Below are 57671 nucleotides of genomic sequence, written 5' to 3' on the forward strand. Positions count from 1 at the left end.
CCACAGTAGCAAAAGTGGTTTCATACCATTTGCAACAGGCGTCAGCACTTCTTGCAGAAACTCATCAGTTAGTAGGGCCTACTGGTGAAACTAACGAGCTGTATGCTGCAGGTCGTGGCGTAGCTTTGGTGATTTGTGAAAACAGCACCGAAAATACGACTAACGCGTTATACAGTGCATTTGCAATGATCACCTGTGCCTTAATTGCTGGTAACAGTGTTGTGATTTGCAGCGACAATATCGAGCTAAACCAACTGGTGACAAAAGCGGTATCGTCGACGAACCTCCCATCTAACTTAGTCCAGGTAGTTGCGTATGACGCCTCAGCACCGTTGCTTGAGAGTGATGTACGTAGTGTGGGTTATGTTGGGCATTCTAAGGTTGAGCACGCGCTCAATCTTCAACTGGCTAAGCGCGATGGTGCCATCGTCGGCTTAGTTTCTGAAACGGATTTAGAGTCACCGAAATTGGCTCATGATCCTCATCTGTCGTTACGCTTTATTACTGAGCGTACTCGAACGATAAATATTACCGCGGTGGGTGGTAACGCAACTCTACTCGAGCTGGGGAACGAAACTCACTAACCTGACTTGTGACACCAATCTGGAATAGCTCCCCTGAGAACCGTTTCAGGTTGGTGTCTCTTGCTTTGCTGTATTGCTGAGATGGCAAAATATCAAAGAAGACAAGGAAGGAAATAATTATAACGAGGACTATCTAATGATAGAAAATAGCATTGCTATCACGTCCACTTTTGTGGCGTATTTATTAATCATGGTTGCCATTGGCGTTATTGCGTATAAGAGGACTGCCAACTCATCTGATTACTTCCTAGGTGGCCGTAGCCTAGGTCCGTGGCCTGCTGCGTTATCTGCAGGTGCTTCAGACATGAGTGGCTGGCTGCTACTTGGTCTACCAGGTTACGCTTATGCTGCGGGTATCGAGGCATTTTGGCTAGCAGGTGGTCTGCTGGTTGGTACATGGGCGAACTGGTTAATCAGTGCAAAACGTCTACGTACTTACAGTATCCAGACTGACGCGCTGACATTGCCAGAGTTCCTGTCACGTCGTTTCAACGACAAATCAAAACTGATCCAGACAATCTCTGCGTTTTTCATTCTTCTATTTTTCCTTTTCTACACCAGCTCTGGCTTGGTAGCAGGGGGCAAACTGTTTGAAACAGTATTTGGTCTAGATTACACCTATGCGGTTATTATTGGCACGGTGTGTGTGGTTTCTTACACACTATTCGGTGGCTTCCTGGCGGTATCTTGGACAGACTTGGTGCAAGGCCTGCTAATGGCTGCAGCACTGATGATCGTGCCTGTTGCAGTGATGGACGGTGGGTTAGGCCAGCTTTCATCAGATATGCATAACATCAACCCTGAACTACTGACGCTTTGGCGTGATGTGAAAGGTGAGCCACTATCGGCTATCGCGATCATCTCTCTGGCAGCTTGGGGTCTGGGTTACTTCGGTCAGCCTCACATCCTGGCGCGTTTTAAAGCGACTCGTTCAAACAAAGATTTGACGACTGCACGCCGTATCGCAGTTGGTTGGACAGCGCTTTCAATGGCGGGTGCAATGCTTGTAGGTCTTGTTGGCCTTGTATGGGTTGGCGATCACTCTGGTGTTCAACTAGAAGATGGAGAGAAAATCTTCATGCTACTGGTTAACACGGTATTCCACCCAGTTATCGCAGGTATCCTGCTTGCAGCGATTCTTGCAGCGGTAATGAGTACAGCAGACTCTCAGCTTCTCGTTTCTTCTTCAGCACTAGCAGAGGATTTCTACAAGCAAGTATTTAAACCAGGCGCATCTTCAGAAGAAATCGTAATGGTTGGCCGTGTTGGCGTGATCGTGATTTCTCTGCTTGCTCTGTTCTTGGCAATGACACCAGACAGCTCAGTACTAGGACTTGTATCTTACGCTTGGGCAGGCTTTGGTGCCGCATTTGGCCCTGCAGTAGTACTTAGCCTTTACTGGAGCGGTATGAACCGTAACGGCGCGCTTGCAGGTATTCTGGTTGGTGGTGTGACTATCGTTCTATGGAAACAGCTATCAGGCGGTTGGTTCGATGTTTACGAAATCGTACCGGGAATCATCTTCTCTACACTGGCTATCTTTGTAGTAAGTAAAATGACTGGTGGTGCTGCGCACGACGTATTGGAGCAACACAAGTCATACAAACAGAAATTGATTGATTTGGACTAATTTCTAGTCACAGATAAAACCAATAAAGCTCGCTTCAAAGCGGGCTTTATTTTTGCCTGAATTTTGCAAATGTACACCCAGACATTCTCACCGTACTTTTACTCTTCCTTCCTTTTATGTTTTGAGAACTCCTCCTCAAACGGCAACCGTATTTTTCCTTTTCTAGGGCATTCGCTGACATCTTGATAGTAATTTAGGACGCAGCATAAAGGCTCTATATCATTGAATAAAAAGTGAAAGTTAGTACTAAATATGTAGTTAACCGCGTGAATTTTCCACTTAAAGTAGCGTTAATCGGGAGATTTCTAACAGTTAGCTTTAGGAATGGTTTTAAAAATAGTGATATTCAACAATTGGTTATGTGTGTTTCATCAAGTTCTGACAGTAATTGGCATTAAATTTCACAAAATAACAACAAAAATTGACATCTGAGCAATGTCTCAATTTTATAAATACATTACCCTGTTTTTTGGAGGTAGGACACAAAACTCAAAAGGGTATTTTTTAAAGTGGAATTATTTTGAACAAAATATGTCAATTATCAGTAGCACAGAAAAAATTGGGAGAAAAAGAAATGCCGGATATTTATTGCTCAGCTTGTAGAAAGTCGACTCAACATAAGGTCATCATGAGACGTTGTGAGTCGCAGCCAGTTGAAACCTTGACTGGCAAAGTTCTGAGCTTTACACAGTTGATGGCGAAGTTCGTTTCGGGTGAACATTATTATGAGATGGAACCTCAGTATTTTTGTCGTCGTTGTAATCACCGCGCGATTGGCGAAGTGGTGTCACATCCGACAAGACAAACGTCTGCAATTATGTAGTTGAGTCGATGGTTTTTCGTTAAAGTGCGCTGACCCTAAATGCGAGTCGAACAGTAATAGCGAGTACATTTAGGTGCTAGAGTTTTGTGACTTTGTTAAACGGTGATGTAGAGCTCTTGGCTCGCTCAAACGGTTTAAATAAGTTGCAGCCTCTATCTCTCTGTTGTTTCTTTGAATCTGGCTCAATACGTGTGTTTCAAAGCCATGTTCCTTTGTTTTATGCATCGACAAATCGTGCGCAATCCGTTTTGCTCTCCCAAGTATGAACCATAATGTCTCTCATCCATCTTCAGGCTTTTTCTTCGGCTTTTTCCCCTACGCTACTTTTTAGTTAACCTGAGCTAAAATGAGAGATTCACCGTGATTGGTATCAATGACGTTGGGCTGGTGGGCATTGGCGTCTGCTTTTTATGCGTATCCAATACAAAAACAAAGCTGGTTTCACACGTTAGTCATTTGCCAGTTTGCAAATGCCTTACTAACGATTATGGTGAGCCTCCATATGATATGACTAGGGTGTGGTTGATGAGTTATCAATTGGACAGGATTGACCTGCATATTTTGAGAGTGCTTCATTCACGAGGCCGAATTCCAGTTGTTGAACTAGCAAAGCAGATAAATCTAACGACGTCGCCTTGCTCTGATCGGGTTAAAAGACTAGAAAAAGAAGGCTATATCAATGGCTATCATGCGGAGCTGAATGCAGAAAAATTGGGTCTGGACGTGCAAGTGTTCATTCACATTCGTCTAGATCAAACCAGCTTCTCGATATTTGAGAAATTTGCCAAGGCGGTTGAGTTGATGCCTGAAATCGAGGAGTGTTATTCGCTCTCCGGGGATTTCGATACCATGATTAAAGTTCGCGTCAAAAGCATGAAAGCGTATCAGGAATTTATGTCGAGCAAGCTTGGTACTCTGCCGGGAGTGATTCAGACACGCAGTGAAGTGGTCATAGAAGAACATAAAACCGGATTTGGTGTGAACCCTGAGCTGCTGGGTTAAGCTTAATCTGATGCAATCAAAAAAGGAGCCATTTGGCTCCTTTGTCAATTGTGCTCAGAATATTAGCTGATCAGAAGCTGATGAAGGTCGTAATCACACCAATTACGCCGCCAAAAACACCACCCCAAACAACAAGCCAGCCCAAGTGTTCTTTAATCATTTTCTGTACCATCTCTTTCACTAAAGCTGGTGTCAGTTCACTGAGGCGCTGATCGATAATGCTTTCGATGTTTTGTTTTATTTCATCCATCATCGCAGGTGATTCAAACTGTTCTTTCAGCGCCTCTTTTACTGAGTCGCTTTGGCTTAGCTCAACTAAGGATTCTTGCATCTTCTCTACAAAGGGTTGTTTCATTGGCTGAAGCGCTTCTGAACCGCCAAACATCGCCAGCATTCCACCAAACTGAGAGCCTTCGATCACCTCCACCAAAGAATCAAAAGCAGGATTGAAATCCACCTTATTAATCACAGGTTGCAGGTTGATGCTCGCACCGCCCGCCATCTCTTTATTCAAGAATCGGTCAATATTAGCTTCAGTAAAGAACTGCTCCATCATCAGGTTCTTGATGGCGAGTTTGAATTCTTCAAATCGTGCCGGAATAACACCAGAACCGTATAACCCGGGTACTTTTTCAAACAGCATATGGATGGCTAACCAGTTGGTGATAGCTCCAGAAAAGGCAAATAAACCTGCATACCAAAGATAGTTGTTTTGAAGTTGATGGCCAGCACCCATCAATATGATTGCGAGGACATTCGTTAACAAACTTTTGTTCATAGTGACCAGTTATGTAAGAAATTAGCAGTGAATTAAGTGGCGTGATTTTATACCTAAATAACCTCGAGATGCTAGATTCAGCGGGGAGGACTTGGTTCTAGGATGTGGAAATGATTTGAAGATTTATTAGAGAGATAGAAAAATAAAACCCGACAATCATTGTCGGGTCACTGCTTTTTCTTAGAAAATCTAAGTGTCATTTTTGTATTTTTAGATGCGGTAGATCTTACAACAAAGTTGGCATTTCCATCTTTCTGAGTAGCCAAATAGCTTGTCAGTCCAACTCGGTTTAAGTTGTACGATCTGCATTGAACCACATTTACACATAAGCCAATTACCTTATTATCAGTTTAATCACCTGCGACCACTTATCGTGGTTTGGGTAGAACCAGCCGTCTGTTGAGTATAGCTGGTTATCAAAACGTAGCTTGATAAATGATCCAGTCAGACACTCTGTAAGGTGTTCATCGCTGTGGATACGCAATGAGCCAAGATAGTAGCAGAATAGTACGGCCTTTATCGTGTCATGTTGTTTCATATCCGAGAATCTATACGCTCTCTATGATTATCCTTACTCTAGATAATAAGAAAACCACAGCTGCCTTTGGCTCTTTTGGCATCATTCCTGTCTCCATATCTTCAATTTGTGGTGATCGGTCTTTTCTTTGAAAATATCTTGTTTCGCCATTTTATTTGCTGAATTTATATTCACATTTTAAGGTTTTTTATTTTGCACTGTCTGTTTGTGATTTCTGATGTTTAAAGCAATTTTGATAATGAATCTTGCATATCTTTAAGCTAACTCTGTGTAATTGGCTATAATTTGAGTTCGTAACACTGATTTTTTCGATTTGTAACCCGTGTAACACAAAAAATTAAGCCTGTAAGGTGGCAATTATTTTTTCTGAGTTTATGTGGTTTGGCAGTAAATTTTCCTTTTGGGAGGATGAAATAATCGTGAAAACAGTAAAACCTTACTTAACAATGTATTTACAATCTCCTCATTCTAGTGAGAAGGAATGTATCGGATGCTATTACACGAATCAGTACCCCAATTTGCAAATGGGAACGAAGAAAGCACACAAAGTGCTCTGCGCCATACCGCAAACTGCGTAGTGATGGTGCCACCTAAAGAATTTCGCTTTAACGAAGAAACTGCGAGAGACAACGAGTTTCAGAATCAGGTGTCACTCAGCCAGAAAGAAGTTTCTCAAAAAACCATGGCTGAATTTGCTGCGATGGTAGCAACCTTGCGCCAGGAAGGCGTTCAGGTGGTGGAGTTTGATTATCCTCTGTCAGATGTTGCGACGCCAGATGCGGTATTCCCGAATAACTGGTTCAGTACAACGTGTGATGGGACCTTATATACGTTCCCGATGGCGTGTGAAAACCGTCAGAAAGAAGTTCGTCCAGACGCTCTTGTCGCCGCGTTAGCGAAAGCGGGACGAGAGGTATCACAGCAAGCTAGCTTAACCGAATACGTTAACGATCAGGCGTATCTGGAAAGTACTGGTGTGATGATTTTTGATCATTTTAACAAGACAGTTTATGCGGCACTTTCTCAGCGCTGTGATCGCTTAGTTCTGGAAGATTATGCAAATCGTATTGGCTACGATCGCGTGATTTCTTTCCAAACACGTTTGCCTTCTGGCTCACCGATTTACCATACCAATGTAATGATGGCAGTAGGTGAACAGTTCTGTGTTATCTGTGACGAAGTAATCCCTGAGTTCGAGCGTCGCTTTGTGCTGAAATCACTGGCGAAAGACAAGCAAGTGATCTCGATTTCGATTGAGCAGATGAATCAGTTCTGCGGCAACATCCTTCAACTGGAAACCGTGAATGGTGACAAAGTGATTGCGATGTCTCAATCGGCATACGATGCGTTTTCACCAGCACAAAGAAACCAGTTAGCGACGCACGGTAAATTACTACCGTTTGATGTGACGACAATCGAATCTATCGGTGGTGGTTCTGTTCGCTGTATGTTGGGTGAAGTCTTCTTGCCAAGCCGTCAAGCTATGCTGTAAGTACTTACTAACTAATTTAGCTCTAAACGTTTCGCCAATCCTTTTGAAGGGTTGGCGAAACTGTTTCTATCTGCCACATATTCGTTGGTGTACAGGTTAATTTGGTAATAAAAAAGGGCGAACAGGAAATAGTTCGCCCTTTGCATTGATATTCAGAGAATGTTATTGCTGCGTTGAACTCATCGCATCCTCGATCGTTTTCGTCATATCAAACGTCGAGCCACCTTGCGTTGGAGGGTATTCAACGAGGCTCTTCACATGCTCTTGTACCATCTCACTCACAGGCGCAAGCAGCCATGAGATTTTCTGAGCTAAGTGACCGTTTGCATCGATTGAATCATAGCTTTCGAATGGATCGGCGCGTAAGTTGTACACTTTAGGTTTGTTCAGTGTGACTAGGTTGTCGTAGTAATGTTCTGCAACGGCGAAGTGGAACTTCCAAGGCCCGACACGCACAGCTGACAGCTGACCTTCGAAGTAGTAAAAAATGGATTTACGAGCAGAGTGATTCGATTCTCCTTTCCAATACGCTAAGTTATCAACACCGTCGATATACTGTTTCTTCTCTTTGATCATCTTTTCGTGCACATCTTTAACCCCAGCGGCCGACGCTAACGTAGTAAACAGATCCTGGTGTCCTTGAATACCGTTCAAAACTTGCCCCGCAGGAATCGCTGCAGGCCATTTAACCATTGTCGGTACTCTTACCCCACCTTCATAGGTGGTCATTTTTTCACCGCGGAATGGTGTTGTACCGCCGTGAGGCCACGATGAGTGTTCTGGGCCGTTATCTGTTGAGTAGATAATAATGGTGTTCTCGGTTAAGCCCCTTTTGTCTAACTCGGCCAGTAAATAACCAATATCGGCATCGTGTTGCAACATGCCGCTGCCATAATAGTCATATTCACTGGTGTACTTCTCGGCTGCGTAGCGCCACTTGTCATCTAAGCGTGTATACAAGTGCATGCGACTGGTGTTGATCCAAGTAAAGAACGGTTTGTCGTCTTTAATGGATTTATCGATAAAGTTGACCGCCGCCGGGAGCATTTCCTCGCGGTCAAAATTCTTCATCCGTTCATTACCTAGAGGGCCAGTATCTGTGCATTTTTGTTTGCCGATCTCTCCGAATCTAGGTTCAACGGTTTTGTCTTCTTTCTCAGTTGCATAGCAATGAAGGACGCCACGAGTTCCAAATTTTTTCGCATACTCTTCAACCGAGCCAGAGTATTCTTTAGCAAAATTTTGGTAGTCCCTTTGTTCGTGTTCTTCTTGAGTATTTAAGTGATACAAATTGCCAAAGAATTCATCAAAGCCGTGGACGGTTGGCAAGGCAAAATTATGGTCACCAAGGTGGTTCTTACCAAACTGTCCTGTCGCGTAACCCGCTTGTTTTAAAACTTCGGCTAAAGAAGGGGACTCTTTTTTGAGGCCTAATTCACCACCGGGAAACTGTACGGTAGTCATCCCCGAACGAATTGGGTATTGACCGGTAATAAATGCCGCTCGACCCGCCGTAGAACTCGGCTGGGCGTAGTGATCGGTAAACATGATGCCTTCGTTGGCAATACTGTCGATGTTTGGTGTTTTGTATCCCATCGTACCCATGCCATACGCACTGACGTTTTGCCAACCAATATCATCACCAAAAATGACCACAATGTTTGGCTTGTCTGCCGCTAGAGCCGTCACAGGTAATGCAGCCCCTATCATTGCTGCAACTGTTTTGATTTTCATAGATTAATTTCCATATGCTACTGACTGTCTAAGTCAGTATAGTGCAAGGATTTTATTCGGTTTGAGTTTGAATATCTTTTTGGGATTTTTGCAGGCGAGGCACGTTAGAGTCGCAAATATTTTCAACGAGTCGTGTTTTTCAGACAGAGGTAACGTGAAGGCAGCATGACGATTTTAGATATTTTGAAGAATCTGATTATTTTATGATGTAAGTACTTACTATTTCTTTAGGCATAAAAAAGCCAGCAGATAGAGGTCTGCTGGCAAAGTCTTTGGGCTTCTTTTCTTTTTATTGTTCCAGAAGTTCTGGAGATTAACCTTGCTTACGAATCAGGTAGTCAAACGCGCCTAAGCTTGCTTTTGCACCTTCACCCATCGCAATGATGATCTGTTTGTAAGGAACCGTTGTTGCGTCACCCGCAGCAAATACACCTTCCAGGCTGGTTTCACCGTGACTGCCTACTTCAATTTCACCGCGTGGAGACAAGTTCACATCTGAATCTTTCAGCCACTCTGTGTTAGGAACAAGACCGATTTGAACGAAGATACCCGATAGCTCAAGTTCTTTGATTTCATCTGTGTTGCGGTCTTTGTATTTCAGGCCAGTCACGCGCTTGCCGTCACCTACAACTTCCGTTGTTTGTGCCATGGTAATGATGTCGACGTTTGGTAGCGAGTTCGCTTTGTTGATCAGAACTTGGTCAGCACGTAAAACATCAGCAAATTCAAGAACCGTTACATGTTCCACAATACCTGCAAGGTCGATTGCCGCTTCGATACCAGAGTTACCGCCACCGATAACAGCCGTCTTTTTACCTTTGAATAGCGGTCCATCACAGTGTGGGCAGTATGCAACGCCTTTATTGCGGTACTCTTGCTCACCAGGAACATTCATTTCACGCCAGCGAGCACCTGGGCTCAAAATAACACTTTGACTCTTAAGCGTTGCGCCACTTTCTAGCTGAATGTGGATAAGACCATCTTCAGTATGTGCTGCGCCCATTAGCTTTTTAGCTTGTTGCTCTGTCACAACGTCAACGTCGTACTCTTTCAAATGCTCGCCAAGATCGGCAGCCAGCTTAGGACCTTCAGTGCGTTTCACCGAAACAAAGTTTTCGATCGCCATTGTGTCCATAACCTGACCACCAAAACGTTTAGCCACAACACCAGTGCGGATGCCTTTACGTGCTGCGTAAAGCGCTGCTGCACTACCACCTGGGCCGCCACCTACAACAAGAACGTCGTAAGGTTCTTTTTCATCCAGCGCTTTTGCTGCTTTCTCGCTTGCGCTGTCGTCGACTTTGTTCAGAATTTCTGTAAGTGACATGCGGCCTTGGCCGAACAGCTCACCGTTAACGAATACACTTGGTACTGCCATGATATCGCGCTGTTTCACTTCGTCTTGGAACAAAGCACCGTCGATCATGGTTGCTTTCACTTTCGGGTTAATCGCTGCCATCATGTTAAACGCCTGAACAACATCAGGACAGTTCTGGCAAGACAGAGAAATAAAGATTTCTACATCCAGTTCTTTATCTAGCGCAGCGATTTGTTCAATCACTTCTGGCTCTAGCTTGATTGGGTGACCGCCAGAGTGAAGCAGAGCAAGGACTAGTGACGTAAATTCATGGCCCATAGGCAGGCCAGCAAAGCTAAGTGCTGTTCCTTTAGTCGGGTTGGTTACCGCCATTACTGGTTTACGGTCACTGGCTGCGTCGTCACGAACAACAGAAATATGCTCGCTCATTTCTGCGATTTGATTAGCGAGAGACAAAATATCATTTGCCGCTTTGCTTTCATCTAGGCTAACCACTAGACGTACGTCTTCTTTTACATTAGCCAGATATTGTTTGAGTTGTTGTTGGATCGCTTGGTCTAACATAGTTGTTATTACCTTTTAATAAACAGAAGAGTGGTTACTCTGGATAAAAACATGAGGAGAGAGCAAACCGGGAAGAAGGTCGTCAAGGTATCTAACCCGGATTGCTCTCTTTAATTAGGTTTTGGTTCTTAGATTGAACCAGCGTTGGCTAATCTAGAATTAGATTTTGCCTACTAGGTCTAGAGAAGGTGCTAGCGTTTCTTCGCCTTCTTTCCATTTAGCTGGGCAAACTTCGCCTGGGTGTGCAGCTACGTACTGAGCCGCTTTCACTTTGCGTAGTAGGTCTTCTGCGTCACGGCCGATGCCTTCTGCAGTGATTTCCATTGCCTGGATAGTACCTTCTGGGTCGATTAGGAACGTTGCACGGTCTGCAAGACCTTGACCTTCACGCATCACGCCGAAGTTGTTTGTGATGTTGCCAGTTTGGTCGCCAAGCATGTAGTAGTTGATTTTGCCGATAGTCTCAGAGCTGTCGTGCCATGCTTTGTGAGTGAAGTGAGTGTCAGTTGATACTGAGTAAACTTCAACGCCACGGCTTTGTAGCTCTGCGTAGTGGTCTGCTAAGTCACCTAGCTCGGTCGGACAAACGAACGTAAAGTCAGCTGGGTAGAAGAAGAATACCGCCCACTTACCTAGAACATCTTGTTCTGTTACTTGTACGAATTCGCCTTCTTTAAACGCTGTAGCTGTAAATGGTTTGATTTTAGTATTGATCATTACTTTACTTTCCTTTCGGTTATTTTGGATTAGCAAATCTTGCTGTCGGAAAGTATATTCGCATCTGAGTTAGGTTAAATAAAATTGCTTTTAACTATCTTATTGATAGCTGATTCCTATTTTCCTAAATAGAAAAAACCTATTACGCCTAATTTGTACTGACTATTAATAGGTTTTTGTTTTTCACTCTGCGATGACCATGTTGCGCCTGGATAGAAGCTTCACAAGCCAATAGTTTTAGGTTTATTTATTGTTATTATAATGTTGAATAAATGTAAATTACGAAAGTGTATCCAACAGCTTGTTGCACAAATTCTTTAAAGTAATCAGTTCATCCAGTTCTAATGTTATTTTGCAGGCTATGGCATTAGGAACGGATTTAGCGCGTGTTTTTAAATGTTTTCCTTCGCTGGTCAGGTTCAAAACTCTCACACGCTCATCGCTTTCGCTTCTCGCCCTAGTAACGAACCCTTTTGCTTCTAGTCGTTTCAACAGAGGCGTCAGTGTGCCTGAGTCCAAGTGAAGACGTGAGCCTAATTCTTTGACACTTGCGCCGTCTTTTTCCCAAAGAACCATCATGACCAGATACTGAGAGTAGGTAAGTTCCAGTTCATCCAGTAGAGGACGATAAGCGCGAATGACGGCGTTAGCTGCACTATAGAGCGGGAAACACACTTGATTTTCCAGCAAAATTTTCTCATCGTCGTTCAACGGGTTTTCTGTGTAGCACTGACTCATGGGCTTGGCCTATCTGTTCACTATGGAGGTTATAAAAATAAATTGTGCACAATATAGTTGCAAGTGAAGTTTGTTTCGATATAAGATTGTAGGCAATTAAATTGTACACAACTTAAATTGAAAGGGGATATTCGTATGACGACGTTATACAAAACTCAAGCAACTGCTCTTGCTGGTCGTAATGGCCAAGTGAAAACTGACGATGGTCTATTGTCGCTCGACTTAGCATACCCGAAAGAAATGGGTGGCACAGGTGCAGCAACAAACCCAGAGCAACTGTTTGCTGCGGGTTACTCGGCGTGTTTTTCTAACGCGATTTTACACGTAGCGCGTGAAGCTAAAGTGAATCTCAAACATGCGCCAGTAACCGCAGAAGTGGGCATTGGTCAGAACGGCAACGGCGGTTTTGCTCTTACCGTCAGTCTGGCGGTTGAGCTGGATTTACCACAAGAGCAAGCGCTTGAACTGACTCGTACTTCACATCAGGTTTGCCCTTACTCAAATGCGGTACGCGGTAATATCGACGTTGCAGTAACCGTGAATGGTGAAGCGATTTAATTGAGTTGGAATGCTTAATCAGATAAAAAAGCCTGCATAATCGCAGGCTTTTCGGCTATTTGATGGCAGTGCAGAAACTAACATCTGCATGGTGAGTTTGTGGGTCAAAGCTATGGTAAAGCTCGAAGCAAGGACGATCATCGCTTTCAATGCCAGACTCAATCACTTTACTCATCAAATCATCCCATGCTTTTGAGTATTGGCCGTTTTCGGTGATGCGTTGACGCATGACTGCGTATTGACCACCAGGAAAGTCTTGCAGCTCAATGCCACTTGGAACTTCGGTGTCTTCAGGCACCATCAAACAGATGTCAGTTCGACATTTCTCGTTCGGCGTGATTTCTGGGTTGTCGTGGTAAATAAAGATGCAGGTGTTGCCCGCCAGACCTTTCATGCCAGCCCATCGGTATAGATGACCTGCTGGCTCTTCATAGCCTTTGCCGTAAGGACCATTCACGCGAATGTACGCCAGTTTGGTTGCGTCAAAGTGTTGCGTTTCCATAATAATGCTCCATGTTGTGAGTTCAGAGCCAGTATATGAATCGCTGGGATTTTCTTCGTTTCCGTTCTTGCGCAATGTGTGTCCAATCTTGCTGTTTCGCGCCAATTCAGAAAACTGTTGGTAGTTTTCACAATCGCGAAAGGCCGTTGGCGTCACCCCATAATGTTGTTTGAACGCTTTGGCTAAGCTTTGTGAGCTAGAAAAACTGTACTCTAAAGCAATGTTGAGCACCGGTTGTTTGGATTTGAACAGGTCATCCGCTGCGGCTTCTAGTCTTAAACGTCGGATGAAATCGGCTAAGGTCTCGCCCTGCACGGCTTTGAAAGTACGATGAAAGTGATAGGGGGATAAGTTCGCTAACGCCGCCACTTCGAGTAGATTGAGTGGTTCGTTAAAGTGCTGTTCCAGATAGCGAATAACAGGAACGAGTCGTTTTTGATAATCGACGCGCATTATTGGTTCATCCTTGTTTGATTTGCTCAAAGCGTATCGTAACAAGGCAAGCTTTCAAGGCTGCTATTGGATAAATGCGTCGCGGTCGGTTGTTTTCAATAAAGATATTGTTGTTCAACAATAGGTTAAGCCTCACACTGGTAAGCGAAGCACACAATAAAGTGCTCAATACCCTGTCAGCTCCATATAGCCGGTGCCTGAATGAGACCCGTCGATGGTCACAGGGCCTTCCCAATAGGTTACCGACAGGGGCATTTGTGCGTTAGGATTGAGTGCAATAATCGTGATTTCAATTTGCTGACTGGGGATCGAAAGCTGCCACTCAGTTGGATAGTCACGACCTTGAATAGTCGTTTTTCCGGAAGCTTTTAAGCGGAGCTCGTTTTGTTGAATCGCGGTTCCGCTGCCATCTTGGTTCATCAACTTAGCGTGCGAGTAACTGGATTTTCCGGTTTTTGCATCGCGAAGTTGGAACACCATCAGGCTTGTTTCCTCACCCAGCCTTAGCGCAAACCAATCCCAACCTTGCTGTGACTCGTGTAAGTACTGTGAGCTCCACTCTCTGTCGATCCAACCTTTACCTGAGACCTGATGAGTTTCGCCATCGATGGTGACTTCTCCCTCTACATCAATAAACGGCTGACTGTAGTAATGCGAAGCGGCCTGACCATCGGCACTTTTGGTGCTGTATCCTTGCTCGCCTTGCTTTTGATAGGGTGCATTGCTGGTTAGTTTGAGTGAGTAAGCAAATTGCTTGGAGTTGGTATTGAGCGCAGCGGGAAACAACTCATCGGTGGATGAGATCCACTGCCAGTCATCCAGATAAACACGAAATGGTGAGGTGTCCACTCCGGCAAGCTCGCTGTGATCCCGTGACCATTTTTCATCGGCGTAATGTTTGTCTTTGGTGGTGACGGCACTGTGCGCCATGTAAATTTGATGGCTTTGCCATACGGCCTTTGTTTCTTCTGGTTTGTCTTTCTGTGGTACCGCAGCGAAGCGAAATTGTGTCCATTGCACACCGAGAGGGTTGCCCTTTTCATCGGTTAAGTTTGCCGTTAAATACCACCATTCATGACGAAAATCGAGGTGCGCTTGATGATCGGCAGGGAAGGTGATCTCAACACCTTTCATCACGGGAGTGAACGGCTCGGCCTCCGCTGGTACTTCACTTCCTCCTAATAGCATCCCTACATTTTGTTGCTTGGATTCTTCACAGCCGATAAGAGATAAACAACCAAGTACTAGTGCGACATGTTTTATGATTTGATTCATCACAGTACCTCACTTTGTAAGCTGGATACCACAGGTTTGCTCACCAAGCGCCACATTGGGAGCAGGGTAGCCATCACCGCGACTAAAATGGTAATGACGGAGATACTGAGTGCATCACTCCAGCTCCATAGGTAGTTCAGGCTCCAGCCGAAAGCGCGTAAGGTTACTACGTCAGTCAGTATATAGCCGACCATTGCGCCAAGTGGTATGGCAACAACCAACGTAAAGCTGACCAAAGCGACGATTTGCCCAACCACCATCGCCATCAATTTTCGACGACTCACGCCAAGCGCATACAACCTTGCAATGGCGGCTTTGCGCGCATCGAGTAACATAAAGCAAGCGCTGAACAAACCGATCACAGCCACCATTAAGGTGACGCCATTTAGTGTGCGTGTGATGGCAAAGGTTTGTGAAAAGATATCTAACGCGACTGATTTGACGTGAGCCTGATCGTAGAGCTGACTCGGATTCAGAGCCAACTGTTGTTGTAATTGGTCATACATGGATTTTTTGTCGCCAGAGATTTTGATCCCAAGGCTAATCGGCAAGTCTGTAAAACCGCGCTCTTGCCACAATTGAGGGGCAAGTAATACTTCACCATTGGGTGCACCGTAGTCGTAGAAAATGGCTCCGACTATTAGCGTCTTGTCTTGCAGCGCATCGAGCTTCAGGTCACTACCAAGCGATAAGCCAAGTTTCACTGCGGTAGGTTCACTGATCGCAACGACCTCTCCTTGATAAAAGCGCGGCCAGAACTCATCAACACGGGACTTAAATACCATGGTTTGTTCTAAAGTGTCTTTGTCTTTGGTGCCAAGTCGGATAGGTAAGCCCTGCAAGTTCGCATCGACATAATACTGTTTATAGACCTTTTCTACGTTGTCGAAGTGTTCCAGAGCATGCTCAACATTCGCCATTTCACCTTGCGATGGACTGATGTAAATATCCGCATGTAGCCTTTGTTCGAGCCATTGCTTTAAGGTGGATTCAAAGCTTCCGACCAAATTGTTCATACCGATATTGGCGGTCACGGCAAGAAGCAGCGCCATCATCGCAAGAGAAAGTGGAGAAACCAGCTCACGCAGTTCAGCAAACAGATATTGCACCAAGCCAGGTGTGGTTCGCTGCTCGCTCCAATACGCTAATACGCTGAGCGTTTTAGGTAGATATAAAGGAATTGAAACCACTAACACACCAAGCCATGCCATGGTCAGTCGATGATGGTCACTTAACCATAAACCTGTCAGAGATAGCGTGGTGAGCACCAAGCCGATAAGGAACAGTTGATTCTGGTTGGATGTTTCTGGTGCTTGATAAAAACCACCATGAGAAGAAAGCGGCTGATGGACTCGCTGTTTAAAGTGATGCCAACAAGCGAGCAAAGCCGCCGCTAACGTCAGCAACAGCGCCTGTGCCCACCATTGCCATTGCCACGTGCCGGGAAGTAAAGTAGCGCCGTAGAGTTGTTCTAGCGTAAGGGCAACCGTTGGATGTAACCAATGACTTAATTGCATACCGAGGACAAAGCCAAGTGACGCGCCGAACGCCACCAAAATCATCAATTCAACTAATAGCGCAGAGAACACATTTATCGGTGCGATGCCAGCTTGCTGAATTTGTACTAACAGGCGATTACGTTTGAGTAAGCTGTACTTCACCCCGTTATACGCGATAAACAGGCCGACTAAAAACGCCAACAAACTCATCGCAGTAAGATTAAGGTGGAAGCTGTCCGTTAGTGAGCCAAGATCGGTGCTTTGTGTGTTGGCGACCCATTGTCCTTGTTTTCCGACTAAGCTTTGCCATTTTTCGAGATTATTGCCTTCACTATTGAAAACCGCGATATAGCTCAGTTGTCCGGGTTTATTGAGTAACTGCTGAGTGAAGCCAATATCCATCAACATCCGGCTTCCCAGTTGCCAGTCATCCGACAGAACAACGACTTTCGTTTTGACCTCATCCAGAATCATGAAATCTGCGCCACCTAGATTGTGATGTTGGGATTGACTCATCATCACAATCGGTTCACCAGCCAAGAGCTGAGTCAGGGGGAGTGCATTGTCAAACAGGGAAATATCTTGTTCGTTACTAGAATCTGAGGCATAGCGTGTTCCAGAGGTGATCGCCGCAATAACATCACTTCCCTGCACTGACCACCGACGACCTTGTTCATCCCTGACCCGACCTTCAATCACCGGCAGTGAGGCGCTTAACCCCTTTTGCCTAAGTGAAAAGTAGAGCGATTCGGGCAAATAGTGTTGACCAGCTGGTGGGATAATCAGGTTTTGTGCTTGAGTACTCAGCTGCTCTGTAGATTCTGCGTAGCTGCGCTTGGCATTGAGATTGATGGCTTGCACGGCGACAAATAACGTAACGGCGAGTACGATGCCAATTAGAATTGCTGCGGCTTGCAGCGGTGCTTGCCGATAATGAGCGGTAAACAGGTAAAGTGCGAGTTTGGTGTGCGCAAACCTGGATTTTTTCATAGCGCGGCTCGGAGGTTGTCCTGCTTACGGACAAGGTGACCGTTTTTCAAGCGCAGTTGAGTTTGCATGAATTCGGCACATTCAGTGCTATGCGTCACCAATATCACTGCGGTTTTACCTTGCGTGGTAATGTCACTCAGCAGCTTCATGACCTCTAAACCGGCTTTTTGGTCAAGGTTACCAGTAGGTTCGTCAGCGAGTAAAAGTTTGGGTTTGTGGGCTAAGGATCTGGCTATGGCGACACGTTGTTGCTGACCACCAGAAAGGGTAGAGACATGTCTGTTTAGTAAATCACTAATAGCCAGAGTCTCCACTAAATAGTCACACCATTCGTTCCAATTTAGCTGGTTCAAATTTAGTGGAAAGGCAATGTTTTGTTTAACGTTTAGTGGCGTTAACAGGTTGAATTGTTGAAAGATGACGCCAAGCTTTTGATGTCGAAAATGGCTCCATTGTGGGTCTTTCCAAGCGGTGGTGTTTTCTCCATCTAACCATAGTTCGCCACTTGATAGAGGTTCGAAACCCGCAATGATATTGAGTAGGGTACTTTTACCGCTACCACTTGCCCCTGTTAGTGCCACGCTTGCGCCGTTTGCCAGAGCGAAGTCGACATCTTCCAGCACACGGTGGTTCTCGTTGCCATCAACAAAGCTTTTGTTGGCACTTTTAAGTGTGACAAGCGGATTCCCCATTTTCTCTCCCTGTAATCCAACAACTTGAGCCGTTTCTTTCGGCGGTTGTATACCTATAAGATTAGGGTCTGTTTATCTTTCGTGGTTAATTTTTGTTCGAGATAAAAGCGTTTTAATCGAGGCGAGAGGCGGACGGCTAGTTGTTTGTAGCTTAGTCATTCTAAGCAAAACACCTCTCAACAAAGAGTAAAACGCTTTTAGCGGGGGCGCCCAGCTCGAACCCTTCGGGCAGCGTTTGTGGGCCCTTTCTACTGTGTTATCGGCTTATCAGGTAGGGTAACTACATTTCAAAGCCTCTGCCTTGTATAAAGAACCCACACACTGCTGCAAAAATCAGCTCGAAAGGTCAACAGACCCTGTACAACAAACTGAAAACGATAGCGATTAACGTCGACTTCCTGACAACTTGTACTCTAAAGAGAAGGGAATGGATGAGTGGTTCGGGGAGATGGTAGTTTGGGTTTACGATCTCAACCACCTACTTGAGTAGGCGGTTGTTATTTAGAGCGTTTCGTTTTTCCTCATTCTTCAGCAGGCTTTAATACTCGGTGCCTTCACAATTTTGAAGTTGTCCCAAGCTTGGCTAGTTGGCATCACTTCTAAGCTGTTAATGTTGATGTGGCTTGGTTGCTCTGCTATCCACAGCATGATGTCAGCGATGTCTTCTGGCTGCAGTGGGTTAGTGCCATCGTATATTTGATTGTACTTGTCCTGATCCCCATTAAAGCGCACTAAACTGAACTCACTTTCAGATAAGCCCGGCTCTAAACTGGTGATACGAAGCCCCGTGCCTGCGAAATCCGAACGTAAATTACGTGAAAATTGAGCCACAAATGCTTTGCTGGCACCGTAGACGTGTGCTCCTGGATAACACCAGTTGGAGGCAATACTGGCTAAATTGATAATGGTCGCTTTTGGTTGCTCTAGCAGGATTGGCAACAGTGTGTGCGTGACGTTAACCAGGCCTGTGACATTGGTATCGATCATGGTGTGCCAATCATCGAGTGACGCTTCATTTGCGGGGCTTGCTCCTAATGCCAGGCCAGCGTTGTTAATCAAAATTTCGATGTTCTTGAATTGTTCTGGTAATTGTTCAATCACCGCTTTCACATCTTCAGCGTCTCGTACATCTATTGTCGCAATATGGATGTCACAGTCTTGAGATAATTCATCCGCGAGCGCGTTCAAACGTTCTTTACGCCTGCCAGTTAACACCAATTGGTAGCCTTCGTGACCAAAACATCTTGCTGCCGCTTGGCCAAAGCCCGATGTTGCGCCAGTGATAAACACAGTAGGTAGATTCATAGCAAATGTCCTTTTTCCGTTAGAGCATCCAAATTGCTCGGAGCAGCGCCAGAGCTGATAGTATTAACATCAGATAGAATGCCGCTTGATGAATGATGTTTAAGTTCTTGTATTTAAAAGCCAGTTTTCCTGCCATTAATGCCGTCATTGCAATTAGTGCATAACCTAATGGGTGATCGGGCATGAAGTACCACTTTTTGGTCATCACATAGCTACTGCTGACAACAAAACAGGTAGTAAGAAAGAAGTAGCTGATTAAGCTATTGCGCTGCACGTCAATGGGCATCTTGCTATAGCGCATGTAAATCACAACGGGTGCGCCCCCTGCGGACACAGCACTGGTTGTCCAGCCTGACATAAACCCACACAACAACGGTGACCGTGATAGCTGTAATGTCAGGGCATGCTTGCTGTGACTGAGTGCGGCAAGCGCAAGTATCGCGCCCGGAACGATCACTTTAAGCTGATTATCTGGCAGGTAGAGCAAGAGTAGGTAACCAAAAGGTACACCAAGACCCGTAGCCCATAGCAGTGGGGTCAGTGTTTTGAAATCGGTTTTGTTCCACGCGGAAGCGACCAAAGGCAAGCAAACTAGCAAGTCTAATAGCAGTACCGCAGGCACCATTTCGGCAACAGGGTACATAGAAGAAAGGACTAGGATAACCAAGGCTGAGAAACCGAAGCCGGTATAGCCTCTGATGAAACCTGCAACAATCAATGTAGAAATAATGATAAATTCTGACACGGCGACCTTCCTTTCTAATCAACCAACCGTAATGCTTAACATTAATTTACTTGGATTAGGAAGGATTCCTTAGTACCAGTTGAGGTTATTTATGGGTACAGGTAAGGTTATGAAAAATAATAAAAAATCCATCACGAGTTAAGTTCGTAATGTATGGTTATTGGTTCGGTAAAACTCTTGCTTTCGGGCGGATTTACAATAGTGAGGCGAGTTTTTGGATTCCGGCGTCTATCTTGCCTTTGTCTATCGCGGAGAAGCCGAGTCTTATGTATCGACGGCTATCTAGATGAAAGCGGGCGAAGTGAATGGTTCCAGGTTCTACCAACACTCCGGCATCTTGAGCTTTTTTGGCGAAAGCTTCACAGTCGATAGGTCGAGGCAATTTTAGCCAGAATGAGCTGCCCCCCATCGTTTCTGTGGTCACACATTGCGGCAGGTGCTTTTCTATTGAAGTGCGCATTTCAGTCCAGCGTTCTTGGTAGCAATTTTTCAGCTTACGCAGGTAGGCGTCGTAATGACCAAGCGAAATAAACAGTGCACAGGTGCGTTGGTTGTTCGCTGGTGGATGGCGGAACATCAAGCGTCGAAGTGAACGTGTTGCTTGAATCAAAGGTCTTTCAGTGACCATATAGCCTAATCTCAGCCCCGGGGATAGTGATTTGGATAAGCTACCGATGTAAATGACTCGGCCATGCGTATCCAAACTTTTGAGTGATGGGCTCGCCTGACTTAGCACATTGACTTCACTCTCATAATCATCTTCTATGATCACAAAGTCATATTTTTCAGCGGCATCCAGCAGTGCTTGTCGCCTTTGCATCGACATGGTGACATTGGTGGGCACTTGATGGCTCGGGGTGACGTAGACATAGTCACACTGCTTTAACTCGTCGCTGATTTCAATCCCTTGGCAATCTATGCCAATAGGTACGATATGCGCGCCACGAGAAGCAAAAATATTACGCACGTCTGGGTAGCCCGGCTCTTCAATACCAATGGCCGTTCCTTGATTTGCCAACAGCTCTGCCAATAGATACAACGAATTTTGTGTACCTATCGTGATAAGAATTTCTTCCTGATGGGCTTTTATACCGCGTTTGGTGAGCACGTTATTTTGTAGCTGTTTGATAAGTGCCGGGTCATCACTGTCGATTGAGTCTGATATCCAGTCTTTTACTACACCGGAACGCTGTGATAAGCGGCAGCATTCGCGCCAATGGTTTAGAGGGAATATCGAGTGGTCAGGTTGTCCGAACAAAAACGGATAAGGGTAATCTTGCCAGTTTTTGGCCTTGGATATATTGCGTTGATTACGCAGATCTTTCTTAATTCGGTTGGTCCAAAAATGGGCAGGTTTTGCACCAAGAATGACTTCATCACGCGATGTTGATGTGTCGTCGATATTTAAATCTTCGTGTAATGCTTCTGTATTTGGGTAGTAGCCACTGCGCTCCTGCGACTTCAAATACCCTTCATCAACCAGTTTGTCATAGACGAGAACAACGGTATTTCGAGAAACTCTGAGCATTGATGCCAGCTTGCGGCACGAAGGTAACGCTTTATCTTCAAAGACGCCATTACGCATTGCGTCGAGTAAGTGTTCCCTAATTTGTTCTTGCAAGCTTCTCTCTGGAGAGAATTGTATGTGCATCAAATATTCACTTTTCATAACTCGCCTATAACGGTGCTGTTTTATTCTACTAACAATCGCTAAGCATCAACCGTACCAACTTCCCTTTTACTTAATCGTTACTGCAATGTGTGTTGACCCCATAAAAAGCTGCAACTGGATCTATATGCCAGACAGGGAGCTTGTCTAAGGTGAAAGAAAACCGAAGGAGAGCGTTTATGGATTACGGACAAACACATTTGGCACAGCAGCCAGCCCAGCGCGATGTTGAACAGGTCGAAGCGTGGGATAAAGCGCATGTTTGGCATCACTTAACACAACATGCCGCATTTGAAAGCCAGTCACCGCTTATCATGTCCCATGGTAAAGACGAGTATGTTTGGGATATTAAAGGCAATCGCTATTTGGACGCGAGCTCAGGTGGTGTGTGGTGTGTCAATGTCGGCTATGGACGCGAGCGAATTGCCGAGGTGATAAAAAACCAAGCGTTGCAATTGAACTACTTTGCAGGTTCCGCTGGATCTCCAGTGATGGCGGAGTTTGCCAGTAAACTCATCGAAAAAATGCCGGGTATGAGTCGTGTTTATTTTTCTAACTCGGGTTCTGAAGCGAATGAAAAAGCGTACAAAATCGTACGCCAGATTGCGCACAAAAAGTATGGTGGTAAAAAGCATAAGATCCTTTACCGAGAGCGAGACTATCACGGCACAACCATCACATGCTTGAGTTCCACCGGGCAAGAAGAACGCAGAGCACAGTACGGCCCGTTTACCCCAGGCTTTGTTGAATTTCCACATTGCTGTGAGTATCGCTCTCAGTTTGGCAGTGTCGATGACTACGGCATCAAAGCAGCACAACAATTAGAAGAGGTGATTTTACGTGAAGGGCCAGAAACCGTAGGTGCGATTGTCGTTGAGCCGATCACGGCGGGTGGTGGCGTGATCACCCCGCCGAAAGGCTACTACGAAGAGATCCAACGTATCTGTAAAAAGTACGATATTTTGATTCACGTTGACGAAGTGGTGTGTGGTGTGGGTCGCACCGGCAAATGGTTCGGTTACCAACATTACGGTATCAAGCCAGACATCGTGACGATGGCGAAAGGGGTTGCATCGGCTTACGCTGCTATCTCTTGTACCGTGACAACAGAGGAAGTTTTCCAACAGTTCAAAGACGATCCTTCGGATAAATACAGCTACTTCCGAGACATCAGTACTTTCGGCGGCTGCACTATTGGTCCCGCCGCCGCATTAGAGAACTTAAAAATCATTGAAGAAGAAAACCTGATCAATAACGCCGCTCACGTTGGTGACTATTTGATGGCGCAGCTTCAGCGTTTGAAATCGAAATATGAAATGGTCGGTGATGTGCGAGGCAAAGGGTTATTTCTTGGTATTGAATTGGTAGAAGACAAAACAAGCAAAGAACCTGTCAAGGAAGCCGTTGCTGCCGATATTGTGGCTAAGTGTATGAAGCGAGGTGTGCTTATCGGGCGTACCAATCGATCATTTGAACGACTCAACAACACTTTGTGTCTAAGTCCACCATTGACTCTCACCCTAGAGCAAGCCGATGAAATCGTGAATGTTATTGACGTGGCCATTGCCGAAAAAGTCGCAGAACCTGTGGTTTAACGTCTATTTAAAACCAATAAAAATCAACAGCGCCTTGGTGATCCTTCGTGGATTGCCAAGGCGCTTTTTCTCGTTATTAAATCCGATAATAAATGCACTAAGATGGCGCACTGAATTGGTGCGTAACTGGACCAATAAAGAAATGCTCTGGTACTACCTAACCACAACAGCAACTCGTAATGTGAAGATGTCATACAGCACATAAGGACGTGGATATGAAGACACTGATGAATAAATCACTGAAAAACAAGTTGGCGAGCAAAACGGTATTACTGGGGACTTTGCTTTGTTCAATGAATACCTGGGCAGCGAAAGAAGTGACGATCGGCTACCAGGGAATGTTCAATCCGATGAAGTATGCCATTGATCAGAAGCTGGTTGAAAAAGAAACTGGTTCCGACATCAAGTGGCGTAAGTTTGATTCTGGCGCAAAAGCAATTACGGCTATGGCGGCTGGTGCCGTTGATATGACCGTTGCTGGATCCAGCCCAATTGCGAGCGCGGCAAGTAATGGCGTTGAGATGGAACTGGTATGGGTGATGGAAAACATCGCAGACGCAGAAGCCTTGGTAGTCAAAAACGGCAGTGGTATTAACTCGCCAGCCGATCTCAAAGGTAAACGTATCGCGGTTCCATTTGTTTCTACTACCCACTTTCACATGCTATTTGCTCTAGAACAATTTGGATTGAGCGAGAAAGACGTCAAGCTCATCAACATGCAACCGAATGCGATCATGGCGGCTTGGCAGCGTGGTGATATTGACGGCGCGTTTATCTGGGATCCTGCTTTGGGCAAAATCAAGCAAGACGGCAGCGTGCTTATTAGCTCAAAACAACTTAGTGCGTGGGGCAAGCCGACATTCGATGGAATGATTGCGAACAAGCAGTTTGCGGCTGAAAACGGTGAGTTCGTTTCGAAATTTATCACTGTAGTTGCGAGTGTTGATCAGCAATACCGCGCTGGAAAAGAAACCTTCAGCGCTAAAGACCCAATGGCGGTTTCAGTCGCGAAACTGGCTGGTGGTGAACCAGAAGGCGCAGTTGACGCGATGAGTCTATATGAATTTCTGGATGTGGATACTCAGTTGTCATGTCAATGGCTGGGTTGTGGTAAAGAGGGCGGTGCGAGCAAGGCGCTCGAAGCAACGTCTGCTTTTCTGTTGAAAGAGAAGAAGATATCGGCACTGATGCCAGATTACAGCGTATTTGTTAACCCAAGTTACGCCGAAGCAGCGAAAGCTCAGTAATCACATCTACAAATACAAGGAAGTATCGTATGTCTACAGAGAAAACACTGAAAATAGAAGACGTGTCGGTCGTGTATGAAGATCGTCAGGGAGGAGAACCCGTCCTTGCTCTATCGGGGGTTAATTTGGAGATAGAACAAGGGGATCTGGTCGTTGCACTCGGAGCTTCGGGTTGTGGTAAAACGACGCTATTGAATTTGATGGCTGGCTTTATCACTCCAACAGAAGGGTATTTAACCTTGGGCAACTCATCGGTGGAAGGCTTACCTCGTGTGGCCTTAGGGCGTGATATTGGCGACCAAATTGTGGGCCCGAGCGCTGACCGAGGCGTGGTGTTTCAAAAACATGCGTTATTTCCTTGGCTTAACGTCATCGAAAACACAGCATTTGGTTTAAAGCTTAGAGGTGTGAGCAAAGAAGAACGCCTGGAACGCGCAGCCAAATACCTGAAATTAGTTGGTTTGGAAGAGTTTCATCAGCACAAGGTGTATCAACTTTCTGGCGGTATGCAGCAGCGTGTTGGGATAGCCCGAGCTCTGACGAACGACCCGAGCATTCTGTTACTGGATGAGCCGTTAGGTGCACTTGATGCGCTTACCCGCGAGACCTTACAAGAGCTGCTTCTCGATGCGTGGCAGACCACCAACAAAATGATGTTCTTTATCACTCATAGTGTCGAAGAAGCTCTGTTTATGGCATCTCGCCTCATCGTGATGTCGCCAAGACCGGGGCGTATTACCCATAGCTTTGACCTGGACTTCAACAAACGCTTTTTGGAATGTCGGGATGCACGAGCCGTTAAGTCGATGCCTGATTTTATCGAGATGCGAGAAAAGATCCTTTCCATCATTCACCAAGATGAAGTACCGGAGGTGGCGTAATGACTCAAGCAGCTATGGTTACAGGAACAGGTGCGGTTAAAAAAACATCCGCAGAAACGGAAATGAAACAAGATCGCGTACAGGACAAAACCAAACAATTGACGGTTGAAGAACGCAAGCAAGATAGTGTGATTCACAAAACGCCCCCTTTTTATGCGCTTATCAAAGCAATAAAGAAGAAGACTTTAGTACCGGGCAACTATTATGGCGAGCCGGGGCAGGGCGACTCTCGATTAGTGTCGGTTATTGCGAGTATTTTCTTTATCGCACTATGGGCACTGGTCACCGAAATGGGCTGGGTAAAACCGCTATTTTTGCCCGCTCCGAGTGCAGTGATAGAGCGTTTTGGTGACTTGGTGGTCAATGGTTTTTCTGGCGTGTCACTCACGGAGCATCTGGCCGCAAGTTTAGGTCGCGTATTTGGGGCGTTTATCCTCGCCGTTGTTACCGCTGTGCCAATTGGTATTCTTATCGGCTCTAATGTGTGGATTCGCGGCATCTTCGATCCCTTGATTGAGTTTTACCGCCCTTTACCTCCACTTGCTTACCTGCCTTTGGTGATCATCTGGCTTGGCATCGATGAAACCAGTAAAGTGACGTTGATTTATTTGGCGATGTTCGCGCCAATCGCATTGAGTGCCCGAGCGGGTGTGAATTCAGCGCGTAGTGAACAGATTCAGGCGGCGTATTCCATGGGGGCTTCCAAAGCTCAGGTGCTTTATCACGTCATCATCAAAAGTGCGATGCCTGAAATTCTGACGGGTCTGCGTATCGGTATTGGCTTTGGCTGGACCACGCTGGTGGCGAGTGAAATGGTGGCAGCAGAAGCGGGGATTGGCTTTATGGTGCTCAATGCCGCAGAATTCCTTGTCACAGACGTTGTGATCGCAGGCATTATTATTATCGGTGTGATTGCTTACGCATTTGATTTGTTTATGCGTTATCTGGAGAAAAAGCTGGTGCCTTGGAAGGGGTATTAAGCACCGATTAGTGGATGAGTTTTATCGAAGAGGTCAGCTATCAAAGCTGGCCTTTTTTATGTCCCAAACTTTTCTATTTCCCAAATAACATAGAAAAACAGATACGTGGCTCTAGAAACAATAAAGCCTGGATAAACCAGGCTTTATGAGCAGAAAGGAAGGCTTACACGTAGTACGCTTCAACTTCGCCTTTCAGTTTGATCAGCATTGGGTTACCGAAACGGTCTTTTGCTTTTGGAGACGCGATTTTTACCCAGCCTTCGCTCACGCAGTATTCTTCAACGTCAGTACGTTCTTTGCCGTTGAAACGAATACCGATTTGGTGGTCGAAGCACTCTTTCACGAAGAATGGGCTACGAGGGTTACCTGCAAGGCGATCTGGTAGAGCTGGTTTAGTAGTGTCGTTCATTTTATGACCTGGATTCCGTAAAGAAAGTGCGCCATTGTAGTCAGTGTCTGCGTCGTGTTCAAGATAACCTTACTCCAACCAGTGACTGATTGTCCTTTATAAGGTTGTACTGCCGTAGTTATCGTAATTTATTCGTCCTGACGTCTTGATTCGCATCCTGTCACATAAACAGATTGGCTGAAGGCATGCACAAAACCGCTATCACCATGTATCTATGAGATTCCTAACAGCCAGTCTTCTGATTCCTAAGTAGTATCCCTGTCATCGTGAAAACAATGGATTCGTCCCTATGTATAAATATAAATTACCTGTCCTTGAGAAAATCGGTTTCGGAGCCGGTGACATGGCGGTCAACGTGGTGATTTCATCAATGATGTTAATCATTACCTTCTTCTATACGGATATTTTTGGTATTAAACCCGAAGACTTAGCGATGCTATTTATCGTAGTTCGATTAATCGACGCAGTGACCGACCCGGTGATGGGTATGATTACTGATAAGTTTACCTCTCGTTGGGGACGTTACCGCCAGTATCTACTCTTTCTAGCCATTCCTTTCGGAATCTCGGTTTACCTCGCTTTCAGCACGCCAGATGGCGATTACAACACCAAGCTGGTTTACGCTTACGCGACGTACATCTTTGTCACGGTCATGTTTACCGCGGTAACCATTCCTTACATTTCCCTCATCAGTGTGATGACCGATGACCCGAAAGAGCGATTGTCTGCGAACGGTTATCGCTTATTCTTCGCTAAAATCGCGGCGTTTCTGGTCACCATTATCGTACCGCAGCTATCAGCAGCTTGGGGTCAAGACAACATTCAATTGGGTTACCAATACTCGATGGGGCTTATGGGACTGATGGGCACACTGCTGTTCTTGTTCTGTTTCGCGACCACCAAAGAACGTATTGAACACGTGGTCGACAAAAAGTCATTTAAAGACCAAGTTAAGTTGTTGATGCAAAACGACCAATGGCTGGTGCTTTGCGCGGTATGTGTCACGGGCACTATCGGCTACGTAATTCGTGGTTCAGTGGCTGCGTATTACGCTAAGTACTACCTCGGTGGTGACGCAGGCACAATTTCAGCCTTCCTTGCGACGGGTGTCGGCGCGGCGATTCTGGCGATGGTGGCATCAACTTGGATTACTAAAAAGTACTGCAAAATTAAACTTTTCCGTTACAGCCAGGTCGCGGTGCTGCTACTAAGCGCGATGCTGTACGTTTTCGTTGGTCGTGATGACTTAGCACTGGCATTCGTGTTGTACTTCTTGGTTTCTTTCGTGGTGGATTTACACGCACCGGTGTTCTGGTCAGCCATTGCGGAAGCGGTCGACTACGGCGCTTACAAAACCGGTCAACGTGTGTCTGGCCTTGCGTTTGGCGGTATCTCATTTAGCCAAAAACTAGGTATGGGTATCGGCGGCGCAGTGGTTGGTTGGCTGCTGACATTCTTTAACTACGTACCAAATGAAGCGCAATCGGATTACGCACTGACTGGTATTGCACTGATGCTGACGGTGATCCCTGGTTTCTTCCACTTCTTAATGGGTTCGCTGATGTTCAAATACAAAGTGACCGATAAGTACTACCAGTCGATGACGGCAACGAACATCCTGGAAGAAGAGAAAAACCTAAGTGACGTTCAATCTTCAAAACCACAATCAAATTACGCAAATTAAGGTAAGCAGTATGACTGATTTCGTAAACCCTATTATCGAGCAACGTGCCGATCCGCACATCTACAAACACACGGATGGCTACTACTATTTCACCGCTTCGGTACCGGAATACGATCGCATTGAGATTCGTCGAGCAAAGACCATCGCGGAGCTCGACACGACCAGCGAACTGATCAACGCATGGTACAAGCCAGATACAGGCCCATACAGTGATTTAATCTGGGCGCCAGAGCTGCACTTTATCGATAACGCTTGGTATGTCTACTTTGCTGCCGCACCGTCTAGAGAAATCATCGATGGCTTGTTCCAGCACCGTATGTACGCGATATCGAATTCGAACCCGAATCCGATCACACCGGAATGGACGTTCGAAGGGCAAATCGACACTGGTATGGATACATTCTGTCTGGATGCGACCTCGTTCAGTCACAATGGCGTTAACTACTACGTGTGGGCACAAAAGGACAACAACATCGGCGGTAACTCAAACTTGTACATTGCTGAGTTGGAAACGCCAACCAAGCTGCGTACCGCGCCACAGTGCCTGACAATTCCAGAGTTTGAGTGGGAGCAAATCGGCTTTTGGGTTAACGAAGGGCCATCGGTAATTCACCGCCATGGTAAATTCTGGATGACGTATTCCGCCAGTGCGACCGACGAAAACTATTGCATGGGATTGCTCTATGCAGATGAAAATAGTGACCTGCTAGACCCGAAAAGCTGGGTGAAATCCAAACAACCAGTGTTTAAAACCAACTGGGAGAAAAAGATTTACGGGCCAGGTCACAACAGCTTTACCGTTGATGAAGAAGGCCACGACCTATTGGTTTATCATGCGCGTGATTACACCGAAATTGAAGGCGACCCACTCTGGGACCCTAACCGCCATACGCGTATCAAACGCCTCATTTGGAAAGATGGTTTCCCACTCTTCGGCGAAGCGATTTAATCCTGTTATATCAGTACCTGCGATTTGCAGGTACTGTGTTTTTGAAAGGAGCCTCTATGCCCAACAGCATTATCCCACCCGACTCGATCAAGGCTGCGATTGAGCACGATCTTTTCACCGATGGTAAGCCTGCGACGGTTCATATATTACGTAATCATCACGGCATGACAGCCACCTTTATGGACATTGGTGCCACATGGCTAAGTTGTCAGCTTCCGACTTCTTCTGGGCCAAGAGAAGTTCTGCTCGGCATGACCTCGCTGCACGATTATCAGTCTCATTCTGCTTTTTTAGGTGCGACCATTGGCCGGTTCGCCAACCGCATTGCTAAGGGGCAGTTCAACTTAAACGGACAAACCTATTCCATTACTCGCAACAATAATGGTAACAGCCTACATGGCGGTATTGAAGGTTTTGATAAACGCCGCTGGCTAGTGAAAGACAAAAGCGATTCACACATTACTTACTGTTTGATGTCTCCCGATGGTGACCAAGGCTTCCCGGGGAATCTTACTGCTGAAGTGGCTTATACGCTGACGGAAAACAATCAGCTGTGCATCGAATACTCGGCGATTTGTGACCAGGACTGTCCAATAAACCTGACCAACCACGCCTACTTTAATTTAGACGGCGCGGAATCTGGCAAAACCATTCTTGATCATGATCTGCAACTACTGGCGAACGAGTATTTACCTACAGATGACCAGCTCATCCCGACTGGTGAGCTGAAAGCAGTACAAGGGAGCAGTTTTGACTTTGGTAGCTCTCAGGTAATCAGAGATCGATTGTTAGAGGATGAAGACCAGAAGCTAGCCAAAGGCTATGACCACGCTTTTACCTTACCCGAAGAGTTAACGGATGGCGTCAGCACTATCGCTCGCCTGACTAGCTCAGACAAGCTGGTGGAGATGTCAGTGTTTACCGATAAACCTGCGATTCAGTTTTACAGCGGTAACTTCTTGGCAGGTACGCCTTCTCGCAATGGTGAGTATCGCGATTATCAAGGCCTAGCGCTTGAAACTCAGTTCTTACCGGATTGCCCAAACCATCCAGAATGGCCAGAGGCGAACAAACGCTTTATTACTCAAAAGTCGTTCTATCAGCATCAAACCAGTTACCAGTTCAACTTTCAATAATCATAAATAATTCGGGCAGGAGAGATTCCTGCCCGACATGTATACTCAGCGTCTTAAGGTTACTTACATCACTTTCTCACGATAGAGTTTCGGGCTTAGCCCGGCTTTGTTCTTAAACACGCGCGAAAAATAGAGTGGGTCCGAATAGCCAATCAAGCGAGAAATTTGGTTGATGGAATAGTTCGATGTCACCAGTAACTGTTTCGCTCGGCTAATTCGTTGGTCATCACGCCACTGGATGATAGTCATCCCAACTTCGTCGCGGAATAAATGCCCCAATCTGGAGGGCGACAAACACACAAGATCGGCTAATTTTTCGTTGCTGAAATCTTCATTGAGGTGTTTGGCCATGTAATTCAACACGTTGGTGATTCTTGGATCAACGAGTTTTTTGATCAGGTTCGGCTGGTTCATTTTACAGCGTATCAATAGCTGCTCTAGCAAATTGAGCGTCAACTCATCGCTGTAGGGCTCGTCCTTTTTACTCAGGTCTTCAATCTGCTTAAACAGCTGCTCGAGCTTTTCCTGAGCGTCAATGTGCACACCTTTAGTGATAAACACACCGTTGATGCAGCTTTCCCACTTAAGACGGTTTATCCAGTAGGCGCGAGGGCGAAAATAGATCCAGCGATGATGCCAGTCTTCAGCCTCTTCTGAGCGGTGGTAGTAGTGCGGTACACCCGTTGGAAAGAGTAGTAAATCGCCTTCATTAACCGTAAATGATTCGTCACCGTGAAATACGGTGCCCTGACCTTTTACCGTCAAATTGATGATAAAGCCCTTCATCCCATGAGGACGGTCAATAACAAAGTCTAGATCGTTGCCTTTTGAGATTGGCGTTAAACCCGCAACTAAATGAGCATTGAAGTCATATCCAGGTTTCAAGGGATCGTTTTGCATTCTATTTTCCGTATAACAGCATTAAAACTTGCCGCAAAATCGCGCGGCAAAAAAGTAAACCAGAGTGGGAAGCGTTGTTTAAGTCGTTGTTTTAACGCTTCACCATAATTATCGGTTGCAGCCATTATGTTGTTGCGATGGCAGGCACCTAGTTCGCATATCACATCGCTACGCCACAACCTGTCATGCTAAGCATGGATTTATCAGTATAGTTGTCACAGACCGCACTGCTATCCTTGTTCGTTTGGCATACGCATAACCCACAAATTCTACTCGATTACTTTGCGCAGTAAAAAAATAGGTAACGAAAACGAGAGGTAGGGAATTGTTCAAGCTAATAGGGAAGGTGGCATGATGTGCGAGAAGTTGGATGTTCAAATATAGCGAAACACCTACTCGACTGACCCCCTCAGCCGAATAGGTGCATGCGTGTTTTTAGATACCGCTGCTAAAACGGTAGAACAGACTGTTGTGCTTCAGCTCTGTTTTGAAGTCACGGATGGTGGTGTTCTTGTCAATCACAACCAGCTCGATACCCGCAAACTCAGCGAAGTCTTCTAGCATATCTAAAGTGACGTTTTGCGTGTATACGCTGTGGTGCGCGCCACCCGCATGAATCCATGAAGCCGCAGATACTTCCAGGTTAGGCTGAGGTTCCCAAAGCGCGTGTGCCACAGGCAAGTTCGGTAGATCTGATGGTGGTGTTACGGTATCAATTTCATTCACCAACAAGCGGAAGCGGTTACCCAAATCAATCAGGGTTGCCACTAATGCAGGGCCAGATTTCGCGCTGAAGATCGCACGTGCGACATCGTCAGTTTTACCGATAGTATGGCGATGAATCTCAATTGATGGCTTGTCAGCGGCGATCGTCGGGCACACTTCCAACATGTGAGCGCCCAGAACCTGGCCTTCACCAGTTAGGTTGTAGGTGTAGTCTTCCATGAACGACGTACCGCCTGGTAGACCTTGACCCATGGTTTTGATGATGCGTGTCAGCGCGGCCGTTTTCCAGTCGCCTTCGCCGCCGTAACCATAGCCTTTTTCCATTAGGCGTTGGGTTGCCAAACCAGGTAGGTTAGTCAAACCAGTCAGGTTTTCAAACGTGTTCACAAACGCCATACAGCCGCGCTCTTGCAGGAAGGTTTCCATGCCTAGTTCAAGGCGCGCTTCATTCTTAAGAATTTCCAACTGTTCTGGCGTTTCAAAAATCTCCGGAGCGATTCGGTACGTTGAGCGGTACTCTTCCAGCAGGGCATTGATTGCGCTGTCTTCGACTTTGTTCACGACTTCAGTCAGTTCACCCAAACCGTAGGCGTGTACTTCAAAGCCAAATTCGATTTGTGCGCTAACCTTGTTACCTTCAGTTACCGCTACCTGGCGCATGTTATCGCCAAAACGAGCGACACGTAGAGTGTGGCTCTCGTGCCAACCAATTGCCGCGCGACACCAGTGGTCGAGCTGCTTACGTACAGAAGGTTTCTGCCAGTGACCAACGATAACGCGGCGGTCCAAGCCAAGACGCGTACCAATGAAGCCAAATTCGCGGTCACCGTGCGCACTTTGGTTCAGGTTCATGTAGTTCATGTCGATGCTTTCCCAAGGCAGCGCTTCGCTGAACTGGGTGTGGAGATGAACAAACGGTTTATTCAGTTGCTTAAGACCTGAAATCCACATTTTTGCTGGCGAGAAAGTGTGCATCCATAGCACTACACCCAGACAGTTTTCATCGTTGTTTGCTTGCTGGCATACGTTAAGGATTTCTTCTGGCGACTTCACTGTTTCTTTACATACAACAGGCACGCACACATCGTTGCTCTGGTTGAAACCAGCCACGATCTCTTCGCTGTTCTTTGCCACTTGCTCCAATACTTTAGGACCGTATAGGTGCTGTGAACCGGTGATAAACCATACAGATTTGTTTGTTAAATCTTTCATAAGTGCCTCTGTTATTCTGTGTCGCATTGGTCGCCTCGCTACTTGCCAGGTGACAATTGTTAGTTATTTTTGTCCGTAGTACGCGTCTTTACCGTGCTTGCGTAAGTAGTGCTTATCCAGCAAGGTCTGTGGAATCGGTAACGTACTCGGGTTGATAGAGAGTGTGCGGAACGCCATTTTTGCCACTTCTTCCACCACCACGGCGTTATGTACGGCGTTATGTGGGTCGGTTCCCCAGGTAAATGGCGCGTGCTCGCGAACCAAAATTCCGGGAATCGCCATTGGATCAGTTGCGCCAATCGTTTCAACGATGACTTTGCCGGTATTCAACTCGTAGTCGCTTTCAATCTCTTGTTGAGTCAAAGCGCGGGCACAAGGAATATGACCGTAGAAGTAGTCCGCGTGCGTGGTGCCAAAGGCTGGAATCGCTGCGCCCGCTTGCGCCCATGACGTCGCATAAGACGAGTGGGTATGCACGATGCCGCCGATTGACGGGAACTGGCGGTATAGCTCTAGATGCGTCGCGGTGTCGGAAGAAGGTTTAAGATTGCCTTCAATGATTTCGCCTTGCAGATCCACAACCACCATGTTTTCCGCACTGAGTTCGCTGTATTCGACGCCACTTGGCTTAATCACGACTAAACCGGATTCGCGATCGATGCCTGACACATTGCCCCAGGTGAAGGTCACGAGGTTATGTCGCTGAAGATCCATGTTCGCCTGCCACACCTGATGACGAAGCGTTTTCATGCGTTCAGCGAAGGAGTCGACGTCATTCCATGTTGTTTGTTCAGACATCTTCACGCTCCTGAGATTGATGGAACTCTGCCATTTGTTCCATGTGTTGACCGAGTTGACGATACGTCGCGTAGCGCTCTGCTCGCAAAGCTTGCACTTGTGGGTTTGGTGAGTATGTTTGACGAACAGGGCTTGCCATGACGTCTTGCGCTGCTTTGGTGTCTGGGTAAACGCCAGCCGCGACTGCCGCAAATATCGCTGCCCCTAATGCACAGCATTGATCCGACTCAACCACGATGATTTCTCGACCAATCACATCCGCGCACATCTGCATCACGAACGGGGATTTTTGAGCAATACCACCGATGGCAATAACGCGTTCAACCTTGACGTCTTGCTCGATAAAGCAATCCACAATCGCTTTGGCACCGTGAGCCGTTGACTCAACCAACGCTGAGAAGATGGCTGGTGAAGCACTGCCAAGGTTCAAATCACTGATAGCACCTTTTAGTCGTTGGTTGGCGTATGGTGTGCGTCGGCCATTGAGCCAGTCCATCGCGACAGGTGTGTATTTGTCGATACCCTGCTGCTCCGCGGCTTGCGAAAGCATTGGCAATAAGTCAGACGCAATTTCGTCAGCGGTTTTTGCAAAGTCTGGATTGCGCTCAGCGTAAGCCTGCAGTGGCCACATCAGAACGTTCTTAAACCAAGCGTACATATCACCAAATGCAGATTGTCCAGCTTCTAGTGCCAGTAACTCTGGCATCGCACTGCCTTCAACCTGGCCACAAATCCCGTGAATGGTGCGATCGCCAACCTGATCGGCTTCAACCATCAAAATGTCACAGGTTGAAGTACCAATCACTTTAACTAAATCATTGGCACCGGCACCGGCGCCCACCGCGCCCATGTGACAGTCAAACTCGCCAATTGCAATCGCAATGCCTTCTGGCAAGCCCAGTTTTTCTGCCCATGCTTTTGACAAGTAACCAGCGGCTTGGTCCGAAGTGAATACTTCTGTGAACATACGATCGCGTATGCCATCCAGTGTTGGAGAAATCGCGCTTAAAAACGCTTGGTCAGGCAGGCCGCCCCAGCTGTCGTGCCACATGGCTTTATGTCCGGCAGCACAAATACCGCGACGCAGTTTTTGTGGATGCTGAGCGTCGGCGAGAATCGCTGGAATCCAGTCACAAAGTTCTACCCAGCTGTAGGCGCTTTTAGCAACTTGTTCGTCTTGTTCGCTGACCCAAGCGGCTTTAGCCCAGAACCATTCCGATGAATAAATACCACCGATGTAACGGGTGTAATCGGTGAAATCACCTGAGTGGGCAAGCTCGTTGATCAGATCCGCCTTAGATACCGACGTGTGATCTTTCCAAAGGACAAACATCGCATTTGGGTTGTTCTCGAACTCCGGTAGTAATGCCAGGATGTTGCCGTTTTCATCAATTGGGGCTGGTGTAGAGCCTGTGGTATCGACACCGATACCAACGATGGAAGAGGCCAGTTCAGGCGAAACCGTGGTCAGTACTTCTTGGATCGCACTGGTCATTGCATCCAAATAGTCTTGAGGGTGATGTCTGAATTGAGATTGAGCAGGCTGACAATATAGCCCTTTCATCCATCGCGGGTAATAGACGACAGACGAAGATACTTCACTGCCTGTTTGTGCATTTACGATAAGGGCACGTACGGAGTCTGAACCGAAGTCCAAACCAATGACATGCTGTTGTTGTGTGTTTAATGTGTCCATGACTGCTCCAGCTTTTGGTCAGCAAACTAAATCTACTTGTTGTTATAGCTAGAGGAGGGACGTTATCCCATAAAGAGGTCTGCTAACTTTATGGACAAAAACGTCATGGACGATTTTTTGTGTTCTTTTTAACACCTTCTGCTGTCAGGTCGGAATAGCAAGAAACCAGTGAATTCAACGTTTGCATTAGGCTGGTATTGGGTCAATTACTGCGAATTTTGATCAGTGGTCGCATAATTGAGATCTGTGTCATAGCCCCTTTGGCTAAATGAATGGACAAATTCGCTACATTTTTCCGCTGTGATTTTTGTCACTAACAAATGTCCCTAAATCCACAAATATGTATAGCGAACACTCACCTCTACCAGTGGATGGATAACAATGAAACTAAAAAAACTACTCACAATCGCTGCCCTATCTGGCGTAACTATGCTTAGTGCTTCGGCCAACGCATTTTTCGGTTCAAATGATGACACCCGACTAGGCTACCTAGTTAAGCAACCTGAAGAGCCATGGTTCCAAACGGAATGGTCATTTGCTGAAAAAGCCGGTAAAGATTTAGGCTTTGAAGTAGTAAAAATGGCGGTGCCAGATGGCGAAAAAACCCTGAATGCTATCGACACTCTAGCGGCGCAAGGCGCGAAAGGCTTCGTTATCTGTACTCCTGACCCTAAATTAGGTCCTGCAATCATGGCGAAAGCGAAAAGCTATGATCTAAAAGTGATCACTGTTGATGACCAGTTCCTAAACGCGAAAGGCGAGCCAATGACAGACGTACCATTGGTTATGATGGCAGCGACTGCTATCGGTGAACGTCAAGGTACAGAGCTGTACAAAGAAATGCAGAAGCGTAGCTGGGATGCGTCGACAACTGGCGTTATGGCAATCACTGCGGACGAACTTGATACGGCACGTCGCCGCGTAGACGGTGCTATCTCGGCTCTGGAGCAATCTGGATTCCCAGCTGATCAAATTTACCGCGTACCAACCAAAACCAATGATATTCCAGGAGCACTGGACGCTGCGAACTCTCTACTTGTTCAATACCCAACTGTTAAGCAATGGCTAATTGTTGGTATGAACGACAACACAGTATTAGGCGGCGTACGAGCAACGGAAGGTCAGGGCTTCGGTTCAGACAACGTAATCGGCATTGGTATCAACGGTGTGGATGCGGTTAACGAGCTTGCGAAATCTCAACCAACCGGTTTCTACGGTTCACTACTACCTAGCCCGGACGTACACGGCTACAAGAGTATCGAGTCTCTATACAAGTGGGTAAAAGAAGACGTTCAACCTGAGAAGTTTGTTGAAGTTACGGACGTTGTTCTTATCACTCGTGACAACTTCAAAGACGAACTGGCGAAAAAAGGGCTGTAAGCTCACTTTAGGTGACGGCCGGCTTGGTCGTCACCAACTGATTTAACGGAGAGAATTTCATGGCGAAGTCCCCCTCTTACATAGAGTTTCGAAACATCTCGAAGCACTTCCCAGGTGTTAAGGCATTGAACAACGTGAGCTTCCGCGCCGATGCGGGCAGTGTTCATGCTTTGATGGGTGAAAATGGTGCTGGTAAATCAACGTTACTCAAAACCTTAAGTGGTTTTCATAAGCCTACGGAAGGTCACATCGCTATTGATGGTAAAGAAGTAGCGCTGAATTCAACCAATGATGCGCTTGAGCACGGTATTGCCATTATTTATCAAGAGCTCAACTTGGTTCCTGAGTTGACGGTTGCGGAAAATATTTATCTTGGTCAACTACCGACCAAGGGTGGCCGAGTGGATACAGAAACCCTCAACAAGAACGCACGAGTTCAGTTAGAGCGTTTAGGTGAAACATTCGACCCATCTTGCCAGCTAAAAGAGTTGTCTATTGGCCAATGGCAGATGGTTGAAATTGCCAAAGCACTGAGCCGAAACGCACAAATTATCGCATTTGATGAGCCAACCAGTAGTTTGTCACAGCGCGAAATTCAAAACTTATTCAAGGTTATCCGTGAACTGCGTGATGCGGGCAAAATCATTATGTACGTATCGCACCGTATGGAAGAGATCTTCGACCTGTGTGATGCATTAACTATCTTCAAAGATGGCCAGCACGTGCAGTCATTTACTGACCTTTCTCAGCTGACTAACGATCGTCTAGTTGAACTGATGGTTGGCCGTGAAATTAGTGACATCTTCAACTACCGCCCGCGTGAACATGGTAAGAGTGGTTTACGCATTGAAAACTTTGAAGGCCCAGGGTTAACGGCTCCGGTGTCACTGGATGTCAAACAAGGTGAAGTTCTTGGTTTGTTTGGATTGGTTGGCGCAGGTCGTACTGAGCTTACTCGCCTTATTTTCGGTGCAGACAAAAAGACAGGCGGCGATCTTTACTTACACGATGTCAAAATTGGCGTCAAAAACCCGCAAGATGCAATTCGTTACGGCATTACGCTTTGTTCGGAAGACCGCAAAGCTGATGGCATCGTTCCTATCATGTCGGTACAAGAGAACACCAACATCAGTGCTCGCCCTTGGCATTTAAAATTCAAGAGCTTGATTGATTTCGACTGGGAAAAGAAGAATGCCTCGAAGCAAAAAGAAGCGCTGAATGTCAAAGCTTCTTCTCTGGAGCAGCCAATTGGCAAGCTATCAGGCGGTAACCAGCAGAAAGTGATTCTTGGTCGTTGGTTGTCAACGGCAATGAGCGTCATCTTACTGGATGAACCTACTCGTGGTATCGATGTGGGCGCCAAATCTGAAATTTACGAACTCATTTTTAAGCTGGCAGAAAACGGAGTAACGGTACTCGTTGTTTCCAGCGATTTACCGGAAGTGTTGGGTATCTCTGACCGTGTACTTGTTATGAAAGACGGCGCGGTAACCGGTGAACTACAACGCGACGAATTTAATGAACAAACCGCGCTTCGTCTGGCCATGCTAGATAAAGAAGAGTCGGCAGCCGCTTAAAATTAAGGAATATCATTATGTCTACTTCTAACCCTACAAAAGCGATAGAGTCAGCTCCAAAAACTGGCAGCTTTAGCTTCGGTAAAATCTGGGATAAATTCGGAATGCTAATGGTGTTTGCAGGCCTGTTTATACTCTGCTGCCTTTTCGTTCCCTACTTTGCAACCTTCATCAACATGAAAGGCTTAGGCCTGGCAATCTCGATGAGTGGTATGGTGGCATGTGCCATGCTGTTCTGTCTTGCTTGTGGTGACCTTGACCTTTCTGTTGCCTCAGTAATCGCATGTTCAGGTGTTGTCACCGCTGTGGCTATCAACGCGACCAGCAGCGTCGTTCTGGGTGTGGGTGCTGGCCTACTTTCTGGTGTGGCATTTGGTCTGTTAAACGGCTTTGTTATCGCCAAACTGCAAATCAACGCACTGATCACGACGCTCGCAACCATGCAGATCGCTCGTGGTCTAGGCTACATCATATCTGACGGTAAAGCGGTAGGTATCACAGAAGAGAGCTTCTTCGCGTTAGGTAATTCTTCTTTCATCGGTATTCCGACACCAATTTGGCTAACACTGATTACATTCGCTGTCTTCACATTCTTACTGAATCGCACCGTTTATGGCCGTAATACACTGGCGATTGGTGGCAACGAAGAAGCTGCACGTCTGGCAGGTGTAAACGTGGTTAAGACCAAGATGATGATCTACACCATCTCTGGTTTCATGGCTGCACTAGCGGGTGTTATTCTGGCAGCTCGTATGACTTCTGGCCAGCCAATGACTTCGGTTGGTTTTGAACTGGTGGTTATCTCTGCGTGTGTATTAGGTGGTGTATCGCTAAAAGGTGGTATCGGTAAAGTCTCTTACGTTATTGCTGGTGTACTTATTCTGGGTACTGTAGAAAACGCGATGAACCTCCTGAACATGTCTCCGTTTTCTCAATACGTTGTTCGTGGTTTAATTCTACTAGCAGCGGTTATCTTTGACCGCTACAAACAGACAGCAAAAGCATAAATGAATTGCTGACCTAAGAACGCTACAAATCACTAGAAAGAGTCCCTTCAGTAATGAGGGGACTTTTTTATTTTGTCTATCTTAAAACCCTTTGACCTACTGAGTATTGCGGGTTGGTTGAATCTGCAAAGCTTACGAACTCATCATAACATCCCACCCCTCAGAAACCTGGAACACAGCATTTATACGCGCAAGCACTCGAGCATCATGCTGGATATAGGGCTCTTGTCTGCTGTTTAGCCAGCGTCTCATTCATGTGAAAATCATAATCCTCAAAGATGCGAAATCAATTATCTTCAATGTTCAGAGATATATTTATATATCCAATCCCGCCCTTAGCATTTTTAAAATAATAAAGAATATATCTATAAATAGAATTGCGATTCATATCTAATTTTTATTTTTATTATTTCACAATTTTATCATCACTGTATTGTTTGTTTTTAAAACATATTTATATATCAAACCCCGCCACCTCAATAATGATTGTTCTTGCGTTTGATCTTAATCAATAAAATACGCCGCAAACTAGTAATTTAAATGCATGAAACTGCATATCGTGACTTTGCAAATATGGGTTTAATTATGATCTTGATCTTGTTTATTAAAATTAAAATAACATTTCAATTTTAAATTAAATTTATTTCGATAATATTATCTCAGAAGCACATTCAGCATAAGAATGTAATCTCTTAGCCTATAAATACTTTTAATACAATTAGTTGCGATGAAAATTATGCAACACATGGAGTACGATATGAACATCAAACCTTTAGCTATTGCAATTTCTGTTCTATTTACTGGTGCAGCAGCAGCTGGCGAAATTTACAAATCAGACGAAAATACAGTTGAAATGTCAGGTTGGGCAAAAGGTATCGCAATCTACGTTAATGCTGATGATAAAAAGAAAGAACCACACGTATTTACAGATGCACACCTAAAAGTTAAAGGTACGCATCAATTGAATGAAGATGCGAAACTAATCGGTTCTTTCGCAATTAATGCTGGCGACAGTGTGACAAAAGAAAACCGTAATGCAGAATTCGCTGATATTAAATTAGAATTTGACCACACTACTTACGGTAACTTCTCTTTCGGTGATACAGGTAACTCATTCGGTGCAGTTGAAAAAGCGAAACAAGGAGAAGGTTCTAACCTATACATCATCGGTCAAGGTGGTGTAGATGGCCAAGGTATCCGTTACAAGAAAACAATCAACGATCTTGAGTTTTCAGCAAACTACGAAACGGACAGTGACTCAGACAACGAAGCAAACTTTGCTACATCTCTAAACTACAAAGTAGACGATTTTTCTGCAGCGGTAGCTTACGGTTCTGACGGTGACAAAGCGAACTCTGTCGGTTTAGCAGGTGACGTAACACTGGGTGATTTCAAATTTGGCGCGGCATTCATTTCTTTCGAAAACGCAGCGAGCTTGAAAGCAAGCGACAGTGTTGAACTTAAGCTTGAATCTCCAAACGACGGTGAAACTTACTCTGTAGCAGCAGCGTACACATTTGACTGTTTCAAAGTTTACGGTTCACTTCAATACGCAGACGGTGACCTACAAGGTACGGCTGTAGAAGCGCAAACTGCATACCTAGGTCTTGGCTACGATGTAACAGATTCATTCAAAACAGACTTTGTCGTTCAAACTGGTTCTGTAGAAAAGCAAGGCGAAGAGAAGAAAGACGGTTACGGCCTTAAGTTTGTAGCGAAGTACTCGTTCTAATTTCCAGTTCTATTAATAATCCACTGCTTTACCTTACTTAAAGCCACCCGCATTCCGGTTTGAATGCGGGTTTTTTGTTTTTGAGGAGAGGATGTTGCGTTAGTTTTTTGTTGTCGTCTGTGTTTTTAAGGTAAATAAAAAATGTTTTCCAAGTTAATGTTGAAAATATAATTAATATTTGTTCTCATTCGTATTTGTATGTCATATATAATGAAACGGAATGAACGAATGAACAAAATGTTGACCATGCATCCTTTGGCTATTGCGATAGTGTCCTCGCTAGCTTCAACAACGATAGTATCTCAGGCAAGTGCTTCACCTTCTGAAGTCAATACGACAGCAATGGAAACCGTTGTTGTTACGGGTAGCGTGATAGGTAATTCTGAAATTGAAGATGTTAAAGAATATCCAGGCGCACGAACCATCATCACCAGTGATCAAATCAAAAAAACGGCGGCAAGCTCGATTGATGGCGCGCTGCAAAGTGTTCCTGGTATCAAAGTTCAGGATGAAACCGGAACGGGAGTCCTACCCAACATTTCAGTGCGTGGTTTAAATGCGAGTCGCAGTGGTCATGCTCAAATGCTCATGGATGGTGTTCCCCTAACTCTCGCACCATATGGCCATACTGGTCAGTCTATTTTCCCAGCGACGTTGTCCATGGTTGAACGAATTGACATTGTTCGCGGCGGAGCGGCGGTTCAGTACGGACCAAACAATGTAGGTGGCGTGATCAACTTAGTCACCAAACCGATTCCCCACACTTGGCAGACGGAGATCAGTAATCGTCTGACAGTATTTGAAGGTGGAGACACGCCTCTTAATGACTTTTACCTGAGAACCGGCGGTTGGCTGAGTGATACTTTCGCTTTGCAATTGGAAGGTAACTTTTTAAAAGGTGAGAGCTTCCGTGAACATTCAGATACGGATGTGAAAAATTTCCAAGCCAAAGTTCAGTGGTTACTTACTGATACGCAAGAGCTTCAGGCATTTATTCAACGTTATGAAGCAGACACTCAAATGCCGGGTGCACTTTCTCCTGAAGATTATCAGCAAGACCGTCAGCAGTCGAAACGCCAATACGATGAGTATCAGGGTGAATCGACGCGTTGGAGCGTAAAATACATTCACGATTTAGCCTTTGCAGACAGTGCTGAACTTGAGTTACTCACTTTTGGTCATCAATCCGAGCGTTTTTTCCAGTGGGGCTTTAATAGTGCTGGTGGGCACTGGGCTGATCCCGCTTTGCCGTCCACTGATATTCGTACCTCACCTCGCGAATTTACTGTGTATGGTATCGAGCCGAAATTAGCAATGTATTTTGGTGAAGGTCAGTCCGTTACTCAAAACTGGATTATTGGTGCTCGTTACGTAAACGAAGATATCGATTACAAACTTACGCAAACGCCTATCTCTGGAGGTACCACCAATGTACCGCGTGACTGGCACTTAGATACCGATGCGTTTGCTGGTTACATCAGCAATGAAATTGGTCTATTCAACGATACACTCAAAATCACGCCTGGATTGCGTTTTGAATCGGTTGATATGAGCTTTGACGATCTTGGAAAAGAACAAAGCGCAGATAATAAAGTGACGGAGTGGTTACCCGGTTTGACGCTGGCTTATAGTCTCAATGAACAGTGGGTCACGTACGCAAATGCGCAAAAATCTCTGCGTGCACCTCAGATTGCTTACATTCGAGGCTTGGGTGAAGAGGGCAGTGAGTTGGCGTGGAACTACGAAGTGGGCGCGCGTTTTACTCAGAACGAGACAAGTTTCAACGCGGCGATTTACCGCGTTGATTTCGAGGATCAACTGCAATGGCAGAGTGCGACGCAAACTTTTGACAACATTGGTAAAACACTGCATCAGGGTATTGAACTGTCAGCTCGATATGTTCCCGAGTCATTACCGTTACTCAGCCTGGGGGCAAGCTACAACTATTTAGATGCCACACTCGAAGAAGACGGTGACAACAAAGGCAATCAGCTACCGTTTTCTTCCAAGCACCAACTTGGCTGGGATGCGACTTATGTCTTCTCTGGCGTAGATACCACTTTATCTGGTTTCTATTTCAGCGATGCGTATACCGATAACGCCAACACTAGCTCTGAGAATAGTACGGGAGCAACTGGTAAAGTACCGTCTTATATGGTCTGGAACTTTAACTTAGGTACGGACTTATACAAGGATGAAAAAGGTAAGCTGCGCATGAATGTCGCCGTGAACAATCTGTTTGATGAAGATTATTACTTCCGCGGAATCGATACTAGCCCTGTTGGTCGCTACCCAGCACCTGGACGCTCATACACGCTTGATCTGAACTACCAGTTTTAGTGCCTTGAACTTGATTTACTGATCTAGAAAAAAGTCGTCAGCTTAAGTTGGCGACTTTGCCGATCATAGTATTGGAGAATATTGTTATGGAAAATAAAGCTCGATTGGCGACTGACCGTTTTTTGGTGTGTTCACTAATGTTGCTTATGCTTGTCATTGCTTCATCTTCAGCCATGGCTCAGATGCGCACCGTTCAAGATGAGCAGGGCACATTCGAGATAGAAACGATTCCAGAACGTGTCGTTGTTTTAGAGTTTTCTTTTGTGGATGCCTTAGCCGCAGTAGATGTGTCGCCAGTTGGTGTTGCCGATGATAAAGACCCAACACGCGTCATTGCCGCCGTTAGAGAGAAAGTTGAGCCTTGGCAGTCTGTTGGTGCTAGATCACAGCCTAGCCTAGAAGTGATTGCGCAGCTAAAGCCTGATCTCATCATTGCTGACGCGGAACGTCATCGTACTATCTTTGAGGATTTGCAGCGAATAGCGCCAACATTGCTACTAAAAAGTCGTGGTGAGACATACCAAGAGAATCTGGAGTCTGCAATAAAAATTGGTGTCGCGATTGGAAAGCAAGATCAAATGATGCAGCGAGTCGAGCAGCATCATCAAACGATGGCGCAGTTCAAACAGCACTTTGCTACTCAAGAGACCATACAGTTTGGCGTCGTCTCGGATAAGGGGATGTGGCTACATAGTCCGGTGTCTTACGCTGGTGGAGTGTTAACGACTCTGGGGCTAAACAGTCCTCTGGACGACAAAACGCAAACGGCTTATTTGCCGACAAGTTTTGAGTTTCTTCTCAAAACTAACCCAGATTGGTTACTGATTGGGCTGTATTCCACCCCCAATGTTGTCGATGAATGGCGCAAAAATCCATTGTTCAAATTGCTGACTTCAGTCAAAAAGCAACAAGTTATCGAGGTTTCACCGCAACTGTGGTCACTCAACCGCGGAATGCTGGCGGCTGAAGAGATCGCCCGAAACCTTAATGCGCTTTTGGAACGCTCTTAATTCGTCACCGGTCAAAAACCTGCAATAAAGGAAAAACGAAAAAGCCAACCTCACAGGGAGGTTGGCAAATCTTACCCAGATGGAGGGAGGTAAGATCAGGAGGTCGCAAGTACGCTGTGCACTTCTGACTTAATTGAGTCAGACTGCGTACCAAACATCGCTTGTAAACTGTCTCCAATCACCAGTACATCTAAGAGAAGCGATTAACGAGTGCGTGGTGCTTTAATACTCTTTTCAAGCAGAGCAGCTAACTCTTCTACTTTTTCGGGATACTGCTCGGCGAGGTTAACAACCTGGCCAATATCATCCTGTAAATCAAATAACTGAGCGCTGGAGAGATTGCCTTTTTCATTCCCCGTATATTGGCAGATAAAATCGTCATCGTGCGGCGGAATATAAGCGTAACGCTGGTCTCTGAATACCTTTTTGTATTGCATCCCTTCAAGCACCATATTGTCTCGGCCTTGAGGTTCCTTACCCAGTAACGTGTCTAGCAGTGGTTGGCTATCTGGCGCTTCTTCCTCTTGCAGTTCACTGCCGGTTAGCTGAGCAAAACAGTGATAAAGGTCGACTTGGTTGAACAAGGCTTCTGTTTCTCCTCGGGTAGCGCCGTTTGGCCAGCGGACAATAAATGGCACTCGGGTACCACCTTCAAACAGGCTGTACTTACCGCCGCGCAGTGGGCCAGCCATTCGATGTTCGCCGTTGAACTCAACCGCTTGATCTTTATAGCCATCGTTTAATACCGGACCGTTGTCGCTGGAGAAGATCACGATCGTATTATCAGCCAGTTGCAGCTCTTCCAATTTATCGAGGACCTGCCCAATGCACCAATCCATTTCGACGATTACATCGCCGCGAACACCGTGAGGTGTCACGCCTCTAAAGCGAGGGTTCGGAATACGCGGTACGTGCGGTTGATGCAAGGCGTAGTAAAGGAAAAACGGCTGATCTTGGTTTTGCTCGATAAACTCAATGGCTTTGTCGGCAAAGACTTCGCCCATGGTTTCATCATCCCAGATTGCGGATTGACCGCCGCGCATGTGACCGATACGGCTAACGCCATTGATGATCGTGCCGTCGTGGCCATGATCGTACATGACATCCAGAAGCTCTGGGTTGTGACGGCCTGTAGGTACGTCATCAAAGGCTTGATCCCAATCGTAGGTCACTTCAATCGGGTCTGAAGGATCGAGGTTATCAACATGGCGATTGTCGATGTAGACACATGGAACACGGTCATTGGTCGCAGCCATAATGTAGGAATCGTCAAAACCGACATCGTTTGGTGTTCCCTGAATTTCTTGATTGAAATCGAGTTCACCATTGCCGAGCCCTAAATGCCATTTACCGACGATGCCGGTGCGATAGCCAGCCTTTTGGAACATTTTTGGCATCGTAAAATCAGAGATGGTGATGATCTGCGGGGCATCGCCAGGTAAAACAGCTGCGTTAGGGTTACGCCAAGGATAAGAGCCAGTCAGTAAACTATAGCGCGAAGGCGTACACGTCGCCGCCGTGGCATAACCTTGATGGAACTTAAGCCCTTCTTCAGCCAGTTTATCCAGGTTAGGCGTTGGAATGTCGTTGGCACCGTAACAGCTCAAATCGCCGAAACCGAGATCATCGGCATACATAATAATTACATTAGGGAGTGTATCGTTACTCATGAGAATTCCTTATCGGTTCCACTGTGAATGAACAAGTCATATGGAAGCAAGTGATCAAGCACTCGGCCGTCAGCCCATGGATCGTCGGTTCGAACCAATTCTTCTGCCATGGCGCGCAATAGGCGACGAAGGTCCGCTTGTTCAGGGTCGAAAGCTAGATTATTGGTTTGGTAGGGATCTTGGATGTTGTCGAAAAATTGGGTTTTTTCGACTTGGCCGAAATCATCAATATGCAGTGCTAAGGAGTAGCGCTCAGTCTTAATGCCTCGCACGGAAGCGAAATAGCCACGGATTTTACCGTCTGCGCCTGGCGCGGTATTCATGTTCTTCAGATAGAGAGCGTAAGTCGGGCTGGTATCCATCGAACCTGAGCGGAAAATCTCAGCGAGATTGCGGCCATGAATATTGGTTGGGCAAGATGATGAAAGCCCCATCAATCCCAGTACGGTTGGCATAATATCAGCACTGCTCAAAAAGGCTGGGTGTTGATTTGCCTGACTCTGATCAGCATCTTTTACGATGAAAGGTACTGAAAATGCCTCGTTATAGATGCAGTTTTTGGCATCATTTACGCTTTGGCTGCACAAGGTTTCTCCGTGGTCGCTGGTAAATACCACGATGGTATTGTCCCATTCACCCATCGCTTTCAGTGTCTCAACCAGACGGCCGAACTCACTGTCGGTGCCTGTAACATTGGCAAAGTAATAAGGCGCGCTATTGGCTTTTTCGAGGCTCGTATCAGCGTTTTCGCGCAATAAAAGCTCATCAACAGGCGTGTCTTTGTAACGTAACCAATCTTCCATACGGCAATCGTCAAGGCTGTCGTATGGGCTGTGTGGCGGGTTCATCGACATAAACAGCGCAAAAGGTTTGTTTGCGTCGCGCTGGCCTTGTTCGTTCTTCAGATACTCAATCGCCTTGTCGGTTTCATGTTCTGCCGACCATACCTTTGGTTCGTGACGGCGGCCATCGGTGTCGTAGTAGTGGGGATTGTTGTGTTCATCAAACGTGCCGTATCCATACCAATAATCGATTCCATGGCGGCGCTGTGGCTCGGTGTACGAGTCCCAGGCAGGTACATTCGGGTCAACGTAATGACCGGGCTGCACTGGATCATTTGGTGTCGGTACATCCAAATGCCATTTGCCGATATAACCGACGTGATAGCCTGACATTGACAGAACATCAGTGAAACAAATCGCAGTTTCTGGCAACTCTGAATCAACGCGGTCTGAGTTACAGTTCAGCGGTACACCACTGCGTGACGGGAATTGCCCGGTCATCAAGCTACCGCGGTGTGGGCTACAAACTGGGCAGTTACTTACTGCGTTGTTAAGCAACGTTGATTGTTGGATAAACGCATCAAGGTTGGGTGTATGGACAGGGTCCCCCACACCGGGAACTAAGTCACGATAGTCAGGATTTTGCCAGATACCTAACGACATCAGGCGGAACTGATCGGGGAATACATAGAGTAAATTGGGTTTTTTCATGATTCACAATAATAGAGGGTTTGAAATATTATATTGAAACATTGTTTTATAAATGTTGTTTGCGATCACGGATTGATGATAAATTAAAATGGCGTTTTAAAATAATTCGTCAACTAATAACAAGGTGTAGTTACGGTGTCACTTATTATTCCCATCAGTAAAGCGAAAGCAAAGCGTCCGTTTCATATTTTGTCCAAACCGATTGGACCTTTGTGCAATTTAGATTGCGACTATTGCTTCTATCTCGACAAAACCGACTATTACCCGCAAACCAAGCAGTTTGATATGGGGGACACGACACTTGAGGCACACGTAAAAAGCTACATAGAGAGCCAGCCTGCTGGTTGTCCGGAAGTGACGTTTGGTTGGCAGGGTGGGGAGCCGACATTAAGAGGGTTGGCGTTTTTTCGCCAGGCAGTGGCGCTGCAAAAAAAATATGCCCGCCCGGGAATGAAGATCATCAATACGCTGCAAACCAATGGTGTGCTGATTAATGACAGTTGGGCTGAGTTTCTTAAACAGCATGAGTTTTTGGTTGGGATCAGTATTGATGGTGATGAAGAACTGCATGACTACTACCGCAAAACACGCAGTGGGAAGGGCTCTTATCGTCAGGTGATCCAAGGTTTGCAGGCGCTACAAAGGTATCAGGTCGATACCAATGTGCTGACTGTGATTCAAAACCACAACGGCAATCATGGTAAACGAGTATATCGGCACCTGACACAACTTGGGGTGACATTTATTCAGTTCATTCCAATTGTTGAACCGGAAAAAGGTAAAGGTGTTTCGGAGCGAAGTGTATCATCGACGCAGTTTGGCCAGTTTATGGTGGATGTGTTTGAAGAGTGGCGTAAAGGTGACATTGGTAAGGTGTACGTCAGCCATTTTGATAATGCGCTTGGTATGCATTTGGGTATGCCGTCTTCTATTTGTGTACACGCCCCTCAGTGTGGGGAGAATCTTGTGATTGAGCACAATGGTGATGTCTATAGCTGTGACCATTTTGTTTATCCAGAATTTAAAGTGGGGAATATCAACCAGCGAGATTACCCTGACTTGATAGAAACACCGATCCAGCAACAATTTGCTACCCGCAAGCCAACTGGTAGCCAAATCCATTGCCAGCGATGTGACCAACGTTCGCTATGTCATGGCGCTTGCCCTGCGCAGCGGATCGATGCAAACGGGGAGTTATCTATATCGGCAAAGCATTATCTGTGTGACGGGTATTATCAGTTTTTCTCTCATCTTCGCCCTTACCTTGATGCGATGGGGCGATGTTTGCAACGTGGCTTGCCACCTCTCTATTACGCTCGATTTATGCGCCATCCCTAGGCTGGTGTGCGCATCCATCCTTTGAGCAATTCTGCTGGCATTGTTAAAGGGCATGCTGTCATAGGCTAATTTTTCTATTTCAGCGTGCTTACAATTCCGTAGTCCTATCAGCCCAGCACATCAGAACCCGTTTAATCTATGCTAAGAAAGCAAATTATTAATAAATGAAACATTGTTTTAATTTTATTGTTTTTGGTAGTTCAATTTTGTGAGCTAGGTGGGCATTGAACTAAAAAAATAAAACGTAGTTTTGATCTTTATATCAAAAATATAAAAAAGCGTTTCAATAATTATAGGTTATGAGTTTTAATTCATTCATTGATGATTTTGTTGTTAAGCGAGTAACCCGTGGCAATAAGTTTGAATTGTTTGGCAAATACGGAGCAAGGATGCACAGGCCGTTCTGAAACGCTGAAAATGCTAAAAGCGATTGTAGAGCGCCAAATGGATGTTGTTCGTGGAACAACACAAGACGTGCCGCACTTTAATAGCGCGGCGCACTATACAGAAAGCGTTGCGGGTATCGAACATGTTTGTCGTTTGATGTGGGGCGCAGTGCCAGCTGGAGAGGCGCTGAAAGATGAGCATGCCGAGTTGCGCCAGTTGATCGCCAACGGTACCAATCCCATGCACCAAGACTTTTGGCAGTTTCCACGCAATTATGACCAACGTGTTGTGGAGATGTCATCGATTGCAGTCGCGTTGATCGATGCTAACGAATTTTACTGGCAGCCGTTAGATCGCGAGCAGCGCACTAACCTTGTGACTTGGTTAAATTCTGTCTCCGATTTAGAGTTGCCGCCTAATAACTGGCGCTGGTTTAGGGTTCTGATCTTAAAAGCACTATCGTTGTTGGGTGTGGAAATTCAGCAACAGGTGCTTGAACAAGACCTCGCTTTTATTGATGAAATGCATTTAACAAACGGATGGTATCAAGATGGTCTCACAGGTGTGGTGGACTATTACAACCCGTTTGCTTTCCAACTTTACGCATTGGTATACGCCCGCTGGGACAACTATCAGAGTGCTGGCAGTCAGCTTTTGCTTGACCGTGCAATAGAGTTTTCTCATCGCTATCAATATTGGTTTGGCGAAGATGGTCAGCCTCTGTGCTACGGCCGCTCGTTGAATTATCGCTTTGCTGGTGCTGCTTTTTGGGCAGAATTGGCGCGTACTGAACATCCTGGTATTGATATCGCAACGGCAAAAAGCTACTGGATGCAAACCATGCGCTGGTGGGCGAATCAGCCAATCTGGGATCAACAGGCACAGTTGCTACCGGGCTTTGCTTACCCTAACTTGCTCGTGAGTGAATTCTATACCAGTTACGCGTCACCGATTCTGGCACTTAAAGCCTTTAACGCACTTTATTTACCTGAACAGCATCCATTTTGGACGGTAGAAGAACAACCATTATCGAGCAATATGCCCGCCACGTGGATTGGTGAACGCCACCTGATTACCCGCCGTCAGGGCAGTTATCTGCTGACCAATAGCGCACCTGCAAACGAGCTGCGTAATTGTAATGACAAATACAGCAAGTTTGCCTACAGCTCCGCGCACGGACTGTGTGTTGAATCAACTAATTGGTTGGATCAGGGTTGGGCGGGAGACAATATTTTTGCTTTTGCTCATCCACAGACTCGTCAATGGTTTAGTCGCACCCGAAATATCAATAGCTATCGCGAAGGCGATTCACTGGTCTCTTTATGGCAGCCGTTTGAAGGTTGTGTGGTGAAAACGCGCCAACAATTTACTGAGCAGGGTGAACTTCGCAGCCATGAAATCACCACAGACTTTGCTTTGGAATTTGTGATGACAGGGTATGCCGTAGATGGCTGGTCAGCTTGGTTTAGCCATCAGGTGATTCAGCCAGCACGAGTGGAGTCTGAGCGGCTCTTTAGTGAACTGATTTTATTGCAAGGTGAGGGGAAAACTCGAGTCTACCCATGCGCACCCAACACCAATTTACTTTATCCCCAAGCTAGTGTTCCTGCCATTACTGGCCGTATCGAACCCGGTACACACCAGTATATTGTCGCCGTGAACGCTGGCAATGTGCCTCGCTGAGTTAAATAGCTACGCGAAGTGCGAAAGAATTAATCTTTACATTTGTATACAAATCAGGGAGTTACTGATGAGTTATAAGAATAGCTTACCTCTACTTGGCAAAGTCGCTATCGCGGTTGCAGCCTCTGTCTCTTTTTCTGCTTTGGCGGATACGTACAACGAAGCCCCACAGCTAAAAGAGTTGGTGGCAGCTGGGCAACTAGCCCCTGTTTCTGAGCGTTTGCCTGAAAACCCACTTGTTGTTGAGCCGATTGAATCTATCGGTCAATACGGTGGTGAATTGCGTCTGCTTGGTTTAAAAGCGGACCGTGGTCACCGTATGCGTATGCTTAAGTACGACAACTTATTCAACTTTAACCGTCACTACACGGGTATTGAGCCAAATCTAGCGACTAGCTACACAGTAAACCCAGAGCTTACAGAGTACACGATCAGCTTGCGCAAAGGCGTTAAATGGTCTGACGGAACAGAGTTTACAGCGGAAGACATCAAGTTCTACCTAGATTTAATTAACCGTGAAGACTGGTCTGGCAACAAACCACTCTATGCTCGTCAATCAGGTGATGCAGTCGGTACCGTTGTCGACAAACACACAATCAAAATCACGCTAAAAAATGCCGATGGTATGTTCATTCGTAAATTGGCGAACACGGATGGTTCTAACATCGTTCAGTTCCCGAAACATTACTGTGAGCAATTTTTGCCTGAAGTAAACGCTAAAGTGACTGAAGAAGCAAAAGCCGCTGGCTTTGATAGCTGGCAGCAATACTTCCAAACTAAGTGTCGCGCGATTTACTTCCAAGAAAGTTACCAAAACCCAGACCGCCCTACAGTAAACGCCTGGAAAGTAAAAGTCGCTCCAGGTCCGCAAACGCAATATGCAATTTGGGAACGCAACCCATACTATTGGCAAGTCGATACGGCGGGTAACCAATTACCTTACCTAGATACGGTTTACTTCTCTTACTCTGAGAATAAAGAAGAGATGGTTCTTCGCGCTGCCGCTGGTGAGACAGACTTCCAAACTCGTCATATTGGCGTAGCTAAGTACCGTCCAATGCTCATCGAAAACGAGAAGAAGGGTGACTACACTTACGCGACTCGTCCAAGTACTAGCATGAACGCGCAGATCCTTGGCTTAAACCAAACGCACAAAGATCCAGTTAAGCGTGAACTATTTTCTAACAAAGATTTCCGTGTAGCACTTTCTCACGCAATTGATCGTGAAGGTATTAGTGAGACTATTTTCTCTGGTGTCGTTGCGCCTTACCAAGCAGCGCCTTCAGAGGGTAGTGCATTCTACGATGAGGAATTTGCAACTCAATACACAGAGTTCAACCCAGAACTTGCCAACCAACTGTTAGACAAAGTCGGTCTGAATAAGAAAGACGACGATGGCTACCGCCTGGATAAAAATGGCAACCGCCTGCGTATTGAAGCGTTGGTTAACCAACAGCACGTTGGTGAAACCACAGACATTCTTGAGCTTGTGAAAAACGATTGGAAAGACGTGGGCGTATTCCTGGATATCCGTATCGTTGAAGGTTCTTACCTGCAAACTCAACGTTTGGCGAATGAATATGATTTAGCGCCAGCGAAAGGTGATGGTGGTATCGGTGTGTTGGATACTTTCCGCAGCTATGCACCTCAAAACCCAGAGTCTACCTGGGGCTTAGGCTACTACTACTGGATGACAGATACTTCACACGCTAATGCTGTTGAGCCACCTGCGCACATTAAGAAGCAAATTGAGCTTTACCAAGCTATGGGTAAAACGTCTTCTCATGAAGAACAGTCTAAGTTGATGCAGCAAATTATTGATATTGCGAAAGAAAACTTCTATGTGATTGGTACGGTTCAGCCTCTGGATGAAGGTGTGATCATTCGTAAAGGCGTTCGCAACGCTGATACTGAGGTTCCAAACTCATACAGTATCGCTTCGCCAGGTCCAATGCGTACCGCTCAACTTTGGAAGGAATCAAAGTAATTTCGTTGAACTAGGTATGGTTAAACCAGACCTGTTAGCCGCAGTCACTAGCAGCTGCGGCTAACGAACCTTTTGTTTTAACTGTTTGCGAAGTTGCAAATGTAGGAATAATTATGAGCAGTTTTTTTCTGTATATAGGACAAAGATTAGCGGCGGTATTTACCACTTTGCTGGTCGTGTCTATTTTAGTTTTTGTCGTTATTGATTTACCACCAGGTGATTTTGCTTCTGCAAAAATCGCAGAAATGGCCGCTATGGGTCAAGATGTCGACCCAGAGCAGATACTTGTTTTGCGTGAAATGTTTGGTTTGGATAAACCGTTGCATGAGCGTTACATAAGTTGGATGGGAGGTCTACTTACAGGTGATCTGGGGCTTTCTCTGGTTAACAATAAACCAGTTTGGGATAACATTCAGCCTACACTGTTACCTACCATTCTTTTAGCCTGTGCCGTACTGGTTTTCAAATTTACGTTGGCTATTCCAATCGGTGTTTACTCTGCTCTGCGTCAATACTCATTTGGCGATTACATCGCAACCATATTTGGCTTCATTGGTATGGCAACGCCTAACTTTGTTATTGCGATTGTTGCCTTGCTAATTGGTTATCACTCTTTTGACGTGATGCTGTCTGGTCTTTACTCGCCAGAGTATATCTCTCAACCTATGAGTTTCGACAAATTCATGGACGGTGTTAGTCGTAGCTGGTTGTATATTCTCGTTGCGGGTACCGCAGGTATGGCGGGTATCATTCGTATTATGCGTGCCAACTTGCTCGATGAATTAACAAAGCCTTATGTAAAAACCGCACGAGCGAAAGGCCAAAAAGAATTTACGCTCTTAGTTAAATACCCTATTCGTGTCGCGTGTCTACCACTTGCTGCGACGATTGGTTGGCAGTTACCACTTCTTATCAGTGCAGACGTGATTGTAAGCCAGGTGTTGAACATCCCGACAATGGGACCAACCATGCTTAGCGCATTGCGTAACCAAGATATGTACCTAGCTGGCGACATTCTATTGCTGATGTCTACCTTAACCATTATCGGCACCATCATTTCTGACCTCATCATGTATTGGGTAGACCCTCGCGTACGCGCTGGTCTTTAACCGAGGAGTAATCATCATGACAGCTAATATTCAAACTGCTCCTGCCAATAGCATATTTGCTCGAGTATGGAAGCGAAAGAAAAAACAGATTGACCTAACGGAAGCAACCGCCTGGCAATTGATTGGTCTTAAATTAAGACGCCACAAACTGGCTTGGTACAGTATGTGGTTCTTAGCTCTAATCTATTTTGTCGCTGCATTCGCGGAGTTTTTTGCACCGTTTAACTCAAGTGACAACTGGCGTCGATACACTTACGCGCCGCCGCAACAGGTAAACCTGTTTGAGAAAACCAACGAAGGTTGGGATTGGGCGCCACATTTAATCGGCTACACAGTGAAAACCGACCCTCGTTCGCTAAAACGTCATTACACCGAGAATCCAGAGAAGAAAGTTTACTTTGAATTTTTTGGTGAGGTAGAACCGTACACGCTAGCGGGCTTCATTCCGATGAAGTACAAGTTACTTGTACCTAAGAATAAACGTGATCCTTTCTTCATCCTCGGTTCTGATCGAATGGGACGCGATATGTTATCGCGACTAATTCATGGTGCGCGTATTTCACTGTCGGTTGGTCTGATTGGTGTATTTTTTACCTTTTTCATCGGTATTTTGGTGGGTGGTATCTCCGGTTACTTTGGTGGCAGAGTGGATAACTTCATCCAGCGCACCATGGAAATTGTTAAATCGGTACCAACGCTTCCACTTTGGATGGCGCTAGGTGCGTCATTACCTAATGACTGGAGCTCGTTGCAGCGTTACTTCCTGATCACCATTATCTTAGGTTTGGTTGCATGGCCTGATATGGCTCGTGTTGTCCGCAGCCGCTTCATGTCATTGAAGAGCGAAGAGTATGTTGCAGCGGCATGGTTAGATGGCAACTCGCCATTTGAAATTATCCGCCGTTACATGGTGCCAAACTTCCTAAGTCATATCATCGCAGTGGTTACGCTAGCCATTCCGAGCATGATTTTGGGCGAAACGGCGCTTAGCTTCTTAGGTCTGGGCCTTCAACCACCTATGGTGAGTTGGGGTGTATTGTTACAAGAAGCCCAAAACATCCGTGCACTAGCGGATGCAATCTGGCTGTTAATTCCAGCAGCAAGTGTGGTTATTGCCATTCTAGCGATGAACTTTGTAGGTGACGGTTTACGTGACGCCTGCGACCCTTACCATGAACAAGGTGCAAAATAAGGTATTTAAAATGGCGGATAAAATTCTTGAAGTTAAAGATCTGAACGTCAGCTTCCCGACAACGATGGAAACCTTCCACGCTGTTAAAAACGTATCGTTTCATTTAAATCGTGGGGAAACCTTGTCAGTCATCGGTGAATCGGGTTCTGGTAAGTCTGTGACAACCAGCGCGATTCTTCAACTGCTGGACAAACCAGGACGCATTGATTCAGGGGAAATTCTTTATTATACCGATGGATCCAAGGTGGATATCACCACGTTGCATCCGCGTAGTGAAGAAATGCGTAATTTGCGTCGCTTTAACTTCTCATTGGTATCGCAAGAGCCAATGGCAGCACTGAGCCCTGTTCATACGGTTGGCGATCAAATTAAAGAAGTGCTTTGTCTTGTTGACCCAGGCATCACGAAACAAGTGGCTCATGAACGTGCAATTGAACTTTTGACTCAGGTACAAATGCCTGAGCCGGAAAGTTTGATTAACAAGTACTCGTTCCAGTTATCTGGTGGTCAGCGTCAACGAGTTGTCATCGCGATGGCGATTGCCAGTCGTCCGGATGTATTAATTGCCGACGAGCCAACAACGGCGTTAGATGTGACCACTCAGGCTGAAATTTTGGAATTGTTTGCCAAATTGCAGCAAGAGATAGGCATGGCTATTTTGTTCATTACTCATGATTTAGGGGTAGTGGCACAAATCTCGGACCGTGTCGTCGTTATGGAAAAAGGTGTGGTTGTCGAGCAAGGTGATGTGCGCCAAATCTTCGAGCGACCTGAGCACCCATATACGATTAAGCTGATGAATGCGACGCGTGCGCTTGAGCTACCTTCTGAGGTGAAAAAACCGTTTGTTTACACAGGGCAAACGCCACTTTTAGATGTAAACAACGTCACTAAAGTGTTTGAAAAACCGGGCAAGATGTTCGAGAAAAAACAATTTATGACGGCGGTTAACAACGCGACGTTAACGCTGCACCCAGGCGAATCTTTGGGAATTGTTGGTGAGTCCGGTTCTGGCAAGAGTACCTTAGGTCGAGCGATTTTAGGTATGCAGCCTGCAACGTCAGGTAACATTCGTTACGTAGACGAAAGTAGTGACGTCGAGCTTGAGCTTGCTGACTACAAGCGTGTGAAACGCGATCCTTTGTTTGCCGATCTACGTTTGATTTTCCAGGACCCATGGTCCTCTTTAAATCCACGTATGACGGTTGCGGATATCATTGAAGAGCCGCTGAAACTGCTTCGCACAGAGATGAGCGCGCAAGAACGTAAAGATCGCGTACGTAATATGATGCGTCGAGTGGGTTTGCCAGCGGAGTTCTCAAGTCGCTATCCACACGCATTCTCTGGCGGGCAGCGCCAGCGAATTGTTATCGCCCGCGCGCTGGTGACGATCCCTAAACTCATCATTGCAGATGAGGCGACGGCAGCATTGGACGTATCATTGCGTGCACAGGTTTTGGACCTATTGATTGAATTCCAAAACGAATTTGGCACATCGTTCATCTTAATCACCCATGACATTGCAACCGTGAAGTACTTCTGTGATCGAGTGATCGTACTGCAACACGGCACAATAATGGAGCAGGGTACCATCGAGCAGGTAATTCATAACCCACAAGAACCATACACTCAAAAATTGATTGCAGCGGTTCCTGTTGCCGAACTACCTAAAGAAGTGGCGTAAAGTTCACTGGTTACTCTAACTCAGGGTGACTTTAAGTTGTCTTTAAAAGGCCGCGTTATGCGGCCTTTTTTATTTTCACAATTCGTAAATTATAAAAATATTAAAAGGTTCCTATGAAGTTTTGGCAAGATCTGTCCATTGTTAGACGTATCTACATTGGCTTTACCTTGTTGCTGCTGGCGATGATTTCGATTGCGGGCGTGAGTTTGCTCCAGGGTAACTTGCAGTCTGAGCGTACCCATATCGTGACTGAAGTGATTTCT

Annotated in this window: 46 protein-coding genes (2 of these 46 running past the window's edge); 26 read left to right on the forward strand and 20 right to left on the reverse strand. The window is 45.9% G+C overall.

Features of this window, described 5'->3' with window-relative positions; all coding sequences use genetic code 11:
* From DBX26_RS21215 to DBX26_RS21230, 4 genes are all read left to right on the forward strand, one after another.
* On the forward strand, positions 1–584 hold the 3' portion of the coding sequence (locus DBX26_RS21215; protein WP_065300605.1) for a 1-pyrroline-5-carboxylate dehydrogenase. Its footprint begins 124 nt before the window's first position; 584 of the gene's 708 nt are visible here — the last part of the coding sequence; the start codon falls outside the window, past its left edge; it ends in the stop codon at positions 582–584.
* A gap of 136 nt (positions 585–720) precedes the next feature.
* Positions 721–2214 (forward strand): sodium/proline symporter PutP, encoded by a 1494-nt coding sequence (gene putP, locus DBX26_RS21220; protein WP_020335025.1) that lies wholly within the window; start codon positions 721–723, stop codon positions 2212–2214.
* Between the two features lie 574 nt (positions 2215–2788).
* Positions 2789–3037, forward strand: a complete 249-nt coding sequence (locus tag DBX26_RS21225) for a hypothetical protein (protein WP_014235099.1) — start codon at positions 2789–2791, stop codon at positions 3035–3037.
* A gap of 525 nt (positions 3038–3562) precedes the next feature.
* On the forward strand, positions 3563–4039 hold the full coding sequence (locus DBX26_RS21230) for an Lrp/AsnC family transcriptional regulator (RefSeq protein WP_006740877.1): 477 nt from the start codon (positions 3563–3565) through the stop codon (positions 4037–4039).
* A 70-nt stretch (positions 4040–4109) separates the two neighbouring features.
* On the opposite strand, the gene DBX26_RS21235 is transcribed toward DBX26_RS21230, so the two are convergent.
* Both DBX26_RS21235 and DBX26_RS25535 read right to left on the reverse strand, forming a co-directional pair.
* Positions 4110–4817 carry a DUF445 domain-containing protein gene (locus DBX26_RS21235; protein WP_065300603.1) on the reverse strand — a complete coding sequence of 236 codons (708 nt, stop codon included), beginning with the start codon at positions 4815–4817 and terminating at the stop codon, positions 4110–4112.
* 334 nt (positions 4818–5151) lie between these two features.
* Positions 5152–5355, reverse strand: a complete 204-nt coding sequence (locus tag DBX26_RS25535) for a hypothetical protein (RefSeq protein ID WP_155760037.1) — start codon at positions 5353–5355, stop codon at positions 5152–5154.
* Positions 5356–5845: 490 nt separating this feature from the next.
* Between DBX26_RS25535 and DBX26_RS21240 the strand changes: the two genes are divergently transcribed.
* Complete coding sequence (locus tag DBX26_RS21240; protein ID WP_014235096.1) at positions 5846–6847, forward strand: arginine deiminase-related protein; 1002 nt, start codon at positions 5846–5848, stop codon at positions 6845–6847.
* Positions 6848–7009: 162 nt separating this feature from the next.
* On the opposite strand, the gene DBX26_RS21245 is transcribed toward DBX26_RS21240, so the two are convergent.
* The 4 genes from DBX26_RS21245 to DBX26_RS21260 all read right to left on the reverse strand — a co-directional run bounded on the left by DBX26_RS21245 (position 7010) and on the right by DBX26_RS21260 (position 11918).
* Positions 7010–8581: an arylsulfatase gene (locus DBX26_RS21245; RefSeq protein ID WP_118120816.1), complete on the reverse strand. Its 1572-nt coding sequence runs from the start codon at positions 8579–8581 to the stop codon at positions 7010–7012.
* A gap of 313 nt (positions 8582–8894) precedes the next feature.
* The gene (gene ahpF, locus DBX26_RS21250; protein WP_065300601.1) at positions 8895–10463 is read right to left on the reverse strand and encodes an alkyl hydroperoxide reductase subunit F; all 1569 of its coding nucleotides are present in this window, start codon (positions 10461–10463) and stop codon (positions 8895–8897) included.
* Positions 10464–10622: 159 nt separating this feature from the next.
* Entirely contained in the window at positions 10623–11180 is a 558-nt protein-coding gene (gene ahpC, locus DBX26_RS21255; protein ID WP_014235093.1) for an alkyl hydroperoxide reductase subunit C, read from the reverse strand.
* A 279-nt stretch (positions 11181–11459) separates the two neighbouring features.
* Positions 11460–11918 carry a MarR family winged helix-turn-helix transcriptional regulator gene (locus DBX26_RS21260; RefSeq protein ID WP_118120817.1) on the reverse strand — a complete coding sequence of 153 codons (459 nt, stop codon included), beginning with the start codon at positions 11916–11918 and terminating at the stop codon, positions 11460–11462.
* Between the two features lie 135 nt (positions 11919–12053).
* Here DBX26_RS21260 and DBX26_RS21265 point away from each other — a divergent pair, with 135 nt between their 5' ends.
* A complete protein-coding gene (locus DBX26_RS21265; protein ID WP_014235091.1) occupies positions 12054–12476 on the forward strand; it encodes an organic hydroperoxide resistance protein in 423 nt (140 codons plus the stop codon).
* A 55-nt stretch (positions 12477–12531) separates the two neighbouring features.
* Here DBX26_RS21265 and DBX26_RS21270 read toward each other — a convergent pair whose 3' ends face one another.
* The 7 genes from DBX26_RS21270 to DBX26_RS21300 all read right to left on the reverse strand — a co-directional run bounded on the left by DBX26_RS21270 (position 12532) and on the right by DBX26_RS21300 (position 21606).
* Complete coding sequence (locus DBX26_RS21270) at positions 12532–13431, reverse strand: GyrI-like domain-containing protein (RefSeq protein WP_014235090.1); 900 nt, start codon at positions 13429–13431, stop codon at positions 12532–12534.
* Positions 13432–13596: 165 nt separating this feature from the next.
* The gene (locus tag DBX26_RS21275) at positions 13597–14706 is read right to left on the reverse strand and encodes a lipocalin-like domain-containing protein (RefSeq protein ID WP_118120818.1); all 1110 of its coding nucleotides are present in this window, start codon (positions 14704–14706) and stop codon (positions 13597–13599) included.
* Positions 14706–17195, reverse strand: coding sequence for an FtsX-like permease family protein (locus DBX26_RS21280; RefSeq protein WP_118120819.1), 2490 nt, complete (start codon positions 17193–17195; stop codon positions 14706–14708). The genes DBX26_RS21275 and DBX26_RS21280 overlap by 1 nt, the downstream gene beginning before the upstream one ends.
* On the reverse strand, positions 17192–17887 hold the full coding sequence (locus DBX26_RS21285) for an ABC transporter ATP-binding protein (protein WP_118120820.1): 696 nt from the start codon (positions 17885–17887) through the stop codon (positions 17192–17194). The genes DBX26_RS21280 and DBX26_RS21285 overlap by 4 nt, the downstream gene beginning before the upstream one ends.
* Positions 17888–18415: 528 nt before the next feature.
* Positions 18416–19192 (reverse strand): SDR family NAD(P)-dependent oxidoreductase, encoded by a 777-nt coding sequence (locus tag DBX26_RS21290; RefSeq protein WP_118120821.1) that lies wholly within the window; start codon positions 19190–19192, stop codon positions 18416–18418.
* Between the two features lie 19 nt (positions 19193–19211).
* The gene (locus DBX26_RS21295) at positions 19212–19937 is read right to left on the reverse strand and encodes a TSUP family transporter (RefSeq protein ID WP_118120822.1); all 726 of its coding nucleotides are present in this window, start codon (positions 19935–19937) and stop codon (positions 19212–19214) included.
* 193 nt (positions 19938–20130) lie between these two features.
* On the reverse strand, positions 20131–21606 hold the full coding sequence (locus DBX26_RS21300; protein WP_024372629.1) for a PLP-dependent aminotransferase family protein: 1476 nt from the start codon (positions 21604–21606) through the stop codon (positions 20131–20133).
* A 179-nt stretch (positions 21607–21785) separates the two neighbouring features.
* Between DBX26_RS21300 and DBX26_RS21305 the strand changes: the two genes are divergently transcribed.
* From DBX26_RS21305 to DBX26_RS21320, 4 genes are all read left to right on the forward strand, one after another.
* Entirely contained in the window at positions 21786–23201 is a 1416-nt protein-coding gene (locus tag DBX26_RS21305; protein WP_020335007.1) for an aspartate aminotransferase family protein, read from the forward strand.
* 215 nt (positions 23202–23416) lie between these two features.
* Complete coding sequence (gene tauA / locus DBX26_RS21310; RefSeq protein WP_118120823.1) at positions 23417–24448, forward strand: taurine ABC transporter substrate-binding protein; 1032 nt, start codon at positions 23417–23419, stop codon at positions 24446–24448.
* Positions 24449–24477: 29 nt separating this feature from the next.
* Complete coding sequence (locus DBX26_RS21315; RefSeq protein WP_118120824.1) at positions 24478–25329, forward strand: taurine ABC transporter ATP-binding protein; 852 nt, start codon at positions 24478–24480, stop codon at positions 25327–25329.
* The gene (locus tag DBX26_RS21320; protein ID WP_081281042.1) at positions 25329–26309 is read left to right on the forward strand and encodes an ABC transporter permease subunit; all 981 of its coding nucleotides are present in this window, start codon (positions 25329–25331) and stop codon (positions 26307–26309) included. The genes DBX26_RS21315 and DBX26_RS21320 overlap by 1 nt, the downstream gene beginning before the upstream one ends.
* A gap of 163 nt (positions 26310–26472) precedes the next feature.
* Here the strand turns inward: DBX26_RS21320 and DBX26_RS21325 are convergent, their stop codons facing one another.
* Positions 26473–26718, reverse strand: coding sequence for a DUF3297 family protein (locus DBX26_RS21325; protein ID WP_014235079.1), 246 nt, complete (start codon positions 26716–26718; stop codon positions 26473–26475).
* A 289-nt stretch (positions 26719–27007) separates the two neighbouring features.
* On the opposite strand from DBX26_RS21325, the gene DBX26_RS21330 reads away from it, so the two are divergent.
* The 3 genes from DBX26_RS21330 to galM are packed head-to-tail and all read left to right on the forward strand — an operon-like array spanning position 27008 to position 30487.
* Positions 27008–28402 (forward strand): MFS transporter, encoded by a 1395-nt coding sequence (locus tag DBX26_RS21330; RefSeq protein WP_020335004.1) that lies wholly within the window; start codon positions 27008–27010, stop codon positions 28400–28402.
* Positions 28403–28412: 10 nt separating this feature from the next.
* Positions 28413–29351 carry a glycoside hydrolase family 43 protein gene (locus DBX26_RS21335; protein WP_065303162.1) on the forward strand — a complete coding sequence of 313 codons (939 nt, stop codon included), beginning with the start codon at positions 28413–28415 and terminating at the stop codon, positions 29349–29351.
* Positions 29352–29407: 56 nt separating this feature from the next.
* Complete coding sequence (galM, locus tag DBX26_RS21340) at positions 29408–30487, forward strand: galactose-1-epimerase (RefSeq protein ID WP_118120825.1); 1080 nt, start codon at positions 29408–29410, stop codon at positions 30485–30487.
* A 63-nt stretch (positions 30488–30550) separates the two neighbouring features.
* Here the strand turns inward: galM and araC are convergent, their stop codons facing one another.
* The 4 genes from araC to DBX26_RS21360 all read right to left on the reverse strand — a co-directional run bounded on the left by araC (position 30551) and on the right by DBX26_RS21360 (position 35819).
* The gene (gene araC, locus DBX26_RS21345) at positions 30551–31387 is read right to left on the reverse strand and encodes an arabinose operon transcriptional regulator AraC (RefSeq protein WP_014235075.1); all 837 of its coding nucleotides are present in this window, start codon (positions 31385–31387) and stop codon (positions 30551–30553) included.
* Positions 31388–31822: 435 nt separating this feature from the next.
* Positions 31823–33325, reverse strand: a complete 1503-nt coding sequence (gene araA / locus DBX26_RS21350; RefSeq protein WP_065300589.1) for an L-arabinose isomerase — start codon at positions 33323–33325, stop codon at positions 31823–31825.
* A gap of 63 nt (positions 33326–33388) precedes the next feature.
* Positions 33389–34123, reverse strand: coding sequence for an L-ribulose-5-phosphate 4-epimerase (locus tag DBX26_RS21355; RefSeq protein ID WP_020335000.1), 735 nt, complete (start codon positions 34121–34123; stop codon positions 33389–33391).
* Positions 34116–35819: a ribulokinase gene (locus DBX26_RS21360; RefSeq protein ID WP_118120826.1), complete on the reverse strand. Its 1704-nt coding sequence runs from the start codon at positions 35817–35819 to the stop codon at positions 34116–34118. Before DBX26_RS21360 ends, DBX26_RS21355 begins: the two co-directional genes overlap by 8 nt.
* A 381-nt stretch (positions 35820–36200) precedes the next feature.
* Here DBX26_RS21360 and DBX26_RS21365 point away from each other — a divergent pair, with 381 nt between their 5' ends.
* The 6 genes from DBX26_RS21365 (at position 36201) to DBX26_RS21390 (ending at position 44865) form a co-directional block, all read left to right on the forward strand.
* Entirely contained in the window at positions 36201–37199 is a 999-nt protein-coding gene (locus tag DBX26_RS21365; protein ID WP_081281040.1) for an arabinose ABC transporter substrate-binding protein, read from the forward strand.
* 59 nt (positions 37200–37258) lie between these two features.
* Positions 37259–38776, forward strand: a complete 1518-nt coding sequence (gene araG / locus DBX26_RS21370) for an L-arabinose ABC transporter ATP-binding protein AraG (RefSeq protein WP_014235070.1) — start codon at positions 37259–37261, stop codon at positions 38774–38776.
* Positions 38777–38793: 17 nt separating this feature from the next.
* Positions 38794–39783: an L-arabinose ABC transporter permease AraH gene (gene araH, locus DBX26_RS21375; RefSeq protein WP_014235069.1), complete on the forward strand. Its 990-nt coding sequence runs from the start codon at positions 38794–38796 to the stop codon at positions 39781–39783.
* A gap of 757 nt (positions 39784–40540) precedes the next feature.
* Complete coding sequence (locus DBX26_RS21380) at positions 40541–41515, forward strand: porin (RefSeq protein ID WP_014235068.1); 975 nt, start codon at positions 40541–40543, stop codon at positions 41513–41515.
* Positions 41516–41725: 210 nt separating this feature from the next.
* Complete coding sequence (locus DBX26_RS21385) at positions 41726–43855, forward strand: TonB-dependent siderophore receptor (RefSeq protein ID WP_118120827.1); 2130 nt, start codon at positions 41726–41728, stop codon at positions 43853–43855.
* Between the two features lie 86 nt (positions 43856–43941).
* Positions 43942–44865 (forward strand): Fe(3+) dicitrate ABC transporter substrate-binding protein, encoded by a 924-nt coding sequence (locus tag DBX26_RS21390; protein ID WP_118120828.1) that lies wholly within the window; start codon positions 43942–43944, stop codon positions 44863–44865.
* Between the two features lie 203 nt (positions 44866–45068).
* Here the strand turns inward: DBX26_RS21390 and DBX26_RS21395 are convergent, their stop codons facing one another.
* Both DBX26_RS21395 and DBX26_RS21400 read right to left on the reverse strand, forming a co-directional pair.
* Positions 45069–46535 carry an arylsulfatase gene (locus DBX26_RS21395; protein WP_118120829.1) on the reverse strand — a complete coding sequence of 489 codons (1467 nt, stop codon included), beginning with the start codon at positions 46533–46535 and terminating at the stop codon, positions 45069–45071.
* Positions 46532–48028, reverse strand: a complete 1497-nt coding sequence (locus DBX26_RS21400) for a sulfatase (protein ID WP_118120830.1) — start codon at positions 48026–48028, stop codon at positions 46532–46534. The genes DBX26_RS21395 and DBX26_RS21400 overlap by 4 nt, the downstream gene beginning before the upstream one ends.
* Before the next feature lie 135 nt (positions 48029–48163).
* Between DBX26_RS21400 and DBX26_RS21405 the strand changes: the two genes are divergently transcribed.
* From DBX26_RS21405 to DBX26_RS21435, 7 genes are all read left to right on the forward strand, one after another.
* A complete protein-coding gene (locus tag DBX26_RS21405; RefSeq protein ID WP_118120831.1) occupies positions 48164–49366 on the forward strand; it encodes an anaerobic sulfatase maturase in 1203 nt (400 codons plus the stop codon).
* A gap of 348 nt (positions 49367–49714) precedes the next feature.
* Entirely contained in the window at positions 49715–51436 is a 1722-nt protein-coding gene (locus DBX26_RS21410) for a DUF2264 domain-containing protein (RefSeq protein WP_118120832.1), read from the forward strand.
* A gap of 67 nt (positions 51437–51503) precedes the next feature.
* Positions 51504–53423 (forward strand): ABC transporter substrate-binding protein, encoded by a 1920-nt coding sequence (locus DBX26_RS21415; protein WP_118120833.1) that lies wholly within the window; start codon positions 51504–51506, stop codon positions 53421–53423.
* Positions 53424–53536: 113 nt separating this feature from the next.
* A complete protein-coding gene (locus tag DBX26_RS21420) occupies positions 53537–54532 on the forward strand; it encodes an ABC transporter permease (RefSeq protein ID WP_014235060.1) in 996 nt (331 codons plus the stop codon).
* Positions 54533–54548: 16 nt separating this feature from the next.
* Complete coding sequence (locus DBX26_RS21425; protein ID WP_014235059.1) at positions 54549–55724, forward strand: ABC transporter permease; 1176 nt, start codon at positions 54549–54551, stop codon at positions 55722–55724.
* Positions 55725–55734: 10 nt separating this feature from the next.
* Positions 55735–57408 carry an ABC transporter ATP-binding protein gene (locus tag DBX26_RS21430; protein WP_014235058.1) on the forward strand — a complete coding sequence of 558 codons (1674 nt, stop codon included), beginning with the start codon at positions 55735–55737 and terminating at the stop codon, positions 57406–57408.
* Between the two features lie 113 nt (positions 57409–57521).
* Positions 57522–57671, forward strand: the 5' portion of a protein-coding gene (locus tag DBX26_RS21435) for a methyl-accepting chemotaxis protein (protein ID WP_118120834.1). 1854 nt of this gene lie beyond the right edge of the window; the window shows 150 of its 2004 coding nt (coding positions 1–150); the start codon lies at positions 57522–57524; its stop codon lies off the right edge, out of view.

It is taken from the genome of Vibrio sp. dhg, from assembly GCF_003443775.1.
GTDB classification, from domain to species: domain Bacteria; phylum Pseudomonadota; class Gammaproteobacteria; order Enterobacterales; family Vibrionaceae; genus Vibrio; species Vibrio natriegens.

Excerpts from the sequence above, each read along its gene's own strand:
- DBX26_RS21365 (WP_081281040.1), top strand. The coding sequence starts at position 36,201 with ATGAAACTAAAAAAACTACTCACAATCGCTGCCCTATCTGGCGTAACT.
- DBX26_RS21390 (WP_118120828.1), top strand. The coding sequence starts at position 43,942 with ATGGAAAATAAAGCTCGATTGGCGACTGACCGTTTTTTGGTGTGTTCA.
- DBX26_RS21280 (WP_118120819.1), bottom strand. The coding sequence starts at position 17,195 with ATGAAAAAATCCAGGTTTGCGCACACCAAACTCGCACTTTACCTGTTT.
- DBX26_RS21425 (WP_014235059.1), top strand. The coding sequence starts at position 54,549 with ATGACAGCTAATATTCAAACTGCTCCTGCCAATAGCATATTTGCTCGA.
- DBX26_RS21400 (WP_118120830.1), bottom strand. The coding sequence starts at position 48,028 with ATGAAAAAACCCAATTTACTCTATGTATTCCCCGATCAGTTCCGCCTG.
- DBX26_RS21300 (WP_024372629.1), bottom strand. The coding sequence starts at position 21,606 with ATGAAAAGTGAATATTTGATGCACATACAATTCTCTCCAGAGAGAAGC.
- araG (WP_014235070.1), top strand. The coding sequence starts at position 37,259 with ATGGCGAAGTCCCCCTCTTACATAGAGTTTCGAAACATCTCGAAGCAC.
- DBX26_RS21245 (WP_118120816.1), bottom strand. The coding sequence starts at position 8,581 with ATGAAAATCAAAACAGTTGCAGCAATGATAGGGGCTGCATTACCTGTG.
- ahpF (WP_065300601.1), bottom strand. The coding sequence starts at position 10,463 with ATGTTAGACCAAGCGATCCAACAACAACTCAAACAATATCTGGCTAAT.
- araH (WP_014235069.1), top strand. The coding sequence starts at position 38,794 with ATGTCTACTTCTAACCCTACAAAAGCGATAGAGTCAGCTCCAAAAACT.
- DBX26_RS21395 (WP_118120829.1), bottom strand. The coding sequence starts at position 46,535 with ATGAGTAACGATACACTCCCTAATGTAATTATTATGTATGCCGATGAT.
- DBX26_RS21270 (WP_014235090.1), bottom strand. The coding sequence starts at position 13,431 with ATGCGCGTCGATTATCAAAAACGACTCGTTCCTGTTATTCGCTATCTG.
- DBX26_RS21230 (WP_006740877.1), top strand. The coding sequence starts at position 3,563 with ATGAGTTATCAATTGGACAGGATTGACCTGCATATTTTGAGAGTGCTT.
- ahpC (WP_014235093.1), bottom strand. The coding sequence starts at position 11,180 with ATGATCAATACTAAAATCAAACCATTTACAGCTACAGCGTTTAAAGAA.
- DBX26_RS21385 (WP_118120827.1), top strand. The coding sequence starts at position 41,726 with ATGAAACGGAATGAACGAATGAACAAAATGTTGACCATGCATCCTTTG.
- araA (WP_065300589.1), bottom strand. The coding sequence starts at position 33,325 with ATGAAAGATTTAACAAACAAATCTGTATGGTTTATCACCGGTTCACAG.
- DBX26_RS21320 (WP_081281042.1), top strand. The coding sequence starts at position 25,329 with ATGACTCAAGCAGCTATGGTTACAGGAACAGGTGCGGTTAAAAAAACA.
- DBX26_RS21275 (WP_118120818.1), bottom strand. The coding sequence starts at position 14,706 with ATGAATCAAATCATAAAACATGTCGCACTAGTACTTGGTTGTTTATCT.
- putP (WP_020335025.1), top strand. The coding sequence starts at position 721 with ATGATAGAAAATAGCATTGCTATCACGTCCACTTTTGTGGCGTATTTA.
- DBX26_RS21305 (WP_020335007.1), top strand. The coding sequence starts at position 21,786 with ATGGATTACGGACAAACACATTTGGCACAGCAGCCAGCCCAGCGCGAT.
- DBX26_RS21430 (WP_014235058.1), top strand. The coding sequence starts at position 55,735 with ATGGCGGATAAAATTCTTGAAGTTAAAGATCTGAACGTCAGCTTCCCG.
- DBX26_RS21330 (WP_020335004.1), top strand. The coding sequence starts at position 27,008 with ATGTATAAATATAAATTACCTGTCCTTGAGAAAATCGGTTTCGGAGCC.
- DBX26_RS21380 (WP_014235068.1), top strand. The coding sequence starts at position 40,541 with ATGAACATCAAACCTTTAGCTATTGCAATTTCTGTTCTATTTACTGGT.
- DBX26_RS21235 (WP_065300603.1), bottom strand. The coding sequence starts at position 4,817 with ATGAACAAAAGTTTGTTAACGAATGTCCTCGCAATCATATTGATGGGT.
- DBX26_RS21260 (WP_118120817.1), bottom strand. The coding sequence starts at position 11,918 with ATGAGTCAGTGCTACACAGAAAACCCGTTGAACGACGATGAGAAAATT.
- DBX26_RS21225 (WP_014235099.1), top strand. The coding sequence starts at position 2,789 with ATGCCGGATATTTATTGCTCAGCTTGTAGAAAGTCGACTCAACATAAG.
- galM (WP_118120825.1), top strand. The coding sequence starts at position 29,408 with ATGCCCAACAGCATTATCCCACCCGACTCGATCAAGGCTGCGATTGAG.
- DBX26_RS21335 (WP_065303162.1), top strand. The coding sequence starts at position 28,413 with ATGACTGATTTCGTAAACCCTATTATCGAGCAACGTGCCGATCCGCAC.
- tauA (WP_118120823.1), top strand. The coding sequence starts at position 23,417 with ATGAAGACACTGATGAATAAATCACTGAAAAACAAGTTGGCGAGCAAA.
- araC (WP_014235075.1), bottom strand. The coding sequence starts at position 31,387 with ATGCAAAACGATCCCTTGAAACCTGGATATGACTTCAATGCTCATTTA.
- DBX26_RS21285 (WP_118120820.1), bottom strand. The coding sequence starts at position 17,887 with ATGGGGAATCCGCTTGTCACACTTAAAAGTGCCAACAAAAGCTTTGTT.
- DBX26_RS21355 (WP_020335000.1), bottom strand. The coding sequence starts at position 34,123 with ATGTCTGAACAAACAACATGGAATGACGTCGACTCCTTCGCTGAACGC.
- DBX26_RS21325 (WP_014235079.1), bottom strand. The coding sequence starts at position 26,718 with ATGAACGACACTACTAAACCAGCTCTACCAGATCGCCTTGCAGGTAAC.
- DBX26_RS25535 (WP_155760037.1), bottom strand. The coding sequence starts at position 5,355 with ATGAAACAACATGACACGATAAAGGCCGTACTATTCTGCTACTATCTT.
- DBX26_RS21240 (WP_014235096.1), top strand. The coding sequence starts at position 5,846 with ATGCTATTACACGAATCAGTACCCCAATTTGCAAATGGGAACGAAGAA.
- DBX26_RS21420 (WP_014235060.1), top strand. The coding sequence starts at position 53,537 with ATGAGCAGTTTTTTTCTGTATATAGGACAAAGATTAGCGGCGGTATTT.
- DBX26_RS21315 (WP_118120824.1), top strand. The coding sequence starts at position 24,478 with ATGTCTACAGAGAAAACACTGAAAATAGAAGACGTGTCGGTCGTGTAT.
- DBX26_RS21290 (WP_118120821.1), bottom strand. The coding sequence starts at position 19,192 with ATGAATCTACCTACTGTGTTTATCACTGGCGCAACATCGGGCTTTGGC.
- DBX26_RS21360 (WP_118120826.1), bottom strand. The coding sequence starts at position 35,819 with ATGGACACATTAAACACACAACAACAGCATGTCATTGGTTTGGACTTC.
- DBX26_RS21265 (WP_014235091.1), top strand. The coding sequence starts at position 12,054 with ATGACGACGTTATACAAAACTCAAGCAACTGCTCTTGCTGGTCGTAAT.
- DBX26_RS21415 (WP_118120833.1), top strand. The coding sequence starts at position 51,504 with ATGAGTTATAAGAATAGCTTACCTCTACTTGGCAAAGTCGCTATCGCG.